Source organism: Cellulomonas sp. APG4 (genome assembly GCF_009996735.1).
GTDB lineage: Bacteria > Actinomycetota > Actinomycetes > Actinomycetales > Cellulomonadaceae > Actinotalea.
In genome coordinates this window covers 111,557-164,960 of sequence record NZ_JAACYI010000003.1, presented here as the reverse complement: position 1 = coordinate 164,960, position 53,404 = coordinate 111,557, and the positions used below count along the sequence as shown (strand labels likewise).

Sequence of the window (53,404 nt, the reverse complement as noted above, 5' to 3'; positions counted from 1 at the left end):
ACTTCGCTGTGGCGACGGAGGGCGCGTGGCCGCGCTGGGGCATCTGGGGCGGCGAGCTGCCCTGGGAGCGCGAGCGCATCACCCGAGTAGGTCGGGGCAACGCCGACTGAGACCGTCGGACGTGGGTGTGGGTAGCCCGGTCGGGCCGTGCCGAATCTAGGCGCACACGAGCGCGCCTGCGGTCCCTAGAACCGCCAGCTCTGACGCCGTGCCAGCTCGAAGAACTTGATGCACTCGACGCTGTGCTCGGCCGCGACGTTCGGCACCTTCTGATTCCGGTCCTCGACGCCGGGCCCTGCCTGACGCTCCTCGGAGACGATCGTGCGGTCGTGCGCGATGGCGTGGGCGATGAGCCACGGGTCGGCGGCGTTCTGCGTCTCGCGGACCCAGCCAGGGTGCTCCGCCGAGATTGCGGCGACTGTGGCGGGCTCGCCAGCGGTCAGGTCGCAGACGAAGCCGGGCAGGTCCTTCGCCCACGTGTGCAGCTCATCTCCGCCGCGCTTGACTTCGACGAGTACCTCGGAGCAGATGCACGCCCACTCCACGTCGACCAGCATCTCTAGGTACTCCCAGAGGGTCGGGAAGATGTCCCGTGGGTACAGGCGGTTCAGGTTGATCAGGATGTTCGTGTCGAGCGTGTACCCGTTGCTCACAGCTCACCCCGCCGATCCATCTCGCTCAGCAGCTTCTCGACCATAGGTACGCGCGCGTCGAGGAGGTAGGACGCGTCGAGCCGGTCGATGCGCGAGTCTTCGAGGGCGTGCAGGACCCCGCGCATGTACTTCTGACCGAGGTTGCGGTACGCGAGCTGCCACTGCGGGGCGAAGCCCTCCCTGTCGGCCTGACGCCGTCGCTCTTCGGCCCAGCGTGCGTCAGATGCACGTCTGACAGCTTCGAGCGCGTCGTCGGAGATGAGGTCGAGCGCGCGCAGTCGCACGGCAGCCGCGAGGCTGCTCACCCCGAAGTGTCTCTCGACGTCGCCGACGAGGTCTCCGGGCTGGGACCTGCGAACGACGGAGAGCACCCGGTCGCGCGGCATCAAGAACTCTGCGCTAAACCGGTTGCACAGAATCTCTTGTTCGGTCGTTTCGAGGGTGAGGCACACCCCGCCGGTCCTATTCGCAAGGTGGCCAACCTCGTGGAATAGCGAGAAAATGCGCGCCGTCTGGGAGTCCGCGCCATTCAGAACGACAAAGGGCAGGCGCTCGTGAAACACCGAGACGGCGCGGAATTCGGCCAGCGCGACGCCGCTGGACTGAAAGACCAGCACTCCGAAGCTCTCGAGAGCAGCGATCCAGTCGTTGAGGCCCGGAGTGTGGGTGGCCTCTGGCAGGAGCGGTGCAAGGGCGCGCCGGAGCTCGGCTGTCCTCTGGGGGATTGTGCTCCACGTGAACTCCGGTAGAGCGAATGGTGCGTCTTGGAGGCCGACCACGTCGAGGTAGTTCTGTCGTCGCCCCTCGGCTCTCTTCAGTTCGCGAAGGACTCCGGGCGACTGCTCCGCATCCTCGTCTCGTCCTCGAAAGTCGGGAGCCCTTGGGATGTCTACTTGCTCCGGCGGGGGCAGGAAGAAGAACGCCACGGTCCGGTCGAGTCTCTTCGCCGTACTGCGGAGCTGGTTCATGGTCGGCTGCTGGTCGCCAGCTTCCCAAGCCGCCACCTGAGCGGGCTTCGTTCCGGCGGCTCGTGCCAGGTCATCGAGGGAGACGTGGAGTGCTTGTCGAGCCCAGGCAAGGGTCGCAGGCACCACAGGGACGCGTACTGCCATGACTCCACCCTCTCGGTATCGGGCTCTACGAACTGTGTCGGCAGCTTCGGGCGCGGACCTGAGCGCACTGAGGGCGACCCTACCGACCGGGCGGCGTCGGCCGTCGGCTCGGCTCGACTGTAGCCGGAGCGGCTGACGCCTTCCCGGCAGCTGAACGGTGCGGTCGATGTCACTTCGACCGGCTGACGGAACCGCCTCGGCCGTTGGTTGAGGAGACGTGCCCGGCCCGTCGACCGCCTTTCCTGCGTCCTGGGCACCCTTCTCCGCACCCGAGGCGTCGATTTCGATTCTGCCTCGGGCCGTACCCAGGTTGTAGTCGGCTATACAGCCACAATGCAGAGTGCGCTACCTCGCGCGCGCGCGCGAGGTTCGACTAGCCGCTACGAATAAGTTGAGGAGCCGCGTCGCCTGGGGCGATCTAGGAAAATCGCTCCGAGCTATCCGAGCATCCCGGCGTACTCGTTGCCGATAACCTGCACGGCCGGATCCCCAGTCTTGACGAAGGAATCGGCCTCATCCATCTCGTCCTTCATTCGTGTCTCGTCGGTCTTGAGGGTCTCCACCTCCGTCCTTTCCGGGATCGAAGCCATCAGAGTGGAAAGGGAGGACGTGAAGTCGAGAGCGCCTCTCTGGCCCGGGTGATAGAACTCGCGGAAGGTTCGAGCGACGCAGAGCCGGGCGTCCACGGAGATTACCTTGACGAAGGTCTTGGGTAGCTCTACGGATCCGAGAACCTCTTTCGTCTCGGGGTCGATGATCTCGTTCCCGCGCCGGTTGAGGATGGCGAAGCGCATACCGACCTCGACGCCTGCGTCGGAGCCACGATTCAGTACCAGTTCACGCGCTGTCAGGATCCGCGCGACCTTCGCCTCAATCCTCGTGTCTGTCATCGCGCTTCTCCTCTATATCCGCCAGAGCCTCGTCGTGAAATTCTCGCCAGTCCTCGATGGCTTGCACTGCGCCCTCCTCGATGAAGCTGAGCTGCGCGCTGACCACTCCGAGTTGCTTCTTGGCATCGCCTGGCGTGCCGGTCTCGTAGCACTGCTCCACGGAGAGTCTCGTCTCGTATGCGCGCCCCGCCATGCTGAAGAGCCGGCGAACGGACGCCCTCGCGAGCGATGGGTCTGCGCGACCAGCGCTGTGGAACCTCGACGCACCGAAGAACTGGAACACGCCAGCCAGGAGCGTAAGCAGCAGCAGGACCAGGGTGTCGGCGGTTCCGCCGAGCAGAGCGATGGCGAGGGTAAGGGCGAAGGCGAGCGCTACGAGCGCACCCGCCTGCGTCGTCGGCTTTCGGACCCAGGCCTTCACGTCAGTGAGACTAGCTGCGCTCTCCGACGCGATCAGGGCGCTTCGGGCCGCGCGTCGGGATCGGGCGAGGGCGGGCGGCTACACGAGTGCAATCGCGCGGACAGCTCTCAGCCACTCCTGCGCGCGTTCGAGAGTACGAACGGTGAGCTCACCTCCCAGGTGCTCCCTGTAGCTGGCCTGCTGGTCGGGCGTGTACTTCGTGGTCTTCGTCGGTTCGGGCAGGTCTTCGAAGGCGACCCACTCGGTGAACGTGCGATAGAGACTGCCGCTCTCGTACAGGGGGAACGTGAGGTAGGAGGGGCCAGCCTGCGCCAAGGCGACCGCTTGGTGCGTCGCGAAGTTCCGTGCGTAGCGCAGGCCAGGTAGAAGCCCGCCATCAGAGTGGCGCGAGCGTTCGGTCTCGTACCAAGCCTCCGGGCGGAGCAGCTCGTCGACCGTCGCGAGCCAGTAGACGCACTCGGCGAGGGAGATGTAGCTCGGACGAAGCCCCTGGGCTGGCTTGTGCCTCTCTAGGGCCTGGTCGAAGCCGTCGAGGGACGCGGCAATGATCTGCTTGCGGTTGATGCGCACGGTCACGAGTACGAGTCGAGCACAGCCGCACGTCGTTCGGTAGGCGCGCTGTAGATCACCGCGCCAGCGGCACGACGTTCGACGGCGAGGCAGCTTCCTGGGCGGCTGCCAACGACGCGTCGAACACGTCGCCCCACTTGCTGTCGTCCTGCTGCCAGGCGTGGGCGTAGGTGCGGAGGACGAGCGTCGCGTTGACGTGCCCGAGGCGCTTGGCAACCTGTACCGGGGTCATGCCGCGCTCGATGCAGAGGGAGGCGTGAAAGTGCCGCAGGTCGTGGAGGCCGATGCCGCCCCTCGTGCGGTGGGTCGGGAGGCCCACGGCCTCGACCGCAGGCGTGAACACGCGCCGCAGGAAGTTGGCGTGGCGGTACGGGTGCGACGTGCCAGCGGCGTCGAGCCAGCCGAACACGTAGTCGTCCGGGCGAAGCTGGGCGACGTGCGCTCCCAGGCCGTCGCAGAGCGCGCGTGGCAGGCCGCTGATTGTGCGGAGCCCCGCGTCGGTCTTCGGAGAGCCGGCGATCTGCCGCCCACCCATCTCGTGCACGACCGACTCGATACGCACGGTTCGGCTGAGGAGGTTCAGGTGCCTCACTCGAAGGCCAGCGATCTCCCCGGCACGGCAGCCGGTGTAGGCGGCGAACATGACGAGGAGCCACCAGCGCTGGTCGTCGTGCGTGCGCAGGTGGTCGATGAGGCGACCCACGTCGCCTTCGGTGAGGACGTACGGCTGCACGGTGCGGAGCTTGGGCGGCCTGACCGACGCCATCGGGTTCGACGCGACGAGCTGCTGGCTCACGGCTTCGTCGAGTACCCGCCGCAGGACGAACGTGACGTGCCGCACCGTGGCGGGTGCCAGGCCGTCGGCGGTGAGGCTCGCGACGAAGCGGCTCAGCTCCTTGTGCGTCAGGCGGTTGACGTTGACGCCGTGGAGAGGCCGGAGTCGCCCGTGCACCAGCAGCTCGTACCCGCGACGAGTGCGCGGCTTGGTCTGCACGACCTGCGGGCTCGCGAGCCAGTCCTCGGCCACGCTGAGGAACGTCGCCTTACCGGCACTCGGCGCGACGAAGCTGCCCTTCTGCTGCGCGCTCTTCGCATTGACCTGAGCCGCGCGGGCTTCGGTCAGGGTGGCGAACATGCCGAGGCTCACGTCCTTGCCGAGCGCGTCCTTGACCCGAACCTCGTACTTCTCGACCTTGCGCCCGTCCTCGTAGCTCCGGGTGATGCGGCGGATGCCGGGAGCGTTCTTGACGGCGGTCTTGGTGACCTTGGGGCGGGCCATCTCAGGCGGTCCTCTCGTGCGATACGTCCGGTTCGGTGGATGCGGTGCTGGCGAGCTGGTCGAGCGCGTGGCCGTGCAGGATGCGGCGAACGCTGCTGGCCGACCAGGCAGCCGCACCGCGCGTCGTGGGCACGCCGTCGGCCGTGAGGGCGCGAGCCACCTGTAGAGGGCTCAGATCGGCGCTGAGGGCCACCACGCGGGCGACCACGGCGTCAGGTGTGGCGCGGGGGCGACCGAGGCGCTGGCCTCGTGCCTTGGCAGCGGCGAGGGCGTCCTTCGTGCGGCTGCCGATCATCTCCCGTTCGAACTGAGCAATCTGGGCGACGAGCCCCGCGACAAGGCGTCCTGTGGGAGTGCCGGTGTCGACCCCGAGGTCAAGGAGCACAACGGCCCAACCCTGCTTCGCCGCGATAGCGAGCGTGTTTGAGAAGTCAACGACGGAACGGCTCAGCCGGTCGAGCTTGGAGCTGACGAGGGCACTCGCCTCCCCGCGCGCCAGCTTCTCGAGCGCAAGGCGCAGGCCCGGACGGTCGAGGTTCTTGGCGCTGTAGCCTTCGTCGGCAATCCACTCGACCTCCCAACCCTGCCGTGCCGCCTCGTCCGAGATGCGGGCGCGCTGAGCCGCGACGCCGAGGCCGCTGTCGGCCTGCTCGGCCGTCGACACCCGTAGGTAGCCGATCACCCGCTGAGCCGTCGTAGACCCGGCCTCGGCCGCTGGGGCGGCTGGCGCGGTCTTGCGCGCTGTGCGTCGGGCGCTGGGGCCGTGAGCGCGTGTGCCGCGCCGCTGGCCCGTGGCAGTGGTGCTGGTCATGCTGGCCTCCCGTAGTGCTTGGGCTCCTGATGACCTCAGGCTCTAGAAGATCGAGCGAGAAGTTCAGCGCGAAGGGGTGGCTTCGCGCCGCTAGTCGCGAACGATCCGCGCCGCACGAGCACGAGGCCGGTCGGAACGCCTGGCGTCGACGGGCACCGCACCAACGACGGGAGGGCTGGGCTCGTCAATCACCTCGGCGTCAACGATGTCCTCGACGGGAGCGGAAGCCTGGTTCGTCAGCTCCGGCACCGTGCCGAGCCGGGTGCTGTAGTCGTGCCTGCGTGTGACCTCCTGGCCGTCGGCGTCCTCGGCCACCACGCCTTCGAGAACGCCGACCCAGGGAGCCACCGTCACGTCGAGCTCGGACTTGGTGCCGATACCCGCGCGGTCGAGGATGGCGGTGGCAGCCTGCCGCCTGTCCGACGGGGAGATGCGGTCGTCGGTCATGATCCTGATGAGGGTCGACACGGCGTCGTCGGCGGCGAGAGCGAGGCGCTCCTTGGCCTTGGCGATCACCTGTGGGGCGGCTCCGCCGTGCATCCGACAGACCGCAGCTCCCTGTACGGGTGAGTTGTTGCATGGCTCTCCTGTCCGCACGCTTCGAGCAGCGCACTTCTGCGGCGACGGCAGGAGACCCTTCTCTTGACGCCGCTTCCTGTTCCCCTTGCTCATCGCTCGGCCCCTTCCTCGACGAACTCACGATCTGCCACGTACTCGACCCACCGGGCCTCGTGGTGCCGGTTCTCCGCGAGCGACGGCACGAAAGACCCCGCCACGGACGGGACCTGGCACGGGCACCCGCAGGCGACGTCCGCCGTTGTGAACCGCTCTGCGACTCCAAGAACTGAGAGCGAGCGGTTCAGGCACTTGTCGTGGTCCGCCCCTGCCCTCTCCGTGCATCGTCCGCACACGGGCTCTGTCCTGAGGACCCTTCTCAGGACGAAGGCGTTCTTCTGGTCGTAGCTACTCATCACTTCTCTCCTCTCGACTGCTGCTTGAAGCTGCTCTGTGGGCCGATGGCACCCGACGCCCCAGACCCGATGCCCCTATAGGGCTGGGGCATTGGGGCACTGCGTGCCCCCAAATGCCTGCCCAGGGGCACCGGACGCCCCGTGGGACGCCCATGCGGGGCATCGGGTCTTTCCCCTGGTAGAAGGCAGAATCGGCCGGACGCCCCGGGGACCCGCGTCCCATGTGGGGCATCGGGCCGCCACACAACGCCCCGCCGGGGCATCGGGTCCCCGCCGCAGGGGCCTACACATCGGCGTGCCCGGTGATCTTCTCGACGTCCGCGACGAGCACCGTCGTCGTTCGCTTGCGGCCCGAGGAGTCCTTGCCCTCGACGTTGTTCGGCACGATCCAGCCCTTGTCGAGCAGGGCGTTGATGGCGTCCTCGCGCTTCTCCTGGCGACCGGTCATGAGCTTCCGTAGGTCTGTCCGGGTCAGCCCTTCCGGCTTGTCCTTGAGGATTTGGAGCGCCTTGGCCTCCTGGCTCGATGCGTCACGCCGGGCCGTTCCAGCCCCGCCACCATTCGACGGGCGCACGTCCCACTTCACGACGCCGTCGTGCTCGCCGGTGTCGTCATCGAACGCGCCCAGGTGCCAGTCGACTTCCCAGGTGCGTCCGCCCCATTGCCGCGAGCCGAACTCCACTTCGAGGTAGAAGTCGCCTTGTTCGACCTGAGCCGGCGAGCGGTGCCGCTGGAGAATCCACGAGTCGGCCCACTGGCTCATGCCGACCTGGGCAATGGAGTCCAGATCGAGGGCACCGGAGCCCGTCTTCTTGAAGTGGTCCGCCACGACGAACGCAGCTTCGCGGCCCAGCAGCCCATTGAGCTCCGTGAGCATCTGGCCCCGGGAGTAGAGGTTCTGCGCCTCGATGTCGTGCGGGTGGAAGGCGTAGAGCGGGTCAAGCATCACGAGGCCGGGCTGGAAGGTGTCGAGGGCCGCGCTGACGGCGTCCTGCCATTCGGGCGTATCCGCCGGGGCCGGGTCGAACGTCATGAACAACGGCAGGTCTTCGAGCGGCAGACCCATCGCCTCTGCGATGCGCTGCAGACGACGAGCCGACGGACCTTGCCCGCCTTCCCCCAGCAGGTAGAGCACGGTTCGTGGAGCGGGGACGGAGAACTGATCGAACATCGGTGTGCCGCTCGCCACGGCGAGAGCCATGTGCATCAGGTTGTACGTCTTGAGGGTCTTCTTCTCCCCGCCCAGCACCCCGAAGCCAGTCGTCGGCCAGACGCCCTTGACCAGCCACTCCATCGGCGGCACAGGGGCAGCCAGGTCGGCCGCAGACACCACAACGAAGCGCGGTCGGCCCGTAGGCGCACGCGGCGGATCTGCGGGCTCGTACGGCACCAGGGCCTTGAGCCCGTACCCGGCATCCAGGTGGTCAACTACGTCGTCCTTCTCGCCCGTCGTGGCGGACTGCACGAAGCGGAGGCGCTTGGCGACGGGGGCCACGTCGGCGGCAACCTTCGCGGCCCAGTCCTCGCCAGCTTCGTCGCGGTCTACGACCACCACCACGTCACGACGAGCCAGAGGGTCGGCGTAGCACGGTCGCCAGTTCGCTGCGCCGTTGCAGTGCGACACCGCGACCCCGCGCTTGCCACGTTCGCGCAGCCACGCGTTGAGCCGGTCGGCGTTCCCCTCACCTTCGACCAGATAGACCTTGTCGTCGGGACGCTCAAGCAGAAGGTGCTCGTTGTAGAGAGGGAGCGCACCGAGCTTCCGCAGGATGCGGTCCTGCGCACCCTGCGGCGTACAGGTGTAGCGCTTGCCGGGGACGCCGCTCTCTTCACGGCGGACTTGGGTGAAGAGCACCCGGTCGGGCTTCGTCGGGGAGCGGTACTCGTACCGACCGGTGACTCTCGTCTCGCCCTTCTTGCGGTCATAGAGGTCGCTCATCTTCAGGCCGAGGGCCTTCACGACAGCCTCCGTCGCACAACCTGCGAAGCACGCCATGACGACGCCCTTCTCGCCCTGTGCCACGCTCAGTGAGGGCTTGACGTCCTCATGCGCGGGGCAAAGGACCTTGCCGATGTCTTCGCCGTGCTCGATGCCCAGCCGATCCAGCGCGCCAGCGACCTTCTCCATCGCCGTCGCGCGAGCCATCAGCCCTCACCGCCTCGGTACGCGTCGAGGCTGAAGAGCTGGCCGAGCTCGCCGGCCTCTACTTCGACGAACTCGTGAAGCCGCGTCATGCGGCCGAATCTGAACTCGCCAGCGTGGGAGTGGAGCAGCGCCATGAAGAGCCAGGGTCGCGCCTGCTCGCGTGGCAGGAAGGGGAAGTCCCCGTACCGCTCTATCTCTTCACCCATCCGGTCGAGAACGACGGTCAAGGTCTGCACGTGTCGCGACGCGCTGTAGAGCGCTGCCCGAAGTGCCACCAGACCGCGACACGCTGCGGTCTTGGAGACCAGGCAGCACGGCTTCGGCTCGGGCCATTCCTTCGAGAAGTGAAAGTCCCATCGGATAGCGATGGGAAGAGGGGCTTGTCCTAGTGCCAGCCCTGAAGCGTTCCCTACCATTGCTGTAGACCTCCCACGGTCTGGCTTGTCCTCGCTTGTCGCGCTAAAGGTGAGCCCCGACTGAGAGCTTCCTCAGCCGGGGCTCACCGACGTCACCCGTAGAGGCCGGGGCGGTCGGCCTGGAGGGCCGGGTACCGCTGGAAGATCGCGTCGGCCTCCGCGTTGGGGTCGGCCGCGATGCGGTCCTGGTTGGCCGTCTGCTTCCGCAGGTCGACGGCGAGCTGCGTCAGCTCGCGGAGGCGCTTCCGAGACGAGGCGAGGGTCTTCTGAACCTCGTCGGTCGTCGCGCCGTAGCTCAGCAACCGCCGCTCGGTCTCGCGGACCTGGGAGCTGAGGGTCTCCGCCTCGTCGATCACCTCGTTTGCCCGCTGCGCCGTCCGAGCGCGAGCCGAGGCAGTGCCCTCCATGATGATCTGGGCGTCCTTCTGCAGCAGGTAGTCGCAGCGGTTCTCGAGCCGCTTGACCTCGGCAGGAGAGATGTCGGGCCGCTGCATCTGCTGGGCGAGCTCTTCGTCGTAGTGGTATGTCATCAGAGCTCACCCACCCTGCCGTCGAGCGCCGGGTACCGCTGACGCAGGGTGGCCTCGTCGGCGGCCGAAGCGCGCTGGTTCAGCGCGTCCAGCTTCTGCCCGCGCTCAGCAGCGGCGAGGAGCGTGTCCTCCGCCTCGGCCATCTCCTTGTTCAGCCGCGCAAGCGTCCCCTCCAGTCGGTCGTTCGGAACGGGAGCCCACTCGGGCTTGTGGTTCTTGTCGGTCAGCATCAGTCCTCGTCCTCCTGCTTCTCGTCGTTGATCTCGTCGTCGGGTTCGGTCGCCTCGTCGTCGCTGTTGATCTCGTCGTTGACGTCGAGCATCGCGGCGTTCTCGGCCTGCTCGACGGTCTGGTTCACAAATGCGTCGAGAATGCTGCGAGCGAATGACGCCCACGAGACCCCGAGCAGCTTCGCCATCGTGGTCAGAGCGTCGTGCGTCTCGTGGCTGAGGTACACCGTCTTCATCACGGGATACTCGGGACCGTTTGGCTTTCGAGGTCGAGCCATTCCCATTCCTCCTTGGGCTGAGTTTGCGCGCATTGCCGCACACCTTCAGTTTGGCACTTCTGCTAATGCGTCTGGGCGACGCATTCCCTTACCGTGGAGGAGGAAATGGGTTCGAGAGGTTCGGCGGGTCATCATCGACCTGCTTCCAATGGCCGACTCCTCGACCTCGCAGCCGCGGAGGGCGAGGTCGAGGCCGCCGAGGGCGTTGACCTCCTCCAGCGGGGCGTCGGTTGAGAACCGCAGCAGTGCGTCGTCGAAGCTGGGGTCGGCTCGCTCGCCTCGCGGCGCTTCATCGCTGCACAGTCCCGCGAGCGATGAGCGCGTCGAGAGAGCTGGCGGTTACTCGGACAGCCCCGCCGATGCGAACGCTGGTGAGCTCTCCTCGGTAGCGCAGGCGTCGGGCGGTCGCGATGCTCACGCCGAGGCGCTGGCAGACGGCGCGGTCATCGAGGAGGACGTCGCCCTCCACGGGGCGGCTGGTGATCTTGCGAGGCATCTCGGCTCCTGGGGCTCAGAGAGCTGGCCCAGGAACAACGAAGCCCAGGACCAGCCCCCTCATTGGGGTGGGGTCCTGGGCTTCCAGGGATGCAGGCGGGCTCAGGTTCAGGACCTGACCGGGACACCGTGCGCGTCGAGCGCCTCTCACGGCCACCTAGCGGGGCGGGTCAGCCTCTCGGCTGCCGCCCCTGGTTGTGGCCGCAACGCTACGGGCAGATCAGCCCTGAGGGCAATCGGGCTGTGTGCATCGCCCCGGATCGCGTCTCGGGACCACTTGGGGACCGCCGCAGCCTGCTCAGGGCTGACAAGCCCTGAGTGCCGCTGAGTAGCAAGAAGGTCTCGATGACCTGCGGTTACGCTGTGAGCGAGCAGGCCAGTCGGGTGCCCCAGATCACGTGAGCAGCGGACTCATAATCCGTCGGTCGTGGGTTCAAGCCCCACCTGGCCCACCGTGCTTTCTCCTGCGTCGGTTGATCCTTGACACCTGCAGCTCGTGTCCGACGCATGCCGCACACGCCCCTGGTGCGCCCGAGATGTCCGGGTCTACCGTGCATGCGAGGGAGGTGGGTGCGATGGCGGGACTCACTGACGACGAGGTCGCGAAGGTGCGAGCCCTGCTCGAGGCGCAGGACGCGGGCGGGGGGTACCAGAAGGTCGAGGGCGTGGAGTGGGTGCCCGTCTACGACAAGGCGGGGGTCGAGGGGCAGATCTCCACCTGGCGCCGGGTCGGAGGCTGGGCGGCTGGGGCCGTGGCCCTGCTCGCGGCGCTCATGGCGGTGCTGCCCGTGGGTGACGGTCACGAGCTGGGGATCCTCGCCGTGGCGGGCGCTGTGGCGGCCGGCCTGCTGCTGCTCGGCGCCGGCGTGGGCCTGATGGCCGGCGAGGCGTTGCGTGCGGAGAAGGTGGTCGCCAGGGTCCCCGACGCCGACGTCAGGGTCCGCGCCCTCTCCGACGACGCCACGGTGAGCGGGTCCTTCCTCGAAGGTGCCTTGACGTCCCTGGGTGAAGGGCTCAAGGGACTGACGGCGGCGCGAGCACTCGTGTTCGCCGGAGCGTTCCTGCTCGCCGTCGCCGCCGTGGCTGGTGGGGTCGCGGGGACGGGTGCCGCCGGGGACGGCTCGGGTGGCGGTCCCACGCCGACACCGTCGCCGAGCGTCACCACCGAGCTCTGACCCGGCGCTTCGCCGCATCAGTCCGTCGGTCGCACGGGGGAGTGGCGGTCGAGGAAGGTGAAGACCTCGGTCTCGTCGACGCCCGGGAACGCACCCGTGGGCAGCGCCGCGAGCATGCTCGCGTGCGGTCGCGCGCTCGGCCAGGCGCGCCCCTGCCAGCGGTCGGCCAGGGCGACGGGCGGACGCCGGCAGCAGTCGGGCTCGGGGCAGCGCGACTGCGCGCGCTCGGTGGTCTCGCGCCCCTGGAACCAGCGCACCTGCGCGAACGGCACTCCCACGCTCACCGAGAACTCGCCGTCGGCCGAGCCCTGCACACGTGACGTGCACCAGAACGTGCCCGACGGCGTGTCCGTGTACTGGTAGTAGGGCGAGAACCGGTCCTCGATGTCGAAGACCACGCGCGCCGTCCAGCGCCGGCACACGGGCTGACCCTCGATCGCGCCCAGCGGATCGCTCGGGAAGCTCACGCCGTCGTTCTCGTAGGCCTTGTGGAGCGTGCCGCTCTCGTGGACCTTCATGAAGTGCACCGGGATGTCGAGGTGCCGCGTCGCGAGGTTGGTGAACCGGTGCGCCGCGGTCTCGTAGGTGACGGCGAAGGCGTCGCGGAGGTCCTCGACCGAGAGCCGCCGCGCGGCCTTCGCCTCGGCGAGCATCGCGACGGCGCCCTCCTCGGGCAGCATGAGGGCGGCCGCCAGGTAGTTGGTCTCGACACGCTGCCGCAGGAAGTCGCCGTAGTCGCGGGGTTCGCGGTGCCCCAGCACGTGGCTCGCGAGGGCCTGCAGCAGCGGCGAGCGCGGGTCGCCGCCCGGGCTCAGGGCGTGCGGCAGGTAGATGCGCCGGTGCTCGAGGTCCGTCACCGAGCGCGTCGAGTGCGGCAGGTCGTGCACGTAGTGCAGCGTGAAGCCCAGGTGAGCGGCGATCTCGGCGGTCCCGCGCTGGGACAGCGGGCCACCAGGGTGCCCGACGGCGGCCAGCAGGTGCCGCGCATGCTCCTCGAGGTCGGGGAAGTAGTTGTCCTGGGCGCGCATGGTCGCGCGCAGCTCGGCGTTCGCGCGGCGAGCCTCCTCGGGTGTCGCGGCCTTCTCGGTGAGCAGTCGCTGCAGCTCGTCGCCGAGTCGCACGAGCGCCTCGAGCGCGTCGGTGGGCAGCGACCGCCCCACCTTGACCGACGGCAGCCCGAGGGCCGAGTAGAGGGGGCCGCGCTGCGCACGCTCGAGCGCGACCTCGAGCGCCGCCCGGCGCGACGGTGGCTCGGGGGCGAGCAGCTCGGTGAGCGGGACCCCGAGCGCCCCCGCGAGACGCCGCAGCACCGAGACCTTCGCCTCGCGGTGACCGTTCTCGAGCATCGAGATCTGGGACGGCGCGCGCCCGACGGCGGCGCCGAGCTCCTCGAGGGTGAGTCCGCGTGCGGTGCGTAGGTGGCGGATGCGTCGACCCAGGACGAGCGCGTCGGCGAGCTCGGGCGTGTCGGCCTCGGCCCCCGTGGGGCGCGGGACGCGGTCGGTGAGTGCCATGCGTCCACGCTGCCAGGGCCTCGCTCGGCCGCCCACCTTCTGCGCAGAAGAAGAATCCCGATTCTTCACGCGATCCGGCCCATGAAGAGCGCTCAGGGTTCCCCCACGGTGGAGGTGCACCGTCCGTCGCGACCGGCACCTGCCGGTCCGGGAACCCAGGAGGACACGCCATGAGCACGACGACGACCCGCCCGACCACGACGTCGCCCGCCGGCGACGCGCGCGCCGCTGCCGCGGGCGCCGTCGTCCGCCCGGGCGACCAGGTGCAGACCGCCGAGGAGCTCGAGCGCTCGTGGCGCGGTGCGCGCTGGGCCGGCGTGCGGCGGGACTACTCCGCGCACGACGTGCTCGCGCTGCGCGGCTCGGTGCGCGAGGAGCACACGCTCGCGCGCCGCGGCGCCGAGCGGCTCTGGGAGCTGCTGCACAGCGAGGACTGGGTGCCCGCCCTCGGCGCGCTCACCGGCAACCAGGCCGTGCAGCAGGTGCGCGCGGGCCTCAAAGCGATCTACCTCTCGGGCTGGCAGGTCGCGGCCGACGCGAACCTCTCGGGTCAGACGTACCCCGACCAGAGCCTGTACCCGGCCAACTCGGTGCCTGCCGTGGTGCGCCGGATCAACAACGCCCTTCTGCGCGCGGATCAGGTGGAGCACGCCGAGCAGGGGCGCTCGACGCGCGAGTGGCTCGTGCCGATCGTCGCCGACGCCGAGGCCGGGTTCGGCGGCCCGCTCAACGCCTACGAGCTCATGAGCTCGATGATCGCTGCCGGGGCGGCGGGCGTGCACTGGGAGGACCAGCTCGCGGCCGAGAAGAAGTGCGGGCACCTGGGCGGCAAGGTGCTGGTGCCCACCTCGCAGCACGTGCGCACGCTGAGCGCCGCACGACTGGCCGCCGACGTCGCCGGGGTGCCGAGCCTGATCGTGGCGCGCACCGACGCCCTCGCGGCGGACCTGCTGACCTCCGACGCGGACCCGCGAGACCACGCGTTCCTCACGGGCGAGCGCACCGCGGAAGGGTACTTCCGCGTGCGGCCCGGCCTGGACGCCGTCGTCGCCCGTGCCGGTGCCTACGCGCCCTACGCCGACCTGCTCTGGGTCGAGACCTCCGAGCCCGACCTGGTGCTCGCGCGCGAGTTCGCCGAGCGCATCCACGCCGAGCACCCGGGCAAGCTGCTCGCGTACAACTGCTCGCCGTCGTTCAACTGGCGTGCGCACCTCGACGACGCGACGATCGCGCGCTTCCAGCGCGAGCTCGCGTCCTACGGCTACGCGTTCCAGTTCATCACCCTGGCCGGTTTCCACGCGCTCAACCACTCGATGTACACGCTCGCCCGCGGCTACGCCGAGCGCGGCATGAGCGCCTACGTCGATCTCCAGGAGGCCGAGTTCGCCTCGGAGGCCGACGGCTACACGGCCACCCGCCACCAGCGCGAGGTGGGCACGGGCTACTTCGACCGCGTGGCGACCACGCTCAACCCCGCGAGCACGACGACGGCCATGGCCGGTTCCACCGAGACCGCGCAGTTCACGCGATGAGGAAGGACGGGACGACGATGAGCACCACCACCGACACGTCCACCCGCACGAGCGGGCCCACCACGGGCGAGCTGCGCGCCGTCGGCCCGCGCATCGAGGTCCTCGGACCGCAGGTGCCGGGGAGCGAGCATGTCCTCACGCCCGAGGCGCTCGCCTTCGTCACCGAGCTGCACGTGGAGTTCTTCGCGCGGCGCAACGAGCTGCTGCACGAGCGGCAGCGCAGGCGTGCGCGCATCTCCGCGGGTGTCGACCCGGACTTCCTGCCCGAGACCGCGCACGTGCGTGCCGACCCGGGCTGGCGCGTCGCGGGTGCGGGACCCGGCCTCGAGGACCGTCGCGTCGAGATCACGGGCCCCACGGACCGCAAGATGACGATCAACGCCCTCAACTCCGGCGCCCGCGTCTGGCTCGCGGACCTCGAGGACGCGACCTCGCCCACGTGGGAGAACGTCGTCGGCGGTCAGCACAGCCTGTACGACGCGATCCGCGGACAGGTCGACTTCACCAGCCCCGAGGGCAAGGAGTATCGCGTCGGGGCGACGACTCCGACGATCGTCATGCGTCCCCGGGGGCTGCACATGGCCGAGAAGCACCTGCGCTTCGTCGACCGCTCGGGGCAGGCGTGCGCCACGTCGGCGAGCCTCGTCGACGCCGGCCTCTACGCGTTCCACAACGCGCGCGCGCTCGTCGAGGCCGGCCGTGGTCCGTACTTCTACCTGCCCAAGCTCGAGAGCCATCTCGAGGCGCGGCTGTGGAACGACGTCTTCGTCCTCATGGAGGAGCGGCTCGGCCTGAGGCGTGGGACGGTCCGGGCGACCGTGCTCATCGAGACGATCACGGCGGCGTTCGAGATGGAGGAGATCCTCTACGAGCTGCGCGAGCACTGCGCTGGGCTCAACGCGGGACGGTGGGACTACATCTTCAGCATCATCAAGACCTTCCGCGACCGTGGCAGCCGGTTCGTGCTCCCGGACCGCGGGCAGGTCACCATGGCCGTCCCCTTCATGCGCGCCTACACGGAGCTGCTGGTGGCGACCTGCCACCGCCGAGGCGCCCATGCGATCGGCGGGATGTCGGCCTTCATCCCGAACCGGCGTGACCCCGAGGCGACCGAACGCGCCCTCGCCCAGGTACGCGCCGACAAGGAACGCGAGGTGGCCGCGGGCTTCGACGGTACGTGGGTCGCGCACCCGGACCTGGTGCCGGTCGCACGCGAGGTGTTCGACGCGGTCCTGGGGGAGCGGCCGCACCAGGTGAGCAGGCTCCGGGAGGACGTGCAGGTGCGCGCCGCGCAGCTGCTCGACGTGCGCTCGGCTGGTGGTCAGGTGACCGATGCGGGCGTCCGCGGCAACGTCTCGGTGGGTCTGCGGTACCTCGAGTCGTGGCTGCGCGGCACCGGAGCCGCGGCGATCGACGGGCTCATGGAGGACGCCGCGACGGCGGAGATCTCCCGGTCCCAGCTGTGGCAGTGGATCCACCAGGGCGTGCGAACGGTCGAGGGCACGCCCGTGACGGCGGCACACGTCGAGGCGGTCCTCGAGGAGGTGCTGGCCGCGCAGCCGCGCACGGAGGTCGACCGGTTCGATGACGCCGCGCAGATGCTGCGCGAGGTCGCGCTCGGCGAGGACTACCCGACCTTCCTCACCCTCGGCGCGTACGCGCGCCACCTGGTGCGACCGGCTCGGCGCTGAGCTCTCCCGGCTCGGCGGCCTCGGGTGCGTCCGTCCCGCGGTGGGGCGGGACGGACGCACCCGCGACGTCGTGGCTGAGCACCACCGCGCGCCGTCCACCGCCGTCGAGCGTGAGGCGCAGCATCCCGAGGAGGACTGCGAGGACGACCAGGCACCCGGTCATCTCGAGGCCCTCCTCGCCGGCCGTGACCAGGTTGTACGCGAGCGCGATGCCGTCCTCGCGTGCGACCCAGCCCGAGATCGCCTCGACGCCCAGCGCGCCTGCGACGTAGAGGGCGGCTCCGACGATCACACCGACGCGCGCACGCCCGGGCAGGCCGCGGACCCACAGCACGACGGCCACCACGAGGCCGAGGGCCAGCAGTGCTCCGGGCATGAGCCATGCGTAGGTCGGCAGATCGAGCCCGGTCGCGTCCGACATCACGACGCCGACGGTGCGGAGCTTCTCGTGCCAGCCCAGCAGCTCGTCGGCGGCCATGGCCGACGCCGCGAGCGCAGCGACGACCCACCGCAGACGGCCCGTACGCGGCCCCAGAGCCCCGAGCGCGACGCACGTGAGCGCGATCGCGAGCAGCAGCGAGGCGTTCCACAGCGTGGGTGCGTTCGCCTCACGGTTCACGTCGAAGTTGCCGGTCCAGAAGTTCCGTTCGAGCGGGTCGTACACGAGCTTGGCGATGACGTTGACGGTCAGCAGCGCGCCGGTGACGGCCGCGAGGAACCCGATGAACGGACGCAGGTCCAGGCGTTCGTCGGGCACGCGGTCGAAGGTGCGGTCAGTCACGTGACTCCTTCGTCGGCGAAGCGGCCGGAGGCGCCGCGCGGAGGGGTGGGTGGCGTCGGTGACGCGTCGTCGTGGCGTGGCAGCGCGACGACAGGCCGTCGTTCGGCACGGTCGGACCCCACGCCACCCCCTGGACACCTGGCCGTCACCGGGCGGTCACCCGCCGGACGCCTGACTCTAGGGGACGCCCCCCAGTACGTGGGCGTGACAGCCCGGTCGCGTCGACGTGGGCCGCAGGCCCGAGGCCGCGGCGCGCGACGAGGGCGCAGGACAGGTCAGGCGGGACCGGAGAGCATGGCCGACGCGAGGAAGCCCAGCGACCCGACGGCGAGCGCGGCGACCGCGAGACGGAACACGCGCCGCTCGTCGTCGGCCCGGCCCGCCTGCCCGTGCCGGAAGGCCAGCACGAGCAGCGCTGCTCCGCCGAGCGTCAGCAGCCCGCCCAGCACCACGGCCACGGTCGTCAGGAGCTCGGTCACGCGGTCAGTCTGCCGGGTGGGCGCGCGAGGCCGCCGCGGGACATGCCGCGGCGGGTGCGGACAGACCGGTGGCCACGGAGTCCGAGGACGTCCGTGGCCACCGGTGGTGCGAGGGTGCTCAGGCTGTGCCGTTGACGGACGAGCCCGAGGGGGAGGTGCTGGTGGTCGACGATCCCGTCGAGCCGGTCGAGCCGCCGTCCGTCCTGCTGCGGACGGTGTCGGTGGCGGTGCGCACGGCCTCGCCGACCTTCTCCTTCACGACGGGGGCGGTGTCGCGTGCGAGGTCGGACACACGGTGCTCGACCTCGGAGACCTTCTCCTGGACCTGCGGGTTCTCCCAGACCTTCTGCGCCTGGAGCCGGATCTTCTCGAACTGCTCGCGTCCGGCGCGCGTGCCGAGCACGTACCCGACGGCGCCGCCGATCAGGAATGCTGCCTTGGTGCGCATGTGGTCCTCCTTCGTCCGTGGTCGCGCCGGCCGACCGGCGCGGCGTCCCTGCCGTCGAGCGTAGGTCGCATCCGCGGAGCACGCGCGGCGTGGGAGCATGGGCGGCATGGCCATGAGAGAGATCCGGGTGATCGGCGACCCGGTGCTGCGGACCCCGTGCGAACCCGTGACCGAGATCGACGCGCGCGTGCGCTCGCTGGTCGAGGACCTGCTCGAGACCGTCGACCACGAGGGCAGGGCCGGACTCGCGGCGAACCAGATCGGCGTGGGCCTGCGCGCGTTCTCGTGGAACGTCGACGACGACCTGGGCTACGTGCTCAACCCGCGCATCGTCGAGCTGTCGCAGGACGAGTACCAGGACGGCGACGAGGGTTGCCTCTCGGTGCCCGGCCTGTGGTACCCGACCACGCGCTCCTGGTACGCGAGGGTCGAGGGCGAGGACCTCGACGGGAAGAAGGTCGTGGTCGAGGGCGTGGAGCTCATGGCGCGCTGCCTGCAGCACGAGGTCGACCACCTCGACGGGATGCTCTACCTCGACCGGCTGGACCGGTCGGTGCGCAAGAAGGCGATGCGGGCCCTGCGGGAGCAGCTCGCCTGATCCCGCACACGCGTCGGCGCGTGGGCTGGTCAAGCACGGGGTGCGTCGGGCATGCTGGCGCCAGCACGCCGCGAGTCCGTGCCGCCTCCCGCGCGGGGGACGAGGTCGTAGGGGAAGACGTACCTCGAACCCGACAGGAGGGCCGACATGGCTGGTGCCATCACCCGCGGTGTCCTTTTCGTGCACTCAGCCCCGCGAGCGCTGTGCCCTCACATCGAGTGGGCAGCCGGCGGGGCCCTGGGCGTGCGCCTGCACATGGACTGGACCGAGCAGCCCGCGGCGCCGGGGATGTTCCGCACCGAGTACTCGTGGCAGGGGGCCCAGGGCACGGGCGCCCGGCTCACGTCCGCGCTGCGCGGCTGGACGCACCTGCGCTACGAGGTGACGGAGGAGGCGAGCCACGGCGCCGACGGCGCGCGCTGGAGCCACACCCCCGAGCTCGGCATCTTCCACGCGACCACGGACGTGCACGGCAACACGATGGTCCCGGAGGACAGGGTGCGCGCCGCGCTCGAGCACGCCGGCGACCCGGCCCGCATGCGTCGCGAGCTCGACCTTGCGCTCGGCCAGGCCTGGGACGACGAGCTCGAGCCGTTCCGCTACGCGGGCGCGGGCGCACCCGTCCGCTGGCTCCACCGCGTCGGCTGACAGCAACCGACCCCAGCCTTCCCGCGGCATCGTGACTCCCGTGTCGGGATCGGGGGACCTGCCTGCCGATCTCGACACCTGCCTCACGACCTCGTCGGAACGGGTCGGGGCGCTCAGGGGGTCGTGAGGACCAGGGCGACGTTGTGGCCGCCGAAGCCGAACGAGTTGTTGATCGCGGCGAGGGAGCCGTCGCGCAGCGTCCGGGCCTCACCGCGGACGAGGTCGAGGACCAGCTCCGGGTCGGGCTCGTCCACGTTGATGGTCGGCGGGGCCGTGCGGTCGCGGAGCGCGAGGACGGTGAAGATCGTCTCGAGCGCGCCGGCACCGCCCAGCAGGTGACCGGTCATGGACTTGGTCGCCGAGAGCGCGACGTGGTCGGCGTCGGCGCCCAGCACCTCGCGCACGCTGCGCGCCTCGATCAGGTCGCCGACGACGGTCGAGGTGGCGTGGGCGTTGACGTGCACCACGTCCGCCGCGGCGACGTCGGCCTGCTCGAGCGCGGCGCGCATCGCGGCGATCTGCCCGCGCCCGCTCGGCTCGGGTGAGGTCATGTGGTAGCCGTCCGAGCTCAGGCCCACGCCTGCGATCCGGCCGTGCACGGTCGCGCCACGCGCGGCGGCGTGCTCGGCGCTCTCGAGGACGACGATCCCGGCACCCTCGCCCAGCACGAAGCCGTCGCGGCTCACGTCGTAGGGACGTGAGGCGCCAGCGGGGTCGTCGTTGCGCGTCGACAGCGTGCGCGAGGCGGCGAAGGCGGCGATCGGCATCGGGTGGATCGCGGCCTCGGTCCCACCCGCGACCACGACGTCGGCGCGGCCCGATCGGATCATCTCGACGGCGTAGCCGATGGCCTCGGCGCCCGACGCACAGGCGGAGACGAGGGCGTGCGCACCGGCGCGGGCGCCCAGCTCCAGCTCGACGTAGGCCGCGGGGGAGTTGGGCATGAGCATCGGCACGGTCATGGGGAGCACGCGCCGGGCGCCCTTCTCGCGCAGCGTGTCCCAGGCGTCGAGCGTGGTCCAGATGCCGCCGATGCCGGACGACACGACCGCCCCGAGGCGCTCGGGCTCCACGTCGGGCGCGCCGGCGTCCGCCCAGGCCTCGCGTGCGGCGATGACGGCGTACTGCGCCGACGGGTCCATGCGCTTGATCTCGGGGCGCGGCAGCACCTCGGCCGGTGGGACCTTGAGCTGGGCCGCGAAGCTCACGGGGATCTCGTACGTCTGCGCCCAGTCGTTCTCGAGCGTGCGGGCGCCCGACTCCCCGGCGCGGGCCGCGGCCCAGGTGCTGGCCACGTCCCCGCCGAGCGGGGTGGTGGCGCCGAGTCCGGTGATGACGACGTCAGGCGTGCTGGTCACGGTTCCTCCAGGGCGTGCGCTCGGTCGCGCGGGCGGACGGTCGTCGCGGTCGCTGCCGGGACGGGTGGAGCGGTGGGGCCTCACCCCGCCCCAGGGACCCGCCGTCGTGCGGCAGGCCCCTGGGCAGGGCGGACGGGCGGTCTCAGCCCTGGGCGCCGTTGATGTAGCTGACGGCGTCGCCCACGGTGGTGAGGTTCTTGACCTCGTCGTCGGGGATGCGCACCGAGAACTTCTCCTCGGCGAGCGTGACGATCGTCATCATCGACAGCGAGTCGATGTCCAGGTCGTCCGTGAACGACTTCTCCGACGTCACCGAGTCCGCGGGCAGGCCCGTCTCCTCGCTGACGATCTCGGCCAGCCCGGCCAGGATGTCCTGCTCGCTGAATGCCATCGTGCGTCTCCTCGTGTCGGTCGTGCTCTCGTGGTCGTCGCCCCGCGGGGCGCTGACGATTGTGGTGCGCACGCGGTGCGCGGTGGGTGGGACCCGCCGGTGCGGGCCGAGACCGTCAGGGCAGGACGACGACCTGGGCCGCGTAGACGAGCCCCGCGCCGAAGCCGATCTGCAGCGCCAGCGCGCCGCTGCTCACCTGCCCCTCCCGCAGCAGCCGCTCGGTCGCGAGCGGGATCGAGGCCGCCGAGGTGTTGCCCGTGTCGACGATGTCACGTCCCACGACGACGCCCTCGGGCAGCTTCAGCTGCTTGATCATCTGGTCGATGATCCGCATGTTCGCCTGGTGCGGGATGAACGCGTCGATGTCCTGCGCCGTCACCCCGGCCGCGGCCAGGGCCTTCTCGGCGACGGGCGCCATCTGCCACACGGCCCACTTGAAGACGCTCTGGCCCTCCTGGCGCAGCGTGGGCCAGGCCCCGCTGCGGTGGGCCTGCTGCCACGACTCGGTCTGGCCGATCGTGTGGGCCATCGAGCCGTCCGAGCCCCAGATCGTCGGTCCGATGCCGGGTGTGTCCGACGGACCCACGACGACGGCGCCGGCCCCGTCGCCCAGGAGGAACGAGATCGAGCGGTCGGTGGGGTCGATGAAGTCGCTCATCTTCTCGGCACCGATCACGAGCACGTTGCGTGCGTTGCCCGAGCGGACGAGGGCGTCGGCCTGGCCGATGCCGTAGGTGTAGCCCGCGCAGGCCGCCGAGATGTCGTAGGCGGCTGCGGGGGTCGCGCCGATGCGGTCGGCAACCACCGCGGCGCCCGCGGGCGTCTGGTGGAAGTACGTGACGGTCGACAGGATCACGGCGTCGATGTCCGCGCCCGTCAGCCCGGCGTGGTCGAGCGCGGCCCGGGCGGCGGCCTCCGAGAGGTCGAGCACGTCGGTGCCGGCTCCGGCACGACGACGCGTCGCGATGCCGGTGCGCTGGCGGATCCACTCGTCGGACGAGTCGATCGGGCCGGCGACGTCGTCGTTCGTCACGACGTTCTCGCCGCGCACCGCGCCGATGCCGAGGATGCGCGAGTGGGCCGGGCCGGTGGCCTGGGTCAGGACGGGACGGGTCACGCCGGGGTCTCCTCCGGGTCGACGGGGCGGGTTCCGGCGTGCCTGCTGATCAGGTCCCGGGCTGCGGTGAGGTCCTCCGGCGTCTTGACCGCGACGGTCTCCACCCCGGGCAGGCTACGCCGGGCCAGGCCGGTGAGGACACCCGCGGGTGCGAGCTCGACCAGCCCGGTCACGCCGAGCTCGACCAACGTCTGCTGGCAGAGGTCCCATCGCACGGGCGCGACCACCTGGGCGCCCAGGCGGGCGAGCACGTCGGTGGCGGCACCGTGCTCGAGGCCGGCGTCGCCGGTGATCCGCGCATAGGGGGCGCCGTCGGCGTTCGACAGGAGCGTGAGCCGCGGGTCCTGCGCAACCCAGTCCTGGGCGACGGGCGCGAAGCGCTCCATGGCGGGCTGCATGAACGGGGTGTGGAAGGCGCCGGCCACCTGGAGCGGGATCACGCGGGCTCGTGCGGGCGGTGCCGCCGCGAGCCGCTCGAGCGCGTCGTGGGCACCCGCCGCGACCACCTGACCGCCGCCGTTGACGTTCGCGGGCCACAGCCCGGCTGCCTCGATCGCGGTGAGCACCTCGTCCGGGTCGCCGCCCACGACGGCCGCCATGCCCGACGGCGCGGCGGCAGCCGCGTCGGCCATGAAGCGGGCGCGGGCGCTCACGAGGCCCACGGCGCCCGCGTCGTCGAGCACCCCGGCGACGGCAGCGGCCGCGAGCTCGCCCACCGAGTGGCCGGCGGTGACGTCGGCCACGTCCTCCGCGGGTCGCCCGTCGAGCAGGGCGCGCAGCGCGACGAGCGAGGTGGAGACGATCAGCGGCTGCGCGACGGCCGTGTCACGGATCGTCTCCGCGTCCGACGTGGTGCCGTGCGCGGCGAGATCGAGACCTGCGGCCTCGGAGTGGGTGGCGACCTGCTCGGCAGCCCCGTCCAGCTCGAGCCAGGGGGCGAGCAGGCCGGGGGACTGGGAGCCCTGACCGGGGCACACGATGGCGAGCACCCGACAACTCTGGCCGAACCGCACGCACGTGCAGGGCTACGACGGGCACCAACCTCGCACCGGCTCGTTGTGCGAACCCGACAAAGGTGTGCCGGCGTGGCATGCGCGGCTCGCCGTGCGCCGCTCAGGTCTCGTCGAGCCGGCCCAGGGCGAGGGCCGTCTGCAGGACGTAGGCCTCGCGCGCGTCGAGCGGGTCCCACCCCGTGACCTCGGCGACCTTGCGCAGGCGGTAGCGGACCGTGTTCGGGTGCACGTACAGGACTCGGGCGGCGGCTTCGAGCGAGCGCCCGTGCTCGACGTGCGCCGCGAGCGTGTCGAGCAGCGACCCGCCGGCGGCGACGAGGGGCCGGTAGGCCTGCTCGACGAGGGTGCGTCGCGCGACCTCGTCGCCCACGAGCACGCGCTCGGGCAGCAGGTCGTCGGCCGCGACCGGCCGCGGTGCCGTGGGCCAGGCGCGCGCGGCCGAGAGGCCCGCGAGCGCCGCCGCCGCCGAGCGGCCCGCCTCGTCGAGGCTCGCGACGCTCGGCCCGATCACCACGGGCCCCGGACCGAAGCGCGCGAGGAGCAGCTCGGCGCCCGCGCGTAGGTCGCCCTCGCCGCCGAGCACGACCACGAGGCGTTCGCCCTGGATGCCCACGAGCGCGTCGTCGGCGGCGCGCCGGGTGGCCCGGCGCAGCTCGGCCGCTCGCACGTCGTCGAGCGGGGCGGACGTCGTGCCGACGAGGACGAGGGCCTTGCCGTGCCCGCTCCAGCCCAGGGCTGCGACACGTGAGCGCAGGGCGTCGTCGGCGTCGCCGCGCACGAGTGCGTCGACCACCAGGGCCTCGAGGCGCGCGTCCCAGGCCCCGCGTACCTCGGCCGCCCGCGCGTAGACCTCGGCCGCCGAGAACGCGACCTCGCGCGAGTAGCGCAGCACTGCCTCACGCAGGTCACGTTCGGCGCCGGGGGCCGCGAGACGGTCGCTGTGGTCCTCGACCACCTCGACGATGAGGCGGACCAGCTGCAGCGTGTGCTGGAGCGAGATGGAACGCGTGAGCTCGGGCGGCGCCGCCGCGAAGATCTCGCTCGCGCCGTGGGGCGGCACCGAAGGGTCGGAGAACCACGAGATGAAGCTCGAGATGCCGGCCTGCGCCACCAGGTTGACCCACGAGCGGTCCTCCGCGGGCAGTGCGCGGTACCACGGGAGGGTCTCGTCGAGCTTGCGCATGGCCGCCGCGGAGAGCAGCCCGCTGCCGTCGTGGAGCCGCCGCAGGGTGTGCGCGTTCTCGCGCGAGGAGCCGCCCATGCCACGGAGCATAGAGGTCGCTCGGCATGCCGTGCGGGTCCGTGCTTGTAGGGACCGTACAACGCGTCCTCGCTGCCGGTGGCGGCGCGTGCTCGACCGGTGCGTCGGGGCCTGTGCGGCTATGGTCGGAGCATGGCACTGCTCCCACGCCTCCGTCGTCTGCTGCGCCGTCCGGTCTCGGCGACGCGTGTCGGCCTCCGCCGGCCCACGTCGGCCCGTCGGAGGGACACGATCCACGAGGACGCGGTGCGCTCGGTGCTCACGGAGGACCCGAACGACGTGCGCGCGTTCCGTGCGCTCGCCGAGATCGTCCGACGGCGTGCGGCCGAGGTCGGGCCCGACGGCGACCCGTTGACCGCCCCGCAGGACGACGTCGAGAAGCAGCGTGCGGCCGACCTCGCGGTCTGGGCCCTGGCCGAGGAGCTCGCCGGGCACCCGCGGGCGTGGTACCCGCTCATCGAGCTCGCACGGCTGTCGGTGCACGACGACCACGAGGGCGCCCTGCGCCGACTCACCACTGCGGCCGAGCGTGACCCCGACGGGCACGCGCTCGTCGAGGGCCTCGCGATGCTGCGAGAGTCCGGCCTGCCCGTCGAGGCGCTCGGTCTGGGCGTCGGTCACTGGCGCGTCCGTGAGCACACGCCCGAGGTCGCACGGCACCTCGTGCTCGCCGCGATCGAGGCCGACCGTCCGCTCGAGGCGCGTCACCACCTGCGGGCGCTCGACATGCACCCGGACCACGCCGCGGCGGCGCGGCTGCGCACCGAGCTCGAGCAGGTGGTCGCCGAGGCCGAGCAGCGCATCCCGGGTACCTGAGCCGAGAGCGTCTCACCCGCTGCTCAGCACGAGACCCCGTCGGCCAGCGGCCGGCGGGGTCTCGTCGTCCCGGGATCCTGGGTCAGGAGTCGCCGCCCGCGACGCCCGAGCTGCCGGCCCGCACGTCGTGGATCTGGTACCGCTCGATCGCCTGCGCGGGTGCCTCGGCGGGCACCTCGCCGCGGCGGGCGAGCAGCTGGAGCACCTTGACCACGGTCGAGGGGCCGTCGATCTTGAAGTGGCGGCGCGCGGCCTGCCGCGTGTCGGAGAAGCCGAAGCCGTCCGCCCCGAGCGTCGCGTACTCGCCCGGGATCCACGTGCGCACCTGGTCCGGGACCATGTGGTTGTAGTCGCTCGTGGCGACGAAGGGGCCCTGCGCGTCGGCGAGCTTCTGCGTGAGGTAGGCCGTGCGCGGCTCCTCCTCGGGGTGCAGGAAGTTGTGCTCGTCGGCGGCGAGGCCGTCGCGACGCAGCTCGTTCCAGCTCGTCACGGACCAGACGTCGGCGCGCACGCCCCAGTCCTCGGCGAGCAGCTCGGCCGCCTCGAGCGCCCACGGCACCCCGACGCCCGAGGCCAGGATCTGGGCCCTCGGCCCGTCACCCTCGGTGGTGTGCACGCGGTGGATGCCGCGCAGGATGCCCTCGACGTCCACGTCCTCCGGCTCGGCCGGCTGGACCATGGGCTCGTTGTAGACCGTCAGGTAGTACATGACGTTCTTGTCCCGGCCGTCGTCCTCGCCGTACATGCGTTGCAGGCCGTCCCGCACGATGTGCCGGATCTCGTACCCGTACGCCGGGTCGTAGTGCAGCACGGCGGGGTTGGTCGCCGCGAGGACCGGTGAGTGGCCGTCGGCGTGCTGCAGGCCCTCGCCGGTGAGCGTGGTGCGGCCCGCGGTGGCGCCGATGATGAACCCGCGGGTCATCTGGTCCGCTGCGGCCCAGAACTGGTCGCCCGTGCGCTGGAAGCCGAACATCGAGTAGAAGATGTAGACCGGCACGAGTGCCTCGCCCTGCGTCGCGTAGGACGTGCCCACCGACTGGAACGCGGCGGCCGAGCCGGCCTCGTTGATGCCCGTGTGCAGGATCTGCCCCGCCTCGGACTCCTTGTACGAGAGCATGAGCTCGCGGTCCACGGCGAGGTAGTTCTGGCCCTGGGTGTTGAAGATCTTGGCGCTCGGGAAGATCGCGTCGAGGCCGAAGGTGCGTGCCTCGTCGGGGATGATCGGGACGATCCGGTGCCCGAACTCCTTGTCCTTCATCAGGTCCTTGAGGAGCCGGACGAACGCCATGGTCGAGGCGACCTGCTGGGTGCCGGAACCCTTGGCGAGCACCTCGTAGGTCTTCTCCGGAGGCAGGGTCACCTCGGTGAACTTCGACCGCCGCTCGGGGACGAACCCACCCAGGGCACGACGGCGCTCGATCATGTACTGGATCTCGGGCGACTCGGGCCCGGGGTGGAAGTACGGCGCCTGGTACGGGTCCTCGATCTGGTCGTCCGTGACGGGGATGCGCAGCGAGTCGCGGAGGGTCTTGAGGTCGTCGACCTTGAGCTTCTTCATCTGGTGGGTCGAGTTGCGACCCGCGAAGTTGGTGCCCAGGCCGTAGCCCTTGATCGTGTGCGCGAGGATCACGGTCGGCTGCCCGGTGTGCGCCACGGCCGCGGAGTACGCGGCGTAGATCTTGCGGTAGTCGTGGCCACCACGCTTGAGCGCCCAGATCTCGTCGTCGGTCATCTTCTCGACGAGGGCCTTGGTGCGCGGGTCGCGCCCGAAGAAGTGCTCGCGGATGAACGCGCCGTCCTCGGCCCGGTAGGTCTGGAAGTCGCCGTCGGGCGTGGTGTTCATCAGGTTGACGAGCGCGCGGTCCTTGTCGGCGTTGAGCAGCGCGTCCCACTCGCGGCCCCAGATCACCTTGATGACGTTCCAGCCCGCACCGCGGAAGAACGCCTCGAGCTCCTGGATGATCTTGCCGTTGCCACGCACCGGGCCGTCGAGGCGCTGGAGGTTGCAGTTGACGACGAAGTTGAGGTTGTCGAGGCCCTGCTGACCCGCGAGCTGGAGCATGCCGCGGCTCTCGGGCTCGTCCATCTCGCCGTCGCCCAGGAAGGCCCAGACGTTCTGCTGGCTCGTGTCCTTGATCCCGCGGTTGTGCACGTAGCGGTTGACCCAGGCCTGGTAGATCGCCGAGGCGGGGCCCAGGCCCATGGAGACGGTCGGGAACTCCCAGAAGTCGGGCATGAGGCGCGGGTGCGGGTAGCTCGACAAGCCGCCGCCGGGCACCGAGACCTCCTGGCGGAACGCGTCGAGCTGGTCGGCCGAGAGGCGGCCCTCGAGGAACGCGCGTGCGTACACGCCGGGGGAGGCGTGGCCCTGGAAGTAGACCTGGTCGCCACCGCCGGGGTGGTCCTTGCCGCGGAAGAAGTGGTTGAGGCCGACCTCGTACAGCGTCGCGACCGAGGCGTAGGACGAGATGTGGCCGCCCACGCTCACCTCGGGGCGCTGCGCACGCGTGACCATGACGGCGGCGTTCCAGCGCAGCCACGAGCGGTAGCGGCGCTCGACGGCCTCGTCACCCGGGAAGTAGGGCTCCTCGTGCACGCCGATCGTGTTGACGTACGGCGTGGTGAGCGAGCTGGGCACGGCGACGTTGCGCTCGCGCGCGCGCTTGAGGAGGTTGAGCAGCACGTAGCGCGCACGCGGACCGCCGCGCTCGTCCACCAGCCCGTCGAACGACTCGATCCACTCGTCGGTCTCCTCCGGGTCGATGTCCGGGACCTGGCTGAGAAGCCCGTTGATCAGAGGGCCTGTCGTGTCACGTGCAGCCACTGCACACCTCACCTCTCGTCCGCACCGTCCGGGACCCGATCGGCCACGGTGCGGTGCACGGTTCGTCCCGGGCCGGGCGGCGAGGTGACGCCGACGAGCCTCGGTCGTCCGACCATTCTCGTGGTAGCGGGGGTGGAAAGTCACACCGGGTCACCGTGCGGACGGACGTGACGTGCATGACACGCCGTCGTGCACCTGCGGACCTGTGGCGCTTGCCACAGGGCGGGTGGATGCTGTGGGCTACCGTGAGGCAGCCGTCGCCACCGGGCGACGGCGAACGACGAAGGGGACGGCACACCAGTGGGATCGACCGCGGAGGCTGCGGGCGGCCAGGGCACCGAGGCTGCACGCCTCGGCTACTCGGCCGGTCAGGTGGTCCAGGAGTTCGGCTACGGCGACGACGTCGACCAGGACCTGCGGGCCGATCTCGAGGGTGTCCTCGGCGGCGAGCTGGTCGACGAGGACTACGACGACGTGTGCGACGGCGTGATCGTGTGGTGGCGCCAGGACGACGGCGACGTCACGGACCTCACCGACACCCTCGTCGACGCGCGGACGGCGCTCGACGACGGTGGCACCGTGTGGCTGCTCACACCCAAGGCCGGGCGTGGCGGTCACGTGGGCCACAGCGACATCGAGGAGGCCGCGACCACGGCCGGCCTGCACGCCACGAGCACGCTCCCCGTGGGCTCGGACTGGTCGGGCACGCGCCTGGGCACGCGCGGGCGGGGTCGCTGATGGCGGCTGCCGGTGCTCCGCGCCCCGGCGACGTCGCCCCGGACCTGACGCTCCCGGACGTGCACGGCACGCCCGTGTCGCTCGCGGACCTGCGAGGCACGCCCGTCACGCTCGTGTTCTACCCGTTCGCGTTCTCGGGCATCTGCACGGGTGAGCTGTGCGAGCTCCGTGACTCCCTCGAGGACTTCGAGGCCGCGGGCGCGCGCCTGCTCGCCGTCTCGTGCGACCCGGTGCCAGCGCTGCGGGCGTGGTCCGAGCAGCAGGGGTTCGGCTTCGACCTGCTCTCGGACTTCTGGCCGCACGGCCAGGCCGCCCGCGCCTACGGGGTGTTCGACGAGCAGAAGGGCCTTGCGGTGCGCGGCAGCTTCCTGATCGACGCCGACGGCATCGTCCGGTGGAGCGTCGTCAACCCGCCCGGGCAGGCGCGCGCCCTCGGCGACTACCGGGCGGCCCTGGCAGCGCTGAGCTGAGCCCATCCGGGGCTGTGCGGCGGTAGTGTGTGCGCCCGTCGTCGGGCCTGTAGCTCAGTTGGTCAGAGCGCCGCGCTTACACCGCGGAGGTCGTCGGTTCGAGACCGGCCGGGCCCACGTGCACGCGACCGTGACGGGGCCCCGGCACGCGCCGGGCGCCCGTCACGGGCGTCCCCTCACTCCTTGGTGAGCTTGTCCTGCACCGCGCCCGCGACCTTCTCGACCGCGTTCGGGAGGTCGGTCGTGCCGTAGAAGCGGCTGTCGGGGCGCGTGGGAGGTGGCATCGGCACGCCGCGCTCGGGCGCCTCGTGGTAGGCGAACTCGCCGTTACCGTCGGGGGTGGGGCCGCTCGCCCACGAGCCCTCGGAGGCGTGCGCGCCGTCGGAGAAGTTGAGGTAGTCGTACGACACCGAGGTCTCCTCCTTCTTCTGCGGGAAGTTGCTCGGCACCGGCAGCTGCTCGTAGCCCTCCTCCTGCAGCTCGCGGGCCGCCGCGATCCACTGGTTCTGGTGCATGGTGTCGCGCGCCAGCAGGAACGAGAGCAGGTCGCGCACGCCCGCGTCGTCCGTCATGTGGTAGAGCCGGGAGACCTGCAGCCGCCCCTGCATCTCGGCGTTGGCATTGGCGGTGAAGTCGGCGAGCAGGTTGCCGCTCGCGGTCACGTACGAGGCCGACCACGGGTTGCCCATGCTGTCGACGGGTCGTGCGCCGGCCCCCGCGACGATCGCGTGCTGCAGGTCCGTCCCGCCCACGACGGCGGCGACGGTCGGGTCGTCCTGGACGGCCTCCTCGGTCACGCCGAGGGGCGCCTTCTCGAGCAGCTGCGCGATCATCGTCGCGAGCATCTCGACGTGCCCCATCTCCTCGGCACCGATGCCGAAGAGCAGGTCGCGGTACTTGCCCGGCAGGTGAGCGTTCCAGGACTGGAAGCCGTACTGCATGGCCACGGTGATCTCGCCGTACTGGCCCCCGAGCACCTCCTGCAGCTTGCGGGCGTAGACGGCGTCGGGACGGTCGGGGCTCGCCTTGTGCTGGAGCTCCTGGCGGTGGAAGAACATCTGAACCTCCGGGTCACGGCCCGCGGGCCGGTGGGTCCTGCGGTGGCTCGGGATCGCGGAGGCGCGCGGCAGCCGCGGCACACCAGCTCGACCTCGAGATGGCGCCGACGGCCTTCCTGCGTCGGTGCTTCTTCCCCGCGGGGCTGCGCGCCCTGCGGCGCTCCCACGCTAGGCACGTGCGTGCGCGAACCGCGACCGGTGGGGCGGTGGGCTCGCGCACCGGATGGGTGCTCGACGCGCGTGCCGGGCAGCCCGCCCGTACGGTCGAGGGACCGACGGAGGAGGAGCGCATGTCCCACGCCCACCCGCCCCGCCTCGACGGACCGGGGCCTGGTCACCACCACGTCGTCGTCATCGGCTCGGGCTTCGGCGGGCTCTTCGCGACGCGCGAGCTCGCCCGGGTGCCCGGCGTGGCCGTGACCGTGGTCGCCGCGACGGGCCACCACCTGTTCCAGCCACTGCTCTACCAGGTCGCGACCGGAATCCTCTCCGAGGGCGAGGTCGCTCCCGCGACGCGTGACGTGCTGCGCCGCCAACGCAACGCGCGCGTGCTGCTCGGGACCGTGACCGACGTCGACGTCGAGCGGCGCGCCGTCACCGCCACGTCGCCGTCGGGCGAGTACGAGGTGCCCTACGACTCGCTCGTCGTCGCCGCGGGCGCCGGGCAGTCCTACTTCGGCAACGACCACTTCGCGCGGTACGCGCCGGGGATGAAGAGCATCGACGACGCGCTCGAGCTGCGGGGGCGGATCTTCGGCGCGTTCGAGCTCGCCGAGCTCAGCGACGACCCCGAGGAGATCGAGCGGCTGCTGACGTTCGTGGTCGTGGGCGCCGGGCCCACGGGCGTCGAGATGGCCGGGCAGATCGCCGAGCTCGCGCACCGCGCCCTGCGCGGCAACTTCCGCCGGATCGACCCGCGGACCAGCCGCATCGTGCTCGTCGACGCCTCTCCCGAGATGCTCGGCTCGTTCGGCCAGGACCTGTCCCGGGCGGCCCAGGACCAGCTCGGGCGGCTCGGGGTCGAGGTACGGCTGGGCGAGATGGTCACGGCCGTCGACGCCGACGGGCTCGAGCTGCGCGCGCGCGACGGCAGCACGCGGCGCATCGACAGCCGGTGCAAGGTCTGGGCCGCGGGGGTCGCGGCCTCGCCGCTGGGGGCGCGGCTCGCCGAGCGCGCCGGGGCCGAGACCGACCGGGCCGGCAGGGTGAAGGTCGAGGCCGACTGCACGCTGCCCGGGCACCCCGAGGTGTTCGTCATCGGGGACATGATGGCCCTCGACGACCTTCCGGGAGTGGCGCAGGTCGCGATGCAGAGCGGTGTGCACGCGGTCCGGCAGATCGCCCGCCGCCTGCGTGGCGAGACGGGGCGGGAGCGCTTCGTCTTCCATGACAAGGGCAGCATGGCCACGGTCTCGCGCTTCCACGCGATCGCGCTCGTCGGTGGCCGTGAGGTCGCCGGGTTCGCGGCATGGGTGCTGTGGCTCGGCGTGCACGTGTTCTACCTGATCGGCTTCAAGAACCGGGTCACGACGCTGCTGCACTGGGCCGTGAGCTTCATCGGCCGTGGGCGGTCCGAGCGGACGGCGACCCTGCAGCAGGTGCGTGCGCGCCAGGCCCTCGCTGCGCAGGAGGAGAGAGCGCGCGCGGCGGCCCACCCGGCTGCCGCCGACGCCTGACCGCCCGGCCCGTCAGCGCGCGCGGTGGCCGCTGCTAGGGTCCGCCCGTGCACGTGACCGAGCTCGCCGTCTACCCGGTCAAGTCGTTGCGCGGGACCAGCCCGCGCGAGGCCGACGTCGAGCCCCAGGGCCTGCGGCACGACAGGCGCTGGATGGTCGTCGACGCCGCGGGGGACAAGATCCGGCTCGAGCACCATCCGCGGCTGCTCTCCGTGACCGCACGGCCCGCGGCCGACGGCGGGATCGAGCTGGTGCGGGGAGGTGACCGCGTGGGCGTCGCACCGCCCACGGACGGCGAGGTCGTGCCCGTGAGCCTCTCCCGCGTCGGGACGGCCCGCCTCGCGGCTTCCGAGGCCCACGCCCTGCTGAGCGACGTCGTCGGCCGTGACGTCCGGCTCGTGTGGCTCGACGACCCGACGCGCCGGTCGGTCTCGCCGTCGCACGGCGGGCGCTCCGGAGAGGTGCTGAGCCTCGCCGACACCGCGCCGCTGCTGCTCACCACCGTTCCCTCGCTGCGGCGGCTCGAGCAGTGGGGGCGCGAGCGCTACGCCGAGCGGTACGCAGCGTGCGGACGTGAGGCGGGTCCCCGGCCCGCACCGCTCGCGATGGAGCGCTTCCGGGCCAACGTGGTCGTGGACGGAGGGCTCGAGCCGTTCGTGGAGGACGGCTGGACGCACGTGACGATCGGTGCGCTGGGCTTCCGGGTGTCCGAGCTCTGCGACCGGTGCCCGATCCCGGGCATCGACCCGGAGACCCGCCAGGTGACGGCCGAGCCCCTGCGCGCGCTCGCACGGCACCGGCGCCGTGACGGGCGGACCTGGTTCGGGGTGCGGCTCGTGCCCGAGGCCACGGGCCGTCTCGCTGTCGGTGACGCCGTGACCGCCATGAGCGCACCGTGACGGACCGCTGCCGGTAGCGTCGCCGTCGTGACTGCAGACCACGCCCCCGACGTGCCGGCCCCGACCCTCGCCGACGTCGTCTCGGCGCTCGACCGGAGGTATCCGCCGTCGTCCGCGGAGTCCTGGGACGCCGTCGGCACCGTGTGCGGTGACCCGGGCGCACCTGTGCGGAAGGTGCTGCTCGCCGTCGACCCGACCTCGGCCGTGGTCGACGAGGCCCTCGCGTGGGGCGCCGACCTGCTCGTCACCCACCACCCCCTGCTGCTGCGTGCGGTCCACTCGGTCGCGGCGACCACGTTCAAGGGCGAGCTGGTGCACCGGCTCGTGCGCGGGGGATGTGCCCTGCACGTCGCGCACACGAACGCCGACGCCGCGCGCGGGGGAGTCGCCGAGGCGCTCGCCGAGCTGCTGGGCGTGGTCGACCTCGAGCCTCTGGTGCCCGTGCCCGGCGAGGCGCTCGACAAGCACGTGGTGATGGTGCCTGTCGATCACGCCGAGCGGCTCGTGGACGCCATGGCGGCTGCCGGCGCGGGTGCGTTGGGCGACTACCGGCGCTGTGCCTGGACCACCACGGGCACGGGAACGTTCGAGCCCCTCGAGGGTGCCCGGCCGTCCGTCGGCCGCGTGGGTGAGCGCACGCACGTGCCCGAGGCAAGGGTCGAGATGGTCGCGCCGCGTCGGCTGCGCGCCGTCGTGGTGAGGGCAGTGCGCGCCGCGCACCCCTACGAGGAGCCGGCGTTCGACGTGCTCGCGCAGGCCGAGCTGGACGGCTCGACCGGAATCGGCCGGGTTGGGCGGCTCGACGAGCCGATGACGCTGCGCGCGTTCGGCGAGCGGGTCGCCGCACGGCTCCCGGCCACCGAGCAGGGCGTGCGGCTCGCGGGTGACCTCGACGCCCCGGTGCGGACGGTCGCCGTCGTCGGCGGCTCGGGCGACTCGCTGTTCGACGCGGTGCGCCGCGCGGGGGTCGATGCGTACGTCACCGCTGACCTGCGCCACCACCCCGCGTCCGAGCTGCGCGAGCGGGCCGAGTTCGAGGCGCGTCGCGCGGGCCGGCCCGCGGCCGCGGGGACGCCGTTCCTCGTCGACGTCGCGCACTCCGCGAGCGAGTGGCCGTGGCTGCGACGTGCGGCGGCCGCCCTCGAGGCCGATCTGGGCGCCGCGGCTGCCACTACGGTGGAGACCCGCGTCAGCACGTTGCGGACCGACCCGTGGACAGGGCGCGTCGCGTCGCCCGGCCCGGACCCAGCCACCGCCGCCGAACCGTCCGGAGGGACCCACCCGTGACCACTGCCCCCGTCACCGACCAGCACCGGCTCCTCGAGGTGCAGGCGCTCGACACGCGCCTTGCCCAGATCGCGCACCAGCGCGCGTCCCACCCGGCGCACGCGCGTGCCCAGGAGCTGAGCACGCGGCTCGCCGACGTCGAGTCCGCCGTGGTCACCTCGCGCACGGCCGTGACCGACCTGCGCCGTGAGCTCACCAAGGCGGAGGGCGACGTCGAGCAGGTGCGTGCGCGTGCGGCACGTGACCAGGCGCGCCTCGAGTCCGCGGCCGTGAGCGCCAAGGACGCCCAGGCGCTCACCAGCGAGCTCGAGGCCCTCGCTCGCCGGCAGGGCGACCTCGAGGAGGTCGAGCTCGAGGTCATGGAGCGGCTCGAGGCGCACGAGAAGGCCCTCGGTGACCTCACGTCCGCGCGTGACGACCTGCTCGCGCAGCAGACGGAGGCGGCGGGCGTGCTCGAGCGCGCGCTCGCGGACCTCGACGCGGAGGCCGCCGACGTGACGCAGCAGCGCGAGGCCCGCGCCGAGGGCCTCGACGCGGGCCTCGTGAAGCTCTACGACCGCTTGCGCGAGCAGCTCGGTGGGCTCGGCGTGGCCGCGCTCCGCGGACGTCGCTGCGAGGGATGCCGGCTCGAGCTCAACCCGCACGACCTCGCACGCATCTCGGCCGCGCCGCAGGACGAGGTGATCCGTTGCGAGGAGTGCGGTCGCATCCTGGTGCGCGGCGCCGAGCAGCCGCGATGACGGGACCCGACGCCGCGGACGACGCGCCGCCGGCCCCGGGGCCCCCGCGCGCGCCCAGACCCTCGGGCGCCGCGATGCGCTTCGACGCGGCCGAGTCGCTGACGGTGCTGCTGGTGCGGCACGGCGAGACCGCGCACACCCAGAGCAAGGCGATGTCGGGCTCGTCCGTCCCCGGTCCGCCGCTCGCGCCTGCAGGGCGGATCCAGGCGGCCAAGGCGGCCGACCTGGTGTTCCGGGTCGGCCGCTCCGTCTGGCCCGACGTGCACCACCCCAGCGCGCTGCTCGCCTCGCCCATGGTGCGCACCCAGGAGACCGCGGCCGCCGTCGGGCGCCGGCTCGGGCTGCACGTCGTGACGGACGCAGCGTTCGCCGAGTGCGACTTCGGTGCGTGGGAGGGTCGCACGGCCGCGGAGATCGAGGCCGATGCCCCGGGGACGCTCCGGGAGTTCTACGAGACGCCGTCGGTCGCCGCACCGGGCGGCGAGGCGCTGCTCGACGTCGGTCGACGCGTCGGAGCCGGCCTCGAGGGGCTGCTGGACGGGGGAGTGGGCCGCACCGTCGTGCTGGTCAGCCACGCGATGGCGATCCGGGCGGCGGTGGGGGTGACCCTCGGGGTGCCCGCCGAGCACTGGGGCTGGGTGCGCGTGCTCCCCGGTTCGGTGACCGCGCTGCGGTGGTGGGCGGACGGCTCACGCGAGGCCGTCGTCGTGGGGATGCCGACGGACCTCTGACCGGCCCCGGTCCGGGGCTCAGCCCACGACGAGCGTGAGGACGTGGGTGCCCCGCGGCCCACGTGCCAGCTCGGCCGTGCGCAGCTCGCTCGTCATCAGGCCGGGCGCCGTGCGGCCGATGGGCCCCGTCCCGACCAGCTCCAGGGCCGCCGCGAGCACCTCGGCCGGTGTGCGTGGCAGGTCGCCGCGCATGAGCAGGTGCCCGGTGAGCGCACCGCGCGCGTGCTTGGCCCAGTGCGAGACCACGGTGCGCCGCCCCTCCACCTCACGCTCGACACGCACGGTGAGCTGCGCCGACGCGGGTGGCACCCAGGCCGCTGCGTAGGCGGTCGAGCGCAGGTCCACCACCAGGTCGACGGGCGCGAGCACGGGTTCGAGCCTCGGGCGCCAGAACCCGGCGAGCGGCCCCACACCGGGGAGGTCCGTGCCCATCGAGAGGCGGTAGGCCGGGATGCGGTCCTCGGGCCCGACGACGCCCCAGAGCGCCGAGACCACCCGCAGCGACTCCCGCGCCCGCTCGAGGGCCGCGCCGTCCAGGTCCCCGAGGCCCGCCGCGGCGTAGAGCACCCCGGTGTAGACCGCGCGGGCCGGGCCCGCGGGTGCGCTGCGCAGCGTCGTGTTCCGGGCGACCTCGTCCGCGAGCGTGGCCCCGACCCCCAGGCGCGCGGGTGCGTCGTCCAGGGCGCTGACCTCGGCGAGCGCGTCGAGCACCTGCTCACGCGCCGGCCGCAGCACGGGCGCGGTCAACAGGTCGAGATCGACGGGGGCGCCGCCGGCGGGGGAGGTCTTGCCCTCGGAGGGCGGCAGCAGCACGAGCACCGGAGCAGGGTAGTCGGGGCACGGCGGTGGGCGTGGCCGCCAGCCCTAGGGTGGTCCCGTCGAGCGAGGGGACGGTGCGCGATGGCGCAGGTCAAGGTGTACGGGCGCAGGTCGATCTGGCAGGGGCGCACCGCCGAGGTGTCCGACGCGATCCACCGGATCGTCGTCGACGCGTGGGCCCTCCCGGCCGAGAAGCGGTTCCACCGGTTCCTCCTGCTCGCGGACGACGAGCTCGTCGCACCCGGGCGCGGGCCTGCCTACCTGGTGGTCGAGGTGGTCGCGTTCGCGGGCCGGAGCGAGCACGCCGTCCGGCGCCTGGTCCACGGCCTCGCGCGCGAGCTCCCGGCCGCGCTGGGGGTCGACGAGCAGGACGTCGAGGCCGTGGTGCTCGAGGTGCCCGCGACGCACTGGGCCATCCGCGGCCGCGCCGGGGACGAACTGGCCCTGGACTACCGCGTCGACGTGTGACCGGTGCCCGACGGCGTTCGGTGGCGCGCCGCCCCCTCGCACTACAGTGGTGTACGGATGAGTCGGCCAGGCGGTCGCGTCGTCGTCGGTTCGCCGGCGACGCCGAGGAACGTCCGGGCTCCGCAGAGCACGGTGGTGGGTAACACCCACCCGGGGTGACCCGCGGGACAGTGCCACAGAGAGAAGACCGCCTCGCCGTCGGGCTCCGGCCCGCGACGGGGTAAGGGTGAAACGGTGGTGTAAGAGACCACCAGCGTGCCGGGTGACCGGCACGGCTAGGTAAACCCCACCGGGAGCAAGGCCAGACAGGGAGCGTTCGAGGGCTGCTCGCCCGAGCTCCCGGGTAGGCCGCTGGAGGCGTGCGGCAACGTACGTCGTAGAGGGATGGCCGCCACCCGCACCGGGGCAACCGGGTGCGGGGACAGAACCCGGCGTACCGGCCGACTCATCCACCACGCGGGTCGCGAGGCGCCTCGGGCGCCGACCTGCAGGTGTCGGCGTGGCCGAGATCACACCACGACATGATCAAGGCGACGTTCTTCTGGGCCGAAGGTCCTAGAGGAGTCGGTCCGGACCGACGCCGGCGACGACGCCGCATCCCGGGTCCGCCTCCCGACAGGTGGCGACCCGTGGTCGGCGACGGGATCGTCGGCTCGCTCCGGGCGTGCCGCCGCGACCGCCCCCGTTCGGAAGGCTGCTCCATGCCCGCACAGTCCTCGTCCGTCCCGCGGCGTCGGTGGTCCCGTCCGGTGGCCGCGCTGCTGGGCAACGCGCTGGCGCTCGCGGGTGTCGTGGCCCTGGCACCACCGGCAGCCGCCGAGCCCGTGATCACGTCCCAGAGCCCCTACGCCGCCGCGCCGAACGTGACCGCGAAGGCACAGTGGTTCTGCCCCGACGACGGCTTCGAGAGCACCGCGATCACGGTCCCGGGCAGCTCGCCCGGCTCGCTCACGCCGGTCCAGGTGCGACTCGTCGCCCCCTACCGGCTCTTCGTGGCGGACGTCGCGGCACCCGAGACGCTCCCGATGACGGTCTCCTGCACGAACCACGGCGTGACGACCGAGGCGACCGGCACCTTCCTGGTCGGTGCGGCTGCGACCGTGTCGGTCTCGGCCGCACCGGTGCCCTCCGCGTACCGCGAGGATGTCATGGTGACCGCGACCGTCGAGCTGGCCGACGCGGCAGGCTTTGAAGGGACGAACGCGGGACTCTACTTCCTCGTGAACGGGTCGCACTTCTCGGGCTGCGGCCGACTGGAGCCGGACGTTCCCGGGGGAACGACGGTGACGTGCACGACGCTCCTCGGAGCCCCGTCCCTGGGGACGCACACGGTCACCGCCCAGCTGAGCAACACGCTGCACCCGCTCCCCAGCGCCTTCGTGGGCGAGACCTCCGCCACCGTGGAGGTCGTCGTCGAGAAGGCGCCGACGACGATCGTCCTCGGTGGGCCGACGTCGTGGTCCGCCGGCGATCCGGTCGAGGTCACGGTGGAGATGACGGCGCCGGCCTACCTGGTGGGCGGCGCCGTGACGCTCGCGGTCGACGGCGTCGAGCGCGCCCCGGTCCGGCGGAGCTCGAGGACCGACTACTTCGACGTGAGCGACCTGCCGCCGGGTCGGTACGACCTCACGGCCACCTACTCCGGCGACGCGAACCACCTGCCGTTCACGACGGCGGTGCGGCAGGTGGAGGTGGGGCGCGTCGCCACGACGACCTCCCTCGTGATCGAGGAGGCAGCGGTGACAGGGGTGGGCGGGCCCACGACGGCGGTCGCGAACGTCACACGACCCGGTACCGGAGCGCCCGTGGGCGAGGGTGCCGTTCGGTTCACCGTCGGCCCGGCGGAACCCGTCGAGGTGCCGCTCGACGCCACCGGTAGCGCTCGGGTCGCGGTGCTGGCGGGGGACCCCGGTCAGGTGTTGCCCGTCCGCGCGGAGTACCTGGGCAACGGCACGTACGCGCCCAGCGCCCAGGACACGACCGCCACGGTTGCCCGCACGACCACCGTCGTCACGATCGGCGGCCCGCGCGAGTGGGGCTACGGGGACAGCGTGGCGCTGCGGGCCGCGCTCCCGGGCGGGGCCACGGTGCCGGCGCCCACGGGCACGGTGACGTACCTCGTCGACGGCGTCGTCGTGGGCGACGTCCACGACGTGCACGGCGACGTGGGCGTGGACCTTTCCCTGCTCGACCCGGGGCCGCACGAGGTCGTCGCCCGGTACTCCGGAGACGACGTCTACCTCCCCGCCTCGGGTGACGCGGCGGTACTCGTCACGCGCGGCGAGGCGCGCGTCCGTCTCGCCGGCCCGCCCACCTGGTCCTACGGTTCACCCGCACGGTTCACCGCCACGGCCACGGGCACCGACGGAGCCGTGGGCCCGACCGGACGCGTCACGCTCTCGGTCGACGGTACCCCCACGCCCCACGGTCGGGAGGCGGGCCCCGGGGCGGCCGAGGTCGACCTCGCGGCCCTCGTGCCGGGCACGTACACGGTGGCCGCGCGGTACGACGGCGACGGCCGGTACGCACCCGCGGTGGCCGAGACCCTCGAGGTCGAGGTCACTCGTGCTCCGACGACGCTCGACGCTCCACCGAGCACGACGCCCGTCGGGACGCTCGGCGTGCTGCCGGTGCGGATCGCGACCGGGCCGGCCCCGGCCGTGGAGTCGGCAGAGGTCGGCGTGTGGCTCGCAGGCCATGAGGTGGGCACGGGCGAGCTGACGGGCGGAGTGGGAGCGGTGCACCTCACGCGTGTGCTGGCCCCCGGTGAGCACGTGCTCGAGCTGCGGTACCGGGGCGACACTCGGTACCAACCCGCCCGCGCCACGGTGTCACTCACCGTCGCAGGCGTGCCGCCGCACGGGGGCACGCCGACCCCGGGGGTCGAGGTCGACCTCGACGCGCTCTCCGTCGCCGCCTCCGAACCGCTGACCGTCCGGGCGTCCGGGTTCGTGCCCGGAGAGACCGTCGTCGTCGTCATGTACTCGACACCGGTGGTCCTCGGAACCGTCACGGCCGACCTCGCGGGCAGGGCCGTGCTCCTCCTGGAGGAGTTGCCCGCGGGCACCGCTCCCGGCCGGCACACGCTCGAGGTGATCGGCGGCACGTCCCAGCGGTGGGCGTCCACCCCGCTGACCGTCCGGGCGGCGGCGAGCCCGCCGTCGGACGCAGCGCCCAGCCCCGCGCGGTTGGCGCTCACCGGGGCTGCATCCAGCGCGGTGCTCACCTGGGCCGCGCTCCTCGTCCTGGCCGGTGCCGCTGCGCTGGTCACAGCACGTCGGCGTCCTGGGCCAGGCCACTGGCTCACCTAGCCGGCAGGCTTCCTGCGTTCGCCCGCACCGCCCGGTCGTCCCGACCCCTGGGCGGTGCGGGTGGGTCGACCGGCGACGCGGGGGTCCGCACTCCTGGGCCCTCCCGTGCGTCGACGTGCCCCGGGCGCCGAGGCGTGCGAGCCTGGACCCCGCCCCCGAGCCCGAGGTGAGTGATGATCCAGGAGCCCGACGCACTCGCGGCGGCGGCACGTGGAGCCGCCGAGCGTCTCGGACCCGACACGTTCTGCAGCATCGTGCTGCGCTCGGGCGAGCAGCTCGCGTACGCGGGCAGCAGCGACGAACGCGCCGAGCGCTGCGACCGGGTCGAGGTCGAGACGGGCGACGGCCCGTGCGTGACGTCGCTCCAGCACATGGCCGGCGTCCTCGTCCCTGAGATCTCGGGTGACCCGCGCTGGCCGGCGTGGCGGGCCGCCGCGCTCGACGCCGGGTTCCGCTCGGCGGCGGCTCTTCCCGCCTACGTCGACGAGACCACGCGTCTCGCGCTCAACCTCTACTCGGACGACGTCGACCCGTGGGACGAGGCGCGGCTCGCGGGGATGGACGAGTACCTGCAGGAGATCGCCGAGGTGGTCCGCACCACGCTGGGGACGTGAGGTGACGGAGATCCTCCTCGAACCCCGCCTCGGCGAGCTCGCCCGCGCGCGCCACTGGGCGCGGGACCTCGCGGCGCGCGCGGGCGCGCCGCGACAGCGACTCCAGGTGGTCGAGCTGCTCACGAGCGAGGCGGTCGCCAACGCCCTCCACCACGGCCCGACGAGCCCCGTGCGCGTCGCGGCTCGCGTGCACGACGGACGGCTGACGATCCGGGTCGCCGACGACGGCGACGCGCTCCCCGTCGTGCGCACGACCGGACCGGAGGTGCCGGGGGGCCACGGCATGCGCATCATCGACCGCCTCGCCGAGCGGTGGGGGGTCGAGCCGCGGCCGACCGGTGGCAAGACCGTCTGGTTCACGGTCGCGCTCGACGCCTGAGACCATCACGCCGTCCTGGGCCCGGCCGGGATGCGCGGCCGGCGTCGCGGTGCGACGGTGGAGTGATGAGCGAGCACCTCCCCGACAGCTTCGACCCGGCCCAGCCCGACCTGCCGACGAAGGCCGTGGACCCCGACCCGCACCCCGATCCGGAGGAGGGTCAGGACACGCGGCACTTCCCCGAGGACGCGTCGACCGACTGAGCGTCCGACGCCCGGGGCTGCCTCAGTCGAGGGCGACTCCCTGCGCCGCGAGTGCGGCCGCCCCGACGATCCCGGCCGAGTTGCGCAGCATCGCCGGGACGATCGGGGTGCGCAGGTCCAGCAGCGGCAGGAACTTCTCGTGCTTCTTCGAGACGCCGCCGCCGACGACGATCAGGTCGGGCCAGAAGAGGTCCTCGACCACGCGGAAGTAGCGCTGGAGCCTCGCGGCCCACTGCTCCCAGTCGAGGTCCTCGCGCTCGCGCGCGCTGTCGGCCGCGCGGCTCTCCGCGTCGTGCCCGTCGATCTCTAGGTGGCCCAGCTCGGTGTTCGGGACGAGAGTCCCGTCCACGACCAGGCATGAGCCGATGCCCGTCCCCAGCGTCACGACGAGCACGACGCCGTCGCGCCCGCGGGCCGCGCCGTAGCGCGCCTCGGCGTAGCCCGCCGCGTCCGCGTCGTTGACGGCGAGCGCCGTGCGTCCGGTCGCCTTCGAGACCACCTGGGTCACGTCGGTGCCGATCCAGGAGTCGTCGACGTTGGCGGCCGAGCGTGCGACGCCGTGCTGGATGACGGCCGGGAAGGTCACGCCGATCGCGAGGTCGGGCGACAGGTGGAAGGAGTCGACCAGCTCGGCGACGGTGGCCGCGACGGCGTCCGGCGTCGCGGGCTGGGGGGTCGGGATGCGCACGCGGTCGGCACTCAGCTCGCCCACGAGCAGGTCGACGGGTGCGCCCTTGATGCCGCTGCCGCCGATGTCGATGCCGAAGGCCCCGGTGGGCGCGGGACGGTGAGGTGTGTGCTCGCTCATGGCAGGGTCAGGATCTCCGCTCCGGTCTCGGTCACCACGAGGGTGTGCTCGAACTGCGCACTGCGCCGGCGGTCCTTGGTCACGACGGTCCAGCCGTCGTCCCACATCTCCCAGTCGGGCGTGCCGAGGTTGAGCATGGGCTCGATCGTGAAGACCATGCCGGCCTCGATCACGGTGTCGTAGTGCGGGGCCGCGTCGTAGTGCGGCACGATCAGGCCCGAGTGGAAGGCCTCACCCACGCCGTGACCGGTGAAGTCGCGGACCACGCCGTAGCCGAAGCGCCGGGCATAGGCCTCGATGACCCGCCCGATCACGTTGATCTCACGGCCGGGCCGCACGGCGCGGATCCCGCGCATCATGGCCTCGTGGGTGCGCTCGACGAGCAGCCGTGACTCCTCGTCGACGTCCCCCACGAGGAACGTCGCGTCGGTGTCGCCGTGGACCCCGTCGACGTACGCCGTGATGTCGACGTTCACGATGTCGCCGTCCTGGAGCACCGTCGAGTCCGGCACCCCGTGGCAGATGACCTCGTTGACCGACGTGCACAGGGACTTGAGGAAGGGCACCTGGCCGGGGTGCGGCTGGTAGTGCAGCGTCGAGGGGTAGGCGCCGTGGTCGCACAGGAACTCGTGGCCGATGCGGTCGAGCTCGTCGGTCGTGACACCCGGGGCCGCGTGCCTCCCGACCTCGGCGAGTGCCTGCGCGGCGATGCGCGAGGCCACGCGGATGCGCTCGACCGTCTCGGCGTCCTTGACCTCGGAGCCGGTGAACGGGAGCTCGCGGTTCTTGCCCACGTACTCGGGGCGGGAGATGTGCGCCGGGACGCTCCGCACGGGGCTGACGGTGCCGGGCACCAGCGTGCCCGTCGGCGCGTGCGAGATCGACATGGCTGGCAGTCTACGGATGGGCGGCGCACCCCGCGCCGCGGGCACCACGGGAGGCGTGATGGCCGACGACGGCGCGAGAGAGTTCTGGTACAACCCGGGCACGGGTGAGGTCGAGGAGGGCATGCAGAGCCCCTGGACCGACCGGATGGGGCCGTACCCCACGCGTGAGGCGGCGCACGCGGCGCTCGAGCGGGCACGCGCGCGCACCGAGGACTGGGACGAGGAGGACCGCCGCTGGCGCGAGGGGTGAGCCTCACCTGCTGCGCAGCACCACCTCGACGGCGCGGTGGTCCGTGCCCGCCGGCGGGTTGAGCACGGCGGCGCGTTCGACCCGCCAGGTGCGGGCGTCCACGAGCACGTGGTCGATCGGCGCACCGAGGGCGCGCGGCAGGCGCGCGGGCCACGTGCCCACGCCGCCCGCTCCGCCCTCGACGGTCGCGAGGACACATCGGCTCAGCCCGGCGAACGCGGGGTGGTCCGGGGTCGTGTTGAAGTCCCCCGCGACGATCGCGCCGGGCGTGGCCTCGCACGTCGCGACGGCGACGGCGCCCTCCTCGTGCCAGGTGGCCGTCGCACCCGGCAGGGGAGGGAAGGGGTGCACAGCCGTGACCTCGGGTCCCTTGCCCGTGGCGGTGAAGCCCGCGAGGGTACCGCCCTGGCGCCCGGTCACCTCGTAGTGCCCGAGCCCCTCGGCGAGGAGCAGCGCGGTCGCTCCCGTGGCGGACGGGCCTGCGCCGTCGTCGGCGAGCACCTGCAGCGGCCAGCCGGCCGCGGACGTGGCCGCGGCCACGCGCGCCGCGTCGCGCGACCGCGTCTCGGGTAGCACCACCACGTCGGCCCGCCGCTCGACCACGAGGCGCGCGACGTCGTCGGGCCGCGCGGAGTCCTGGGTGTTGAGCACGAGCACCACGAGGGCCGTGGCGTCGGCGACGGGGGGTGCATCGGGCCCCACGAGGCCGACCGTCCCACGCTCGAGCAGCACGCCCGTGCCGATCGCGGCGCCCGCCAGCAGCACCGCGGCGGTCGGCCACGTCGCGCGGCGGCCCGGGAGCACCACGAGCAGTGCGGCGAGGCCCGCGAGCGAGAGGCCCACCACGCCGCGCAGCGCGACGGCCTGCGCGAACGGCGTGACACCGTTCAGGCCCAGCAGCCCGGGAAGGACGAGCGCGAGCACGAGGACGCCCGCGAGCAGCACCCCGACGGCGTGCGCGCGACGCACCGGGCGTCGCCGCCCGGGCGCGTCGGTCACTCGGCGAAGCTGTGCTCGGGACCGGGGAAGGTCCCGGCGCGCACCTCGTGGAGGTAGTCGCGCGTCGCCTCGCCCAGCGCCGCACCCAGCTCGGCGAAGCGCTTGACGAAGCGTGGCGACCAGTCGTCCATACCGGCCATGTCGCTCCACACGAGCACCTGGCCGTCGCAGTCCGGGCCCGCGCCGATCCCGATGGTCGGCACCGAGAGCACCTCGGTGACACGTGCCGCGAGCGGGGCGGGCACCATCTCGAGGACCACGGCGAACGCGCCGGCCTCCTGCAGCTCGAGCGCATCCGCCTGGAGCTGGTCGGCGGCCTCGCTGCCGCGTCCCTGAACCCGCTTGCCGCCGAGTGCGAACTCCGACTGCGGGGTGAAGCCCAGGTGGGCCATCACGGGGATGCCCGACGACGACAGCAGCCGCACGTGCTCGGCCACCCGCGAGCCGCCCTCGAACTTGACGGCGTGCGCGCCGCCTTCCTTGAGCAGGCGCACCGCCGTGGCGTGGGCCTGCCGGGGTGACGCCTCGTAGGAGCCGAACGGTAGGTCGGCGACCACGAGCGCGCGGCGCACGGCCCCCGACACGGCCCGCGTGTGGTGGATCATCTGGTCGACCGTCACGGGGATGGTCGTGTCGTGCCCGAGCATGACGTTGCCCACCGAGTCGCCCACGAGCACCACGTCCACGCCCGCGTCGTCGAAGATGCGCGCCGTCAGCGCGTCGTACGCGGTCAGCATGGTGACGCGCTCGCCGCGCTCCTTCGCCTCGCGCAGGTGGTGCACGCGCACGCGCCGGGGCGGCGGTGCGGCTGCGGGGTCACTCATCGACGGGTCCCTTCGGCTCACGCCAGCGGCTGGTCACCGGGAGCCTGCGGTCCCGGCCGAACGCGAGGGCCGTCACCTTGGGCCCCGGCGGGTACTGACGACGTTTCCACTCGGCACGGTCGACCAGCGCGAGCACCTTGTCGACCACCTCGGCGTCGAACCCGCGCGCGAGGAGCTCCTCACGGCCCTCGGCGTGCTCGACGTACGCGTCGAGCACCTCGTCGAGCAGCTCGTACGGCGGGAGCGAGTCGGTGTCCATCTGCCCGGGGCTGAGCTCGGCCGATGGCGGCTTGGTGATCGAGCTCTCGGGGATCGGCGGGATCTGCCCGTTGTCGAGCGCGTGCTGGTTGCGCCACCGCGCGAGCCGCCACACGCGGGACTTGTCGACGTCCTTGAGCGGGGCGAAACCACCCACGGAGTCGCCGTAGATCGTCGAGTAGCCGACGGCGAGCTCGGACTTGTTGCCGGTCGCGAGCACCAGGTGGCCCTCGACGTTGGACAGGCCCATGACGATCACGCCGCGCACGCGCGCCTGGAGGTTCTCGCCCGCGATGCCGGGCAGCTCCATCTGGGCGCGGAACGCGTCGACCATCGGGGCGATGGGCTGGACGCGGTAGTCCGCCCCGATGCGCTCGGCGAGGTCCTTGGCGTCGTCGCGCGAGTGCTCCGACGAGTGCTCGGAGGGCATCGAGACGCCGACGACGTTCTCGCCGCCCAGCGCATCGGCCGCGATCGCGGCGGCGAGCGCCGAGTCGATCCCGCCCGAGAACCCGAAGACGACCGAGCTGAAGCCGTTCTTGTGCGCGTAGCCGCGCAGCCCCGTGACGAGGGCCGTGTAGACCTCCTCGTCCGGGTCGAGCGGTGCGGCGAGCAGACCCGGCTCGGGCGACACGCCGTCGTCGGGCAGGTCCCACACCAGCAGGTGCTCGACGAACTGGGGCGCGCCCGCCAGGGGCGTGCCGTCGGCGCCCACCACGAACGAGCCGCCGTCGAACACCAGGTCGTCCTGGCCGCCCACCATGTTCACGTAGGCGACGGGCGCGCGGACCTCACCGGCCCGGCGCGCTGCGAGCTCGGAGCGCACGTGCCCCTTGCCCTCCTCGTACGGGGAGCCATTGAGCACGAGCAGCAGGTCCACCTCGGCCTCGTCCATGAGCGAGACCGGGCCGCCGTCCTGCCAGATGTCTTCGCAGATCACGAGACCCACGCGGCGCCCTGCGACGTTGACGACGCAGCGCTCGTGGCCGGGGGAGAAGATGCGGAACTCGTCGAACACGCCGTAGGTGGGCAGGTGGTGCTTGTCGTAGGTCGCGACCACCTCGCCGCGGTGCACGACGACGGCGCGGTTGGTCGCCCGGCCGCGCTCGTCCCGCCCGAGCGTGCCGACGACGACGACCGCCTCGCCGAGCCCCTCGGCCACGAGGTCGGCCGCGAGGCGGCGCAGCGTGCGCTCGGCGGCGCGCGCGAACGAGTCGCGCAGCGCGAGGTCCTCGATCGGGTACCCGGTGAGCGTCATCTCGGGGAACGCGACCAGGGCCGCGCCCTCCTGGACCGCCTTGCGCGTCCACTCGAGGACCGTCGCGCCGTTGCCGGCGACGTCCCCGACGCACGTGTCGACCTGGGCCAGAGCGATGCGGAGCGGCGCCATGGCGACCACCCTAGCCGCGGCGAGCGGGCCCGCACCCGACGCGCACCACGCCCTGCGAGACGCTTCCCGCGCCCGGCGCCCGCGTGCGGCAGGATGGGCGCCATGGACAGGCAGCAGGAGTTCGTTCTCCGCACGGTCGAGGAGCGGGACATCCGCTTCATCCGTCTCTGGTTCACCGACGTGCTCGGTGTGCTGAAGTCCGTCGCGGTGGCCCCGGCCGAGCTCGAGGCCGCGTTCTCGGAGGGCATCGGCTTCGACGGCAGCTCGATCGAGGGCCTCACGCGCGTCTACGAGGCGGACATGCTCGCCAAGCCGGACCCGTCGACGTTCCAGGTGCTTCCCTGGCGGGGCGAGCGTCACGGCACGGCCCGCATGTTCTGCGACATCCTCACGCCCGACGGCGAGCCGTCCCTCGCCGACTCGCGGCACGTGCTCAAGCGCGCGCTGCAGCACGCGAGCGACAAGGGGTTCACCTTCTACACGCACCCCGAGGTCGAGTTCTACCTGTTCGAGACCCCGGCAGACCCCGAGCGCCCGCTCGTCCCGGTCGACACCGCGGGCTACTTCGACCACGTCGCGCGCGGCACCGGGCACGACTTCCGTCGGGCGGCGATCACGATGCTCGAGTCGATGGGCATCTCCGTCGAGTTCTCCCACCACGAGGCCGGGCCGGGGCAGAACGAGATCGACCTGCGCTATGCCGACGCCCTCACCACCGCGGACAACATCATGACCTTCCGCACCGTGGTCAAGGAGGTCGCCCTCGAGCAGGACATCTTCGCGTCGTTCATGCCCAAGCCCATGGCCGACCACCCCGGCTCCGGCATGCACTCGCACCTCTCCCTCTTCGAGGGGGACCGCAACGCCTTCCACGAGCCGGGCGCGCCCTTCGAGCTGTCCCAGACCGGCCGTCGGTTCATCGCGGGTCTGCTGCGGCACGCCGCCGAGATCACTGCGATCACCAACCAGTACGTCAACTCCTACAAGCGCATGTGGGGCGGGGCCGAGGCACCGAGCTACATCTGCTGGGGCCACAACAACCGCTCGGCCCTGGTCCGTGTGCCCATGTACAAGCCGGGCAAGGGCAACTCGAGCCGCGTCGAGTACCGCGGCGTGGACAGCGCGACCAACCCGTACCTGTCCTACGCGCTGCTGCTCGCCGCGGGGCTCAAGGGGATCGAGGAGGGCTACGAGCTCCCCGAGGGCGCCGAGGACGACGTGTGGGAGCTGACCGACGCCGAGCGCCGGGCCCTGGGCATCGAGCCGCTCCCGTCCTCCCTCGAGCAGGCCATCACGGTGATGGAGCGCTCGGAGCTCGTGGCCGAGACGCTCGGTGAGCACGTGTTCGACTTCGTCCTGCGCAACAAGCGCGAGGAGTGGAACGCCTACCGGGCCCAGGTCACGCCGTTCGAGCTGAAGCGGTACCTGCCGGTCCTGTGAGCGAGACGTCGAGCGGACGCCCCGCGGGCAGCCTTCGCTCGCGCCTGATCCGGCTCGGGTTCGACGACCCGGGCCGGGCCGAGCGCCTGCTCGCGGACCGCGAGCTGTGCGCCGTCGTCGGGCCCGCGGACGACGGCGGCGGTGTGGCCCAGCTGCTCTCCGCCGCCGCCTCGCCCGACGACGCGCTGCTCGGTCTCAGCCGCGTGTGCGGCGCCGCCCCGCCGGGCACGCCCGACGGCGAGCGGCTCGCGCGTGTGCTCGCCGACGACGGCGAGGAGCGCGCGCGGCTGGTCGCCGTGCTGGGGGCCTCACCCGCGCTCGCCGACCACCTCGCCCGGCACCCGGCCGACCTGGCGGCCCTCGGCGAGCCCAGCCCGATCGGTGCCGACGCGCGCGACGTCAGGGCAGAGCTGCTGGTCGCGGTCGGGGCGGACCCCGCGACCGACGCCCCAGTGGCGACGGTCGCTGACGGCGTCGACGCGATGCGCCGTGCGTACAGGCGAAGGCTGCTGCGCATCGCGGCGACCGATCTCACCTCGACCGAGCCCTTGTCCCTGCTGCCGGCCGTGGGCGCCGCGCTCGCGGACCTCGCCGCGGCCGCGCTCGAGGCGGGCCTCGCCCTCGCCCGGGCCGAGCACCCCGACCACGCCGCCGCCCGTCTCGCGGTGATCGGGATGGGCAAGTGCGGTGGGCGCGAGCTCAACTACGTGAGCGACGTCGACGTGATCTACGTCGCCGAACCCGCCGACGGTCACGACGAGGGCACCGCGCTCGCGGTCGCCGCGCGCCTCGCCACGGCGCTCGCTCGCGCGTGCGCGGGGACCTCCACCGAGCCCGTGCTGTGGCCGGTGGACGCCGCGCTGCGCCCCGAGGGCAAGGACGGTCCGCTCGTGCGGACCGTCGCGAGCCACCGCGCGTACTACGAGCGCTGGGCCAAGACGTGGGAGTTCCAGGCGCTGCTCAAGGCCAGGACGGTGGCCGGCGACCGGGAGGTGGGGCGCACGTACCTCGAGGCGCTCTCGCCGCTGGTGTGGACCGCGGTCGAGCGGGAGAACTTCGTGGAGGACTCGCAGGCGATGCGCCGCCGGGTCGAGGACCACGTTCCGCCCGCCGAGGCGGACCGGCAGCTCAAGCTCGGCGTGGGGGGCCTGCGCGACGTCGAGTTCACGGTCCAGCTGCTGCAGATGGTGCACGGTCGAGCCGACGAGGAGATCCGCAGCCCCACGACGCTCTCGGCGCTGCACGCGCTCTCGGCGGGTGGCTACGTGGGCCGTGACCACGCGGCGCGCCTCGGCGTCTGCTACCGGCTGCTGCGTGCCCTCGAGCACCGCATCCAGCTCCACCGCCTGCGCCGCACGCACCTGATGCCCACGGGGGAGGCGGACCTGCGCCGCCTGGCCCGTTCCCTCCGGCTCGAGCCCCCGGCGCCGGACGCCCTGCTCGAGCGGTGGCGCACCGTGCGGCGCGACGTGCGGCACCTCCACGAGGAGCTGTTCTACCGACCGCTGCTCCCTGCGACCGCGCACCTGACGCGCGAGGAGGCGAGCCTGGCCCCCGAGGCGGCGCGGGCGCGGCTCGCCGCGATCGGCTACCGGGACCCGGCCGGCGCCGTCCGGCACATCGCCGCCCTCACGGAGGGGGTGAGCCGGCGCGCGGCGATCCAGCGGCAGCTGCTTCCCGTGCTGCTCGGCTGGTTCGCCGAGGGCAGCGACCCGGACGCAGGCCTGCTCGCGTTCCGTCGTCTCTCGGACGAGCTCGGCACGACGCACTGGTACCTCAAGCTGCTCCGGGACTCGGGGGCGGCGGCCCACCGCCTCGCACGTCTGCTGTCGAGCTCGCGCTACGCGGCCGACGTCCTGACCCGCTCGACCGAGTCCGTCGCGTGGCTCGACGACGACGCCGAGCTCGCTCCACGAGGCCCCGAGCGCCTCGTGACCGAGGCCGACGCACTCCTCACCCGCTCGGACGACCCGGAGGGCGCCGCGACCCTGCTGCGCGCGCTGCGTCGCCGCGAGATGGCCCGCACCGCGGTGGCCGAGGTGCTGGGTCAGGGCGACGCCACGGTCTCGGGCACCGCACTCACCGTCGCGGCCGAGGTGGTGCTCGCGGGCGTCCTGCGCATCGCCGAGCACGAGGCGCGCGAGAGCGACGAGGGCCTCTTGACCAGGACGGCGATCGTCGCGATGGGCCGGCTCGGTGGTCGTGAGCTCGGTTACGGCTCCGACGCGGACGTGCTGTTCGTCCACGAGCCGCTCCCGGGGGTGGACGAGGCCCGCGCCCAGGCTCAGGCGGTCGCGGTCGCGACGCGTGTGCGCGCCCTGGCGGGGGCCGTGGGCGCCGAGCCGGCGCTCGAGGTCGATGCCGACCTGCGTCCCGAGGGCCGCAACGGGCCGCTCGCGCGCTCGCTCGCCTCGTACGCCGAGTACTACCAGCGTTGGTCGTCACCGTGGGAGAGCCAGGCGCTGCTCCGCGCACGCCCCGTCGCCGGACCGGACGAGCTGCGCGAGCGCTTCGTCGCCCTGATCGACCCCTTGCGGTACCCCCGCGGAGGGGCCGACGCCGCGACCGTGCGTGAGGTACGCCGCCTCAAGGCGCGCATGGAGGCCGAGCGTCTGCCGCGCAACGTCGACCCGTCGCGTCACCTCAAGCTCGGCCGTGGAGGCCTGAGCGACGTCGAGTGGACCGTGCAGCTGCTCCAGCTCCAGCACGCGGCCGACATCCCGGACCTGCGCACCGCGTCGACGCTCGCGGCCCTCGACGCGGCCCGGGAGGCGGGGCTCGTGACCGAGGGCGACGCCGAGGTGCTCGCGGAGGCGTGGACGCTGTGCACGCGGCTGCGCGACGCGCTGGTGCTGTGGTCCGGTCGCGCCGGCGGCGCAGGTGGGGACGTGCTGCCGCACGACCGTCGCGCCCTCGCGGGCCTGGCGCGCCTGCTCGGCTACCCGCCGGCGTCGGGCGCGACGCTCGAGGAGGACTACCTGCGGACGGCCCGCCGCGCCCGAGCCGTCGTCGAGCGCGTCTTCTACGCCTGAGGCCGGGCACGGTGGTCCTTGCGCCGGGACCTGGACCACGACCATGATCATCACCTCGATCGTGACGAGGGAGAGATCGTTGATCTTCGGGACGCACCCGCTCGACGGGGAGAACACCCGCATCTTCTACGGCCGGCTCATGGACGACATCAAGGCCAGGATCGCCGAGGAGCTGGAGCTGATGCGCGACGGTCGGCTCACGCATCCCGACTGCGGGTTCATGGGCTACGTCCACGCGCTCAACGCGCTCGCGACCGAGGACCCCGCCATCCATGGCTTGTCGATCTACACCGACCAGGTCAAGGACTGGCAGCGTGAGTACCTCGCGTGGTTCGAGGGCGTCGCGTCCCAGATCCCGAAGAAGCACCGCGAGGGGTACGCAGCGATGGTGGCGGAGCAGTTCGCGTCGCTCCTCGCCAAGAGCTCGCCCCTGCCGCGCGACATGTGGTGAGCCGAGCAGGGGTGCGCGGACGCGCCGGAGGGTGGACATGACGGATCACGCAGGTGGCGCCCTCGCGCCGTTCAGGTTGATCGGCGACGAGACCTACGACGCTGTGGTCCTCTCGGGTGAGGGCATGGCGGAGCGTGCCGAGGTGTTCGCGGAGCACGGCGACGAGGGGGCGTGGAAGGGCGACGGCTACGACTGGACGTCGGTCGCGCGTGCGCTCGTGGCCGAGCGTCTGCCCCACCTCGAGGACGAGCTGAGCTACGACCCCGAGGCCGGGATGTTCCTCGTGCGCGGCTCCCGCGAGGCCCTCGAGGAGGTCGGCGCGGAGCTCGCGCACATCCACCGCGACGAGGAGCTCCTCCGGGACGTGCTCTCGCGCGCGGTACCCGACGCCTAGAGAAGCCCTCCGGCGAGATCCGGGGATCTAGAGGCCGTGGCGGGGGCCCTCGATGCGCGGGCACGTGTCGGTCACGAGGTCGAGCCCCGCGGCCCGGGCGCGCTGCTCGGCCTTCGGGTCGCGTACCGCGAGCTGGAGCCAGACCGCCGTCGCACCCACGCGGACGGCGTCGTCGATCACCGCACCGGCGCGGCTCGAGTTCACGAACACGTCGACCACGTCGATCTTCCCCGGCACGTCCTCGAGCCGGCGGTAGCCCGGCTCGCCGTGGACGGTCTCTGCGCGCGGGTGCACGGGCACGATCGTGTGCCCCAGCCCCTGCAGGTACGCGGCGACGCCGTGGGCCGCACGAGCGGTGTTGGTAGACAGCCCGACGACGGCCCAGCGTGCGGGCGTGGTGAGCAGGCGTTCCACGACGGCGGGATCGTTCACGCCGTCAGCCAACCACGGCCCGCAGGCCCTCGCCCGGGACGGACGGCCGTCGGGCCACGGTGGCCGTCCCCGCCGGCTCAGCCCTCCGCGAGCAGGTCGCCGTCGGCCTCGAGCCGGTGCAGCACCTCGTCGGGCGAGAGCTGGGTGAGGCCGGGCCCGATCTCGTCCCACGTGCGCGGTGCCGCGACCCGCGGGAGCTCGCGGCCGCGCAGCGAGTACGGCGTCACCGTCGTCTTGGCCGGGTGGTTCTGCGACCAGTCGAGCAGCACCTTGCCTGGACGCAGGTCGCGCTTCATGTTGGCGACCACCTGCCGGGGGTGCGCCTGCGCGAGCTCGTGCGCGACGTCGCGCGCGTACTGCCGCACCTGGACCGCGGTGCGACGGCCGTCGAGCGGGGC

Annotated in this window: 58 protein-coding genes, 2 tRNA genes, 1 other RNA gene and 1 pseudogene (2 of these 62 cut by a window edge); 27 read left to right on the top strand and 35 right to left on the bottom strand. The window is 72.3% G+C overall.

The window, feature by feature from the left end:
* On the top strand, positions 1-110 hold the end of the coding sequence (locus GXB85_RS04115; RefSeq protein ID WP_161916373.1) for a WhiB family transcriptional regulator. Its footprint begins 175 nt before the window's first position; 110 of the gene's 285 nt are visible here — the last part of the coding sequence; its start codon lies off the left edge, out of view; its stop codon occupies positions 108-110.
* A gap of 75 nt (positions 111-185) precedes the next feature.
* Here the strand turns inward: GXB85_RS04115 and GXB85_RS04110 are convergent, their stop codons facing one another.
* From GXB85_RS04110 to GXB85_RS18740, 16 genes and pseudogenes are all read right to left on the bottom strand, one after another.
* Positions 186-653, bottom strand: a complete 468-nt coding sequence (locus GXB85_RS04110; protein WP_161916372.1) for a DUF4411 family protein — start codon at positions 651-653, stop codon at positions 186-188.
* Positions 650-1,765 (bottom strand): ImmA/IrrE family metallo-endopeptidase, encoded by a 1,116-nt coding sequence (locus tag GXB85_RS04105; RefSeq protein ID WP_161916371.1) that lies wholly within the window; start codon positions 1,763-1,765, stop codon positions 650-652. The genes GXB85_RS04110 and GXB85_RS04105 overlap by 4 nt, the downstream gene beginning before the upstream one ends.
* Before the next feature lie 437 nt (positions 1,766-2,202).
* Positions 2,203-2,655 carry a hypothetical protein gene (locus GXB85_RS04100; RefSeq protein WP_161916370.1) on the bottom strand — a complete coding sequence of 151 codons (453 nt, stop codon included), beginning with the start codon at positions 2,653-2,655 and terminating at the stop codon, positions 2,203-2,205.
* A complete protein-coding gene (locus GXB85_RS04095; RefSeq protein WP_161916369.1) occupies positions 2,636-3,076 on the bottom strand; it encodes a hypothetical protein in 441 nt (146 codons plus the stop codon). Before GXB85_RS04095 ends, GXB85_RS04100 begins: the two co-directional genes overlap by 20 nt.
* Positions 3,077-3,154: 78 nt before the next feature.
* The gene (locus GXB85_RS04090) at positions 3,155-3,652 is read right to left on the bottom strand and encodes a hypothetical protein (RefSeq protein WP_161916368.1); all 498 of its coding nucleotides are present in this window, start codon (positions 3,650-3,652) and stop codon (positions 3,155-3,157) included.
* A 49-nt stretch (positions 3,653-3,701) separates the two neighbouring features.
* The gene (gene xerC, locus GXB85_RS04085) at positions 3,702-4,925 is read right to left on the bottom strand and encodes a tyrosine recombinase XerC (RefSeq protein WP_161916367.1); all 1,224 of its coding nucleotides are present in this window, start codon (positions 4,923-4,925) and stop codon (positions 3,702-3,704) included.
* A gap of 1 nt (position 4,926) precedes the next feature.
* A complete protein-coding gene (locus GXB85_RS04080) occupies positions 4,927-5,736 on the bottom strand; it encodes a recombinase family protein (protein WP_161916366.1) in 810 nt (269 codons plus the stop codon).
* A 90-nt stretch (positions 5,737-5,826) separates the two neighbouring features.
* The gene (locus GXB85_RS04075; RefSeq protein ID WP_161916365.1) at positions 5,827-6,252 is read right to left on the bottom strand and encodes a hypothetical protein; all 426 of its coding nucleotides are present in this window, start codon (positions 6,250-6,252) and stop codon (positions 5,827-5,829) included.
* Between the two features lie 18 nt (positions 6,253-6,270).
* Positions 6,271-6,408: pseudogene (locus GXB85_RS18745) on the bottom strand (hypothetical protein); the annotation flags it as partial.
* Positions 6,405-6,707, bottom strand: coding sequence for a hypothetical protein (locus GXB85_RS04070; RefSeq protein WP_161916364.1), 303 nt, complete (start codon positions 6,705-6,707; stop codon positions 6,405-6,407). The pseudogene GXB85_RS18745 and the gene GXB85_RS04070, both read right to left, overlap by 4 nt.
* 283 nt (positions 6,708-6,990) lie before the next feature.
* Positions 6,991-8,853 carry an AAA family ATPase gene (locus tag GXB85_RS04065; protein WP_161916363.1) on the bottom strand — a complete coding sequence of 621 codons (1,863 nt, stop codon included), beginning with the start codon at positions 8,851-8,853 and terminating at the stop codon, positions 6,991-6,993.
* Complete coding sequence (locus GXB85_RS04060) at positions 8,853-9,059, bottom strand: hypothetical protein (RefSeq protein WP_237727956.1); 207 nt, start codon at positions 9,057-9,059, stop codon at positions 8,853-8,855. The genes GXB85_RS04065 and GXB85_RS04060 overlap by 1 nt, the downstream gene beginning before the upstream one ends.
* 302 nt (positions 9,060-9,361) lie before the next feature.
* Positions 9,362-9,799, bottom strand: a complete 438-nt coding sequence (locus GXB85_RS04055; RefSeq protein ID WP_161916361.1) for a hypothetical protein — start codon at positions 9,797-9,799, stop codon at positions 9,362-9,364.
* On the bottom strand, positions 9,799-10,029 hold the full coding sequence (locus tag GXB85_RS04050) for a hypothetical protein (RefSeq protein WP_161916360.1): 231 nt from the start codon (positions 10,027-10,029) through the stop codon (positions 9,799-9,801). Before GXB85_RS04050 ends, GXB85_RS04055 begins: the two co-directional genes overlap by 1 nt.
* On the bottom strand, positions 10,029-10,265 hold the full coding sequence (locus tag GXB85_RS04045) for a hypothetical protein (RefSeq protein WP_161916359.1): 237 nt from the start codon (positions 10,263-10,265) through the stop codon (positions 10,029-10,031). The genes GXB85_RS04050 and GXB85_RS04045 overlap by 1 nt, the downstream gene beginning before the upstream one ends.
* A gap of 331 nt (positions 10,266-10,596) precedes the next feature.
* Positions 10,597-10,803, bottom strand: a complete 207-nt coding sequence (locus GXB85_RS18740) for a helix-turn-helix domain-containing protein (RefSeq protein WP_161916358.1) — start codon at positions 10,801-10,803, stop codon at positions 10,597-10,599.
* Positions 10,804-11,176: 373 nt separating this feature from the next.
* On the opposite strand from GXB85_RS18740, the gene GXB85_RS04035 reads away from it, so the two are divergent.
* Together GXB85_RS04035 and GXB85_RS04030 are read left to right on the top strand one after the other, a co-directional pair.
* Positions 11,177-11,254 (top strand) — tRNA-Ile (locus GXB85_RS04035).
* Between the two features lie 123 nt (positions 11,255-11,377).
* Positions 11,378-11,977: a hypothetical protein gene (locus GXB85_RS04030; RefSeq protein WP_161916357.1), complete on the top strand. Its 600-nt coding sequence runs from the start codon at positions 11,378-11,380 to the stop codon at positions 11,975-11,977.
* A 17-nt stretch (positions 11,978-11,994) separates the two neighbouring features.
* Here GXB85_RS04030 and GXB85_RS04025 read toward each other — a convergent pair whose 3' ends face one another.
* Positions 11,995-13,491, bottom strand: coding sequence for a helix-turn-helix transcriptional regulator (locus tag GXB85_RS04025; protein WP_161916356.1), 1,497 nt, complete (start codon positions 13,489-13,491; stop codon positions 11,995-11,997).
* A gap of 170 nt (positions 13,492-13,661) precedes the next feature.
* Here GXB85_RS04025 and aceA point away from each other — a divergent pair, with 170 nt between their 5' ends.
* Positions 13,662-15,023: an isocitrate lyase gene (gene aceA / locus GXB85_RS04020; RefSeq protein ID WP_161916355.1), complete on the top strand. Its 1,362-nt coding sequence runs from the start codon at positions 13,662-13,664 to the stop codon at positions 15,021-15,023.
* A 17-nt stretch (positions 15,024-15,040) separates the two neighbouring features.
* Positions 15,041-16,714: a malate synthase A gene (gene aceB / locus GXB85_RS04015; protein ID WP_161916354.1), complete on the top strand. Its 1,674-nt coding sequence runs from the start codon at positions 15,041-15,043 to the stop codon at positions 16,712-16,714.
* Here the strand turns inward: aceB and GXB85_RS04010 are convergent.
* The 3 genes from GXB85_RS04010 to GXB85_RS04000 all read right to left on the bottom strand — a co-directional run bounded on the left by GXB85_RS04010 (position 16,665) and on the right by GXB85_RS04000 (position 18,422).
* Positions 16,665-17,495 (bottom strand): hypothetical protein, encoded by an 831-nt coding sequence (locus GXB85_RS04010; protein ID WP_161916353.1) that lies wholly within the window; start codon positions 17,493-17,495, stop codon positions 16,665-16,667. The two genes, aceB and GXB85_RS04010, sit on opposite strands and share 50 nt — an antisense overlap.
* A gap of 275 nt (positions 17,496-17,770) precedes the next feature.
* Positions 17,771-17,974, bottom strand: a complete 204-nt coding sequence (locus GXB85_RS04005; RefSeq protein ID WP_161916352.1) for a hypothetical protein — start codon at positions 17,972-17,974, stop codon at positions 17,771-17,773.
* 118 nt (positions 17,975-18,092) lie between these two features.
* Positions 18,093-18,422 (bottom strand): YtxH domain-containing protein, encoded by a 330-nt coding sequence (locus GXB85_RS04000; RefSeq protein WP_161916351.1) that lies wholly within the window; start codon positions 18,420-18,422, stop codon positions 18,093-18,095.
* Between the two features lie 106 nt (positions 18,423-18,528).
* On the opposite strand from GXB85_RS04000, the gene def reads away from it, so the two are divergent.
* Together def and GXB85_RS03990 are read left to right on the top strand one after the other, a co-directional pair.
* A complete protein-coding gene (gene def, locus GXB85_RS03995; RefSeq protein ID WP_161916350.1) occupies positions 18,529-19,020 on the top strand; it encodes a peptide deformylase in 492 nt (163 codons plus the stop codon).
* A 147-nt stretch (positions 19,021-19,167) separates the two neighbouring features.
* Positions 19,168-19,668: a DUF3145 domain-containing protein gene (locus tag GXB85_RS03990; protein ID WP_161916349.1), complete on the top strand. Its 501-nt coding sequence runs from the start codon at positions 19,168-19,170 to the stop codon at positions 19,666-19,668.
* A 113-nt stretch (positions 19,669-19,781) separates the two neighbouring features.
* Here the strand turns inward: GXB85_RS03990 and GXB85_RS03985 are convergent, their stop codons facing one another.
* The 5 genes from GXB85_RS03985 to GXB85_RS03965 all read right to left on the bottom strand — a co-directional run bounded on the left by GXB85_RS03985 (position 19,782) and on the right by GXB85_RS03965 (position 24,808).
* The gene (locus GXB85_RS03985) at positions 19,782-21,026 is read right to left on the bottom strand and encodes a beta-ketoacyl-[acyl-carrier-protein] synthase family protein (RefSeq protein WP_161916348.1); all 1,245 of its coding nucleotides are present in this window, start codon (positions 21,024-21,026) and stop codon (positions 19,782-19,784) included.
* Between the two features lie 142 nt (positions 21,027-21,168).
* Positions 21,169-21,417, bottom strand: a complete 249-nt coding sequence (locus GXB85_RS03980; protein ID WP_161916347.1) for an acyl carrier protein — start codon at positions 21,415-21,417, stop codon at positions 21,169-21,171.
* A gap of 115 nt (positions 21,418-21,532) precedes the next feature.
* Positions 21,533-22,534: a beta-ketoacyl-ACP synthase III gene (locus GXB85_RS03975; RefSeq protein ID WP_161916346.1), complete on the bottom strand. Its 1,002-nt coding sequence runs from the start codon at positions 22,532-22,534 to the stop codon at positions 21,533-21,535.
* Positions 22,531-23,523, bottom strand: a complete 993-nt coding sequence (locus GXB85_RS03970; RefSeq protein WP_161916345.1) for an ACP S-malonyltransferase — start codon at positions 23,521-23,523, stop codon at positions 22,531-22,533. The genes GXB85_RS03975 and GXB85_RS03970 overlap by 4 nt, the downstream gene beginning before the upstream one ends.
* A 124-nt stretch (positions 23,524-23,647) precedes the next feature.
* Entirely contained in the window at positions 23,648-24,808 is a 1,161-nt protein-coding gene (locus tag GXB85_RS03965; protein WP_237727955.1) for a CdaR family transcriptional regulator, read from the bottom strand.
* Between the two features lie 132 nt (positions 24,809-24,940).
* On the opposite strand from GXB85_RS03965, the gene GXB85_RS03960 reads away from it, so the two are divergent.
* Positions 24,941-25,624 carry a hypothetical protein gene (locus tag GXB85_RS03960; protein ID WP_202627543.1) on the top strand — a complete coding sequence of 228 codons (684 nt, stop codon included), beginning with the start codon at positions 24,941-24,943 and terminating at the stop codon, positions 25,622-25,624.
* Positions 25,625-25,706: 82 nt separating this feature from the next.
* On the opposite strand, the gene aceE is transcribed toward GXB85_RS03960, so the two are convergent.
* Positions 25,707-28,448 (bottom strand): pyruvate dehydrogenase (acetyl-transferring), homodimeric type, encoded by a 2,742-nt coding sequence (gene aceE, locus GXB85_RS03955; protein WP_161916343.1) that lies wholly within the window; start codon positions 28,446-28,448, stop codon positions 25,707-25,709.
* 300 nt (positions 28,449-28,748) lie between these two features.
* Here aceE and GXB85_RS03950 point away from each other — a divergent pair, with 300 nt between their 5' ends.
* The 3 genes from GXB85_RS03950 to GXB85_RS03940 all read left to right on the top strand — a co-directional run bounded on the left by GXB85_RS03950 (position 28,749) and on the right by GXB85_RS03940 (position 29,773).
* Entirely contained in the window at positions 28,749-29,186 is a 438-nt protein-coding gene (locus tag GXB85_RS03950) for a DUF3052 domain-containing protein (protein ID WP_161916342.1), read from the top strand.
* A complete protein-coding gene (locus tag GXB85_RS03945) occupies positions 29,186-29,656 on the top strand; it encodes a peroxiredoxin (RefSeq protein ID WP_161916341.1) in 471 nt (156 codons plus the stop codon). Before GXB85_RS03950 ends, GXB85_RS03945 begins: the two co-directional genes overlap by 1 nt.
* Positions 29,657-29,699: 43 nt before the next feature.
* Positions 29,700-29,773: transfer RNA gene (locus GXB85_RS03940), tRNA-Val, on the top strand.
* A gap of 59 nt (positions 29,774-29,832) precedes the next feature.
* On the opposite strand, the gene GXB85_RS03935 is transcribed toward GXB85_RS03940, so the two are convergent.
* Positions 29,833-30,714, bottom strand: coding sequence for a manganese catalase family protein (locus tag GXB85_RS03935; RefSeq protein ID WP_161916340.1), 882 nt, complete (start codon positions 30,712-30,714; stop codon positions 29,833-29,835).
* A 290-nt stretch (positions 30,715-31,004) separates the two neighbouring features.
* Between GXB85_RS03935 and GXB85_RS03930 the strand changes: the two genes are divergently transcribed.
* The 5 genes from GXB85_RS03930 to GXB85_RS03910 are packed head-to-tail and all read left to right on the top strand — an operon-like array spanning position 31,005 to position 36,047.
* Positions 31,005-32,390 (top strand): NAD(P)/FAD-dependent oxidoreductase, encoded by a 1,386-nt coding sequence (locus tag GXB85_RS03930; RefSeq protein WP_161916452.1) that lies wholly within the window; start codon positions 31,005-31,007, stop codon positions 32,388-32,390.
* A 47-nt stretch (positions 32,391-32,437) separates the two neighbouring features.
* Positions 32,438-33,289 carry an MOSC N-terminal beta barrel domain-containing protein gene (locus GXB85_RS18735; protein WP_161916339.1) on the top strand — a complete coding sequence of 284 codons (852 nt, stop codon included), beginning with the start codon at positions 32,438-32,440 and terminating at the stop codon, positions 33,287-33,289.
* 27 nt (positions 33,290-33,316) lie between these two features.
* On the top strand, positions 33,317-34,576 hold the full coding sequence (locus GXB85_RS03920; protein ID WP_370523998.1) for a Nif3-like dinuclear metal center hexameric protein: 1,260 nt from the start codon (positions 33,317-33,319) through the stop codon (positions 34,574-34,576).
* Positions 34,573-35,316, top strand: coding sequence for a C4-type zinc ribbon domain-containing protein (locus GXB85_RS03915; protein ID WP_161916338.1), 744 nt, complete (start codon positions 34,573-34,575; stop codon positions 35,314-35,316). The genes GXB85_RS03920 and GXB85_RS03915 overlap by 4 nt, the downstream gene beginning before the upstream one ends.
* Entirely contained in the window at positions 35,313-36,047 is a 735-nt protein-coding gene (locus GXB85_RS03910; protein ID WP_161916337.1) for a histidine phosphatase family protein, read from the top strand. Before GXB85_RS03915 ends, GXB85_RS03910 begins: the two co-directional genes overlap by 4 nt.
* A gap of 18 nt (positions 36,048-36,065) precedes the next feature.
* On the opposite strand, the gene GXB85_RS03905 is transcribed toward GXB85_RS03910, so the two are convergent.
* Entirely contained in the window at positions 36,066-36,866 is an 801-nt protein-coding gene (locus GXB85_RS03905; RefSeq protein ID WP_161916336.1) for a peroxide stress protein YaaA, read from the bottom strand.
* A gap of 81 nt (positions 36,867-36,947) precedes the next feature.
* Between GXB85_RS03905 and GXB85_RS03900 the strand changes: the two genes are divergently transcribed.
* The 6 genes from GXB85_RS03900 to GXB85_RS03875 all read left to right on the top strand — a co-directional run bounded on the left by GXB85_RS03900 (position 36,948) and on the right by GXB85_RS03875 (position 41,841).
* Positions 36,948-37,334, top strand: coding sequence for a tautomerase family protein (locus GXB85_RS03900; protein WP_161916335.1), 387 nt, complete (start codon positions 36,948-36,950; stop codon positions 37,332-37,334).
* A 58-nt stretch (positions 37,335-37,392) separates the two neighbouring features.
* An RNA gene (rnpB, locus tag GXB85_RS03895) (RNase P RNA component class A) lies at positions 37,393-37,786 on the top strand.
* Positions 37,787-38,035: 249 nt separating this feature from the next.
* Positions 38,036-40,645 carry an Ig-like domain-containing protein gene (locus GXB85_RS03890; protein ID WP_161916334.1) on the top strand — a complete coding sequence of 870 codons (2,610 nt, stop codon included), beginning with the start codon at positions 38,036-38,038 and terminating at the stop codon, positions 40,643-40,645.
* Between the two features lie 173 nt (positions 40,646-40,818).
* The gene (locus tag GXB85_RS03885; RefSeq protein WP_161916333.1) at positions 40,819-41,259 is read left to right on the top strand and encodes a GAF domain-containing protein; all 441 of its coding nucleotides are present in this window, start codon (positions 40,819-40,821) and stop codon (positions 41,257-41,259) included.
* 1 nt (position 41,260) lies between these two features.
* Positions 41,261-41,638, top strand: coding sequence for an ATP-binding protein (locus tag GXB85_RS03880; RefSeq protein ID WP_161916332.1), 378 nt, complete (start codon positions 41,261-41,263; stop codon positions 41,636-41,638).
* A gap of 65 nt (positions 41,639-41,703) precedes the next feature.
* The gene (locus GXB85_RS03875; protein ID WP_161916331.1) at positions 41,704-41,841 is read left to right on the top strand and encodes a chromosome partitioning protein; all 138 of its coding nucleotides are present in this window, start codon (positions 41,704-41,706) and stop codon (positions 41,839-41,841) included.
* Between the two features lie 22 nt (positions 41,842-41,863).
* Here GXB85_RS03875 and ppgK read toward each other — a convergent pair whose 3' ends face one another.
* Positions 41,864-42,649 carry a polyphosphate--glucose phosphotransferase gene (gene ppgK, locus GXB85_RS03870; RefSeq protein WP_161916330.1) on the bottom strand — a complete coding sequence of 262 codons (786 nt, stop codon included), beginning with the start codon at positions 42,647-42,649 and terminating at the stop codon, positions 41,864-41,866.
* Positions 42,646-43,536, bottom strand: coding sequence for a type I methionyl aminopeptidase (map, locus tag GXB85_RS03865; RefSeq protein ID WP_370523996.1), 891 nt, complete (start codon positions 43,534-43,536; stop codon positions 42,646-42,648). Before map ends, ppgK begins: the two co-directional genes overlap by 4 nt.
* A 16-nt stretch (positions 43,537-43,552) precedes the next feature.
* On the opposite strand from map, the gene GXB85_RS03860 reads away from it, so the two are divergent.
* Positions 43,553-43,786 carry an SPOR domain-containing protein gene (locus GXB85_RS03860; protein ID WP_370523995.1) on the top strand — a complete coding sequence of 78 codons (234 nt, stop codon included), beginning with the start codon at positions 43,553-43,555 and terminating at the stop codon, positions 43,784-43,786.
* Positions 43,787-43,789: 3 nt separating this feature from the next.
* Here GXB85_RS03860 and GXB85_RS03855 read toward each other — a convergent pair whose 3' ends face one another.
* From GXB85_RS03855 to GXB85_RS03845, 3 genes are read right to left on the bottom strand one after another with little or no spacing between them, the layout of a single operon-like run.
* Positions 43,790-44,785 carry an endonuclease/exonuclease/phosphatase family protein gene (locus GXB85_RS03855; RefSeq protein WP_161916328.1) on the bottom strand — a complete coding sequence of 332 codons (996 nt, stop codon included), beginning with the start codon at positions 44,783-44,785 and terminating at the stop codon, positions 43,790-43,792.
* Complete coding sequence (gene panB, locus GXB85_RS03850; RefSeq protein ID WP_161916327.1) at positions 44,782-45,609, bottom strand: 3-methyl-2-oxobutanoate hydroxymethyltransferase; 828 nt, start codon at positions 45,607-45,609, stop codon at positions 44,782-44,784. The genes GXB85_RS03855 and panB overlap by 4 nt, the downstream gene beginning before the upstream one ends.
* On the bottom strand, positions 45,602-47,257 hold the full coding sequence (locus GXB85_RS03845; RefSeq protein WP_161916326.1) for an NAD+ synthase: 1,656 nt from the start codon (positions 47,255-47,257) through the stop codon (positions 45,602-45,604). The genes panB and GXB85_RS03845 overlap by 8 nt, the downstream gene beginning before the upstream one ends.
* A gap of 102 nt (positions 47,258-47,359) precedes the next feature.
* Here GXB85_RS03845 and GXB85_RS03840 point away from each other — a divergent pair, with 102 nt between their 5' ends.
* The 4 genes from GXB85_RS03840 to GXB85_RS03825 all read left to right on the top strand — a co-directional run bounded on the left by GXB85_RS03840 (position 47,360) and on the right by GXB85_RS03825 (position 52,574).
* On the top strand, positions 47,360-48,697 hold the full coding sequence (locus GXB85_RS03840) for a glutamine synthetase family protein (protein WP_161916325.1): 1,338 nt from the start codon (positions 47,360-47,362) through the stop codon (positions 48,695-48,697).
* The gene (locus tag GXB85_RS03835; RefSeq protein WP_161916324.1) at positions 48,694-51,729 is read left to right on the top strand and encodes a bifunctional [glutamine synthetase] adenylyltransferase/[glutamine synthetase]-adenylyl-L-tyrosine phosphorylase; all 3,036 of its coding nucleotides are present in this window, start codon (positions 48,694-48,696) and stop codon (positions 51,727-51,729) included. Before GXB85_RS03840 ends, GXB85_RS03835 begins: the two co-directional genes overlap by 4 nt.
* Before the next feature lie 79 nt (positions 51,730-51,808).
* Entirely contained in the window at positions 51,809-52,180 is a 372-nt protein-coding gene (locus GXB85_RS03830; protein WP_161916323.1) for a hypothetical protein, read from the top strand.
* Between the two features lie 37 nt (positions 52,181-52,217).
* Positions 52,218-52,574 (top strand): Imm51 family immunity protein, encoded by a 357-nt coding sequence (locus GXB85_RS03825; RefSeq protein ID WP_161916322.1) that lies wholly within the window; start codon positions 52,218-52,220, stop codon positions 52,572-52,574.
* A gap of 27 nt (positions 52,575-52,601) precedes the next feature.
* Here the strand turns inward: GXB85_RS03825 and GXB85_RS03820 are convergent, their stop codons facing one another.
* Positions 52,602-53,006 (bottom strand): CoA-binding protein, encoded by a 405-nt coding sequence (locus GXB85_RS03820; protein WP_370523994.1) that lies wholly within the window; start codon positions 53,004-53,006, stop codon positions 52,602-52,604.
* Positions 53,007-53,083: 77 nt separating this feature from the next.
* Positions 53,084-53,404 carry the final stretch of a non-homologous end-joining DNA ligase gene (gene ligD, locus GXB85_RS03815; protein WP_370523993.1) on the bottom strand. Its footprint extends 573 nt past the window's final position, so 321 of the gene's 894 nt are visible here — the last part of the coding sequence; the start codon falls outside the window, past its right edge; it ends in the stop codon at positions 53,084-53,086.

Excerpts from the sequence above, each read along its gene's own strand:
- GXB85_RS03910 (WP_161916337.1), top strand. The coding sequence starts at position 35,313 with ATGACGGGACCCGACGCCGCGGACGACGCGCCGCCGGCCCCGGGGCCC.
- GXB85_RS18740 (WP_161916358.1), bottom strand. The coding sequence starts at position 10,803 with ATGCCTCGCAAGATCACCAGCCGCCCCGTGGAGGGCGACGTCCTCCTC.
- GXB85_RS04065 (WP_161916363.1), bottom strand. The coding sequence starts at position 8,853 with ATGGCTCGCGCGACGGCGATGGAGAAGGTCGCTGGCGCGCTGGATCGG.
- GXB85_RS03990 (WP_161916349.1), top strand. The coding sequence starts at position 19,168 with ATGGCTGGTGCCATCACCCGCGGTGTCCTTTTCGTGCACTCAGCCCCG.
- GXB85_RS03885 (WP_161916333.1), top strand. The coding sequence starts at position 40,819 with ATGATCCAGGAGCCCGACGCACTCGCGGCGGCGGCACGTGGAGCCGCC.
- aceB (WP_161916354.1), top strand. The coding sequence starts at position 15,041 with ATGAGCACCACCACCGACACGTCCACCCGCACGAGCGGGCCCACCACG.
- GXB85_RS04100 (WP_161916370.1), bottom strand. The coding sequence starts at position 2,655 with ATGACAGACACGAGGATTGAGGCGAAGGTCGCGCGGATCCTGACAGCG.
- map (WP_370523996.1), bottom strand. The coding sequence starts at position 43,536 with ATGTCGATCTCGCACGCGCCGACGGGCACGCTGGTGCCCGGCACCGTC.
- panB (WP_161916327.1), bottom strand. The coding sequence starts at position 45,609 with ATGAGTGACCCCGCAGCCGCACCGCCGCCCCGGCGCGTGCGCGTGCAC.
- GXB85_RS04055 (WP_161916361.1), bottom strand. The coding sequence starts at position 9,799 with ATGACATACCACTACGACGAAGAGCTCGCCCAGCAGATGCAGCGGCCC.
- GXB85_RS03840 (WP_161916325.1), top strand. The coding sequence starts at position 47,360 with ATGGACAGGCAGCAGGAGTTCGTTCTCCGCACGGTCGAGGAGCGGGAC.
- ppgK (WP_161916330.1), bottom strand. The coding sequence starts at position 42,649 with ATGAGCGAGCACACACCTCACCGTCCCGCGCCCACCGGGGCCTTCGGC.
- xerC (WP_161916367.1), bottom strand. The coding sequence starts at position 4,925 with ATGGCCCGCCCCAAGGTCACCAAGACCGCCGTCAAGAACGCTCCCGGC.
- GXB85_RS04025 (WP_161916356.1), bottom strand. The coding sequence starts at position 13,491 with ATGGCACTCACCGACCGCGTCCCGCGCCCCACGGGGGCCGAGGCCGAC.
- GXB85_RS04000 (WP_161916351.1), bottom strand. The coding sequence starts at position 18,422 with ATGCGCACCAAGGCAGCATTCCTGATCGGCGGCGCCGTCGGGTACGTG.
- GXB85_RS03900 (WP_161916335.1), top strand. The coding sequence starts at position 36,948 with ATGGCGCAGGTCAAGGTGTACGGGCGCAGGTCGATCTGGCAGGGGCGC.
- GXB85_RS03845 (WP_161916326.1), bottom strand. The coding sequence starts at position 47,257 with ATGGCGCCGCTCCGCATCGCTCTGGCCCAGGTCGACACGTGCGTCGGG.
- GXB85_RS04045 (WP_161916359.1), bottom strand. The coding sequence starts at position 10,265 with ATGAAGACGGTGTACCTCAGCCACGAGACGCACGACGCTCTGACCACG.
- GXB85_RS03945 (WP_161916341.1), top strand. The coding sequence starts at position 29,186 with ATGGCGGCTGCCGGTGCTCCGCGCCCCGGCGACGTCGCCCCGGACCTG.
- GXB85_RS04030 (WP_161916357.1), top strand. The coding sequence starts at position 11,378 with ATGGCGGGACTCACTGACGACGAGGTCGCGAAGGTGCGAGCCCTGCTC.
- GXB85_RS03960 (WP_202627543.1), top strand. The coding sequence starts at position 24,941 with ATGGCACTGCTCCCACGCCTCCGTCGTCTGCTGCGCCGTCCGGTCTCG.
- aceA (WP_161916355.1), top strand. The coding sequence starts at position 13,662 with ATGAGCACGACGACGACCCGCCCGACCACGACGTCGCCCGCCGGCGAC.
- GXB85_RS03860 (WP_370523995.1), top strand. The coding sequence starts at position 43,553 with ATGGGCGGCGCACCCCGCGCCGCGGGCACCACGGGAGGCGTGATGGCC.
- GXB85_RS03980 (WP_161916347.1), bottom strand. The coding sequence starts at position 21,417 with ATGGCATTCAGCGAGCAGGACATCCTGGCCGGGCTGGCCGAGATCGTC.
- GXB85_RS03875 (WP_161916331.1), top strand. The coding sequence starts at position 41,704 with ATGAGCGAGCACCTCCCCGACAGCTTCGACCCGGCCCAGCCCGACCTG.
- GXB85_RS03965 (WP_237727955.1), bottom strand. The coding sequence starts at position 24,808 with ATGGGCGGCTCCTCGCGCGAGAACGCGCACACCCTGCGGCGGCTCCAC.
- GXB85_RS04080 (WP_161916366.1), bottom strand. The coding sequence starts at position 5,736 with ATGACCAGCACCACTGCCACGGGCCAGCGGCGCGGCACACGCGCTCAC.
- GXB85_RS03890 (WP_161916334.1), top strand. The coding sequence starts at position 38,036 with ATGCCCGCACAGTCCTCGTCCGTCCCGCGGCGTCGGTGGTCCCGTCCG.
- GXB85_RS04050 (WP_161916360.1), bottom strand. The coding sequence starts at position 10,029 with ATGCTGACCGACAAGAACCACAAGCCCGAGTGGGCTCCCGTTCCGAAC.
- GXB85_RS03935 (WP_161916340.1), bottom strand. The coding sequence starts at position 30,714 with ATGTTCTTCCACCGCCAGGAGCTCCAGCACAAGGCGAGCCCCGACCGT.
- GXB85_RS04060 (WP_237727956.1), bottom strand. The coding sequence starts at position 9,059 with ATGGGTGAAGAGATAGAGCGGTACGGGGACTTCCCCTTCCTGCCACGC.
- GXB85_RS04070 (WP_161916364.1), bottom strand. The coding sequence starts at position 6,707 with ATGAGTAGCTACGACCAGAAGAACGCCTTCGTCCTGAGAAGGGTCCTC.
- GXB85_RS04105 (WP_161916371.1), bottom strand. The coding sequence starts at position 1,765 with ATGGCAGTACGCGTCCCTGTGGTGCCTGCGACCCTTGCCTGGGCTCGA.
- def (WP_161916350.1), top strand. The coding sequence starts at position 18,529 with ATGGCCATGAGAGAGATCCGGGTGATCGGCGACCCGGTGCTGCGGACC.
- GXB85_RS03930 (WP_161916452.1), top strand. The coding sequence starts at position 31,005 with ATGTCCCACGCCCACCCGCCCCGCCTCGACGGACCGGGGCCTGGTCAC.
- GXB85_RS03825 (WP_161916322.1), top strand. The coding sequence starts at position 52,218 with ATGACGGATCACGCAGGTGGCGCCCTCGCGCCGTTCAGGTTGATCGGC.